Source organism: Paenibacillus rigui (assembly GCF_002234615.1).
Lineage (GTDB): Bacteria > Bacillota > Bacilli > Paenibacillales > NBRC-103111 > Paenibacillus_S > Paenibacillus_S rigui.
In genome coordinates this window covers 1-57,671 of sequence record NZ_NMQW01000011.1, presented here as the reverse complement: position 1 = coordinate 57,671, position 57,671 = coordinate 1, and the positions used below count along the sequence as shown (strand labels likewise).

Genomic DNA, 57,671 nt, shown 5'->3' with positions numbered 1-57,671 from the left:
TATTGCCTTCCATCATATGTAAGTTCTGAATGGAATAGATGCCGACCACAGCCAAAATCAGGGCAATAACCAGAAAAGAAGAGATTAATTTCACCGACACTTTCAAATTGATAAACCATTTCATTCGTCTCACCCCTGTAATAAGTTCATTTTCAATATAATCCCATCAATTCGACTTTTTTCGATAAATCCCTCCTTAATTCGACAATATTTTCGGAAATGTTTCCCTCACATGCAAGGTCTTCCCTCTTGTGACCTATGCCCTTGTTCCTTTTTAACGTAAACGCAGCAAAGCTGCCGGACTCGAAATCGAGCTGCCGACAGCTTTGGAGAGATGCTATTTTATTCATGAGCTAATACCGTTAATCCTGAAGCACGGTATGCTTCTTATAATTTTCCTTGAACAGCTCAAGCAATTGACGTGCTGCTTTCTCATAAGAGTCCTTGCAGGACCAGGTGTTCATGGGCTGCAGCACTTCGCTTGGAACCCCCGGGACCGTATCGGGGCACAGTAAATCAAAAATCGGGTCCGCCGTAAACGAAGCCTGCTCGATGCTTCCATCCAAAGCAGCCGTGACCATCCTCCGGGTATGGGCCAGGTCCATCCGCTTCCCTACACCATATGCCCCTCCGGTCCAGCCTGTATTCACCAGGTACACTCTGACCTGATGCTGTTCGATTTTACGCCCCAGCATATTGGCATAAACCGAAGGGTGCAGCGGAAGAAACGGCGCTCCGAAGCAAGAAGAGAATGTAGCCTCCGGCTGCGTCACTCCCCGCTCCGTTCCGGCCAGCTTCGAGGTATACCCTGATAAAAAGTGATACATCGCCTGCTCCTTGGTAAGCTTCGCGATCGGAGGCAGGACGCCGAAAGCATCCGCCGTCAAGAATATAATCACTTTGGGATGGCCTGCGATTCCAGGAATGACGGCATTGGCAATAGCCTCCATTGGATACGCGGCGCGTGTATTTTCCGTCAACTGGGTATCATAATAATCGGCGACTCCCGTTGTCGGATCCAGGGCTACATTTTCCAAAACCGTGCCCTGCCCGATAGCGCGCCATATTTGAGGCTCATTTTTTTCGGAAAGATTGGCGCACTTTGCATAGCACCCGCCCTCGAAGTTAAAGACCCCCTGGTCCGTCCAGCCGTGTTCGTCATCACCAATCAATCTTCGGTTGCTGTCGGCCGAAAGCGTCGTTTTGCCGGTACCGGATAGGCCGAAGAACAGGGCTACGTCTCCCGCTTCACCGACGTTGGCCGAGCAGTGCATCGGCATAATGCCTTTGGAAGGAAGCAGGTAATTCAATACGCTGAAAATGGATTTTTTCATCTCACCGGCATATTCGGTTCCCGCGATAAGCACGACCTTTTTCTCAAAGGAAATACCTATGAAGGTATCGGAACGCGTGCCGTCCGCAGCAGGATCCGCCTTGAAGCCAGGCAGCGCGATAACGGTAAACGCAGGACGATGGGTGTTCAATTCCTCGTCTGTCGGGCGGATGAACAGCTGGCGGGCGAACAGGTTGTGCCAAGCATATTCGTTGATGACCCGGATAGGAAGCCTGTTCAGCGGATCGGCTCCGGCAAAGCCGTCGAAGATGTAAAGCTCCTTGTCCTCCATGTAGCGGAGTGCCTTTTCATAAAGCCGGTCGAAGTTCTCTCTGGAAATAGGCTGATTCACGCTTCCCCAATCAACTGCCGACCATACGGAAGGCTCTTGCACAATGTATTTGTCCTTGGGGGAACGCCCCGTATACTTTCCTGTTAAAGCCCGCAGCGCGCCAGTCGACGCCAGGGTGCCTTCGTTCCGCTCCAAAGCTTTTTGGATCAGCTCGGAAACGGATAAATTACGATGCTGCTTCACACGGCTTCTTCCTTTCCTGCATTCGTTACTTTGGCAATCCGAATAGTAGGTCGTCACTTTTTCAGCGTCAAACGTATCGATGAGCTCTTCACAATGCTTGCAGACGATGGCTCCTAAATCTAGGCCATGAGAGGTGTTTTGCATAGCTGGCTCATCCTTTCTGTCATCAGCTCTACCAGTTCTACAACCCGGCTGGAGTAGCCCCACTCATTGTCGTACCAGGCCAGTACTTTAATCTGGTTGTTCATTACCATCAAGGACTCCCCATCGATGACAGCCGACTTGGAGCAGCCGATATAATCGGAGGAAACCAGCGGCTCTTCGGTATAGCCCAAATAAGGAGAAAGCTTCCCTTGCGATGCCTGCTTCAGCACCATTTTCACTTGCTCCAGCGTAGTCGGCTCCGACACCATGACCGTCAGGTCGATAAGCGATACGTCCTGCGTCGGCACTCGGAGGGACATGCCTTGAATGCTCGTTGACAAATGCGGAAGCACGTCGGCCAGCGCCTTCCCGACACCGGTCGTTGTAGGGACAATCGAGCTCATGCACGCGCGGGCTCTGCGAAGATCCTTATGCGGGTTATCCAGATGGTTCTGATCGGATGTAACGGAATGCACCGTCGTCATCCAGCCTGATTGGACAGCAAAGGCTTGATCCAGTACATGCAGCACAGGAGAGAGGCAGTTCGTTGTGCATGAGGCTGCCGATAACAGCCGATGCTCCCGCGGGTCAAAGCGGTGATCGTTTACTCCCATCACAACGGTCAAATCCAGCTGGCTGCCCGGCGCCGTAACCAAGACGTGCGACGCTCCGGCTTCCAGATGCTTGCCGGCTCCCTCCCGATTCGTAAATTTGCCTGTCGCATCCACGACCAGCTCCACTCCGTAACGGGCCCAGGCGATATCGGCGGGATCTCTCTCATACGTAATGCGGATGGCATTGCCGTTAATGACGAGATTTCCGTCCATGACGGCGATATCGGCATCCCAGCGACCATGAACGGTATCGTATTTCAACAGGTGAGCAATCGTTTCTACAGGATAAATGCTATTAATGACTTTCAATTGATTCGCAGCTTGCTTGTTGGAGCAGATCATTCGAACAAGCAGTCTTCCGATTCGTCCCATGCCGCTAATTCCTAATCCTGGTTTCATTGTGATTCCTCCCTGAGGTGTTATATATGACGTCTTATATGTTTTTAGTGTATACTATATAACGAATATTGTACAATAAAAAGTATTTATAACGGATCAAAAACTTTTGAATCAACAAAAAGATGACGGATTTGTGACATAATATATCAAATAGAATGCTCTATTTTTCAACAAGGATAAACGACCGCGCTAATTTTCAAGGTTATCTGCGCAAAAAAAGCCTTAGAAATGATTCCAAGGCTCCATGCTCCTATCGCTATTTGCGGCTGGGAGGCTCATATTTAAAATGGGCTACGACAGCAAGCAAATCCTCCGACATTTTGGCCAACGCTGCAGCGGAAGCCGATATTTCCTCCATTGACGCCATTTGCTCTTCGGTATCCGCCATCACTTCGCTCATACCGGAAACGGCCGCCTCCGCCACCTCAGCGACGAGCCGGGTCGATCCCACGACTTGCACGGCACCGGCCGTCATCTGCTGTGCCATCGCAGACACATGCTCCATCTGGTCCGAAACCTTCTCAACAGATACCTGAATCGCTTCAAACGAGCTTCCCGCCGATTGAACGACATCAATTCCAAGCGCTACTTCACGGGCCGTAGCTTGCATGGACCGCAGCGCTTGCTCGGTTACATTCTCCATCCGAACGATCACATCACCTATTTGCTCCGCTGATAAGGAGGACTGCTCCGCCAGCTTGCGCACCTCCCGGGCTACCACTGCGAACCCTTTGCCCTGCTCACCGGCACGGGACGCCTCGATCGAAGCGTTCAACGACAGCAAGTTTGTGGATGCGGCAATCTCCGTGAGCACCTGGATCGTGCTCCGGATCTCCTGGGAGCAAGCCCCCACTTCTCTCATTACGCGGGTAAGCTCCTTCACATTTTGTTGAATCGCGTTCATCTGCCGGACAGACCGGGACACCGCCTCGGTGCCCGCCGCTACTCTGTCTGCCGCCTCGACTGCCCCCGTCAACATCAGCTGCGCTTCCGAGCCGATCCCTTGAATGCCGGATGACATCTCATTCATAACGCGATAGCTATCCTCGGCGCTCTTGGCCTGCCGTTCCGAGCCTGCCGCCGCATCCTGCACGGTTTGGGCAATGTGCTCGCTCGCTCTGCTGGTCTGCTCCGCGCTTGCCGACAATTGCTCGGAGTATTCGGCCACCAACCGGACGCTTTGTCCGACCTCCGAAATGAAATGCTTCAAGTGGACTGTCATCTTATTGCAATCCTCCGCCAGCTGCCCTGTTTCATCCCGGTTCTTCACGCGAATCGCCTCAACGGTCAGATCCCCTTCCGAAATACGCTTCACCTGCGACGCCACCTTCACAATCGGCCGGGTCATTTGGTTGGCCAGAATCCAAACCAGAACGCCGCCGGCCAAAAGAAAGAAACCGAGCGTGAACATAAGCACATACAAAATTTGGTTTGCGCTGCTGTTGAAATCCTCCATGTACGTGCTTGCACACACAATCCAGTTCCAGCGCGGTTCCTGCTGACTGTACGTGATCTTCATCCCCAGCTTCGTGCTGTTCGGCAGGGCCCAATGATAATAAGTAAATCCGCCGCCCGCCTTCGCTTTCAGGATAAACGCTTGGGTGATCGGCAGACCCATCTCCTCATCCAGAGCCAAGCTCCCTCCGGCATCTTTAATGTTTGCCGTATTTTGCCCTTCGATGAAGGGATGAGCCAGGCTGACGGATTGATCATTCAATATAAACGGGTACCCGTTGGCACCGAGACGAATATTTTTGTTCAAGGGCCGGTGGCCTTCCTTGTCCTTGGCTCCCAGCGCAAACCTTCTCACGTTTTCCTGCGCTTCGTCCATCGTTAGCGAGCCTTTTGCGACCTCGGCATCCATCAGCTCAATCATGCCGATAATTTGCCGAACCTCGTTGCTTAACTGAACTTCTCCGGCCTGGTTCAAATATTGCTTGGACAGATGATAACCGACAAGTCCTATCGTCAGACTGGGCGCTGCCAGCAGCAGTAAGGAAACGGAAATCAGCTTGACGCGAAGCGTTCTGATCCTAAACCATCGGCCTATTCGTACCCCAATATTCAACTTCGGTTCCCCCTTAATGGGTGTCGGGAACTTTTGTCAGCTCCTGGGACAGCAAAGCGCCCGTTTCCCTCTCTTTCGGACGCACCGCAACCCAGGCAAAGAAACCGATGACCAGTAAAATCAAAGCGACAAGCTGGAACGCATTATTGAAGCCGGTCGCCTGATCGGCGGAAACCTGAACCAGCTTGCCCGTAACATACGGAGCAATGACGCCGCCGAGGGAGGCGAAGGCCATAAATACGCCTTGGGCTTTACCTTGATGCATCGCCGGAACGATATCCACCAGAATAGCCGGTCCGATGACCAGCGTAATGCAGCCGAAGGTAAGTCCCAGGGACAGCAAAGCCACAGTAAGTGTGCTGGAAGCCACGACGGTCCCGAAGTAATAGCATAATGCCGCGGCGATCAGCACCGGCCCCAGAATAAACACCCGGGAACGAACCATGTTCCTCGTTTTACGGTAAAGCCAATCCGAAACGGAAGAAAACAGCAGCTGGGACAGCGTGATCATAATCCACGGCAAAGTCACCGCCACCTTCAATTCCCCTGCGCTCAAATGGCGCACCTTGGCAAAATAGTTGGGGAGCCATACCAGACCAATTGTATAGGACCAATAAGTCGCAAGTCCGCACAACGCAATGATGATAAAGCTTCTGGAGAACAAGATCGGCATAAATTTCGAGGGCGCTGCAGCGGGCACAGCCTGTTCCTTGGCAGGGGTCTCTGTGGTCTTAGCGGAAGTCGGGCTCTCCTTGGCAAACAAGACCCACAAAGCGATCCAGATCAAGCCGACAATCCCTGTAGCCAAAAAAGCCGAACGCCATCCGAAGGCTGTAATCATTTGAATTAATAACGGCGCGGACATCGCTACCCCGAGAGGGCCTCCGATGGAAACCAGCGTTAGGCCAAGCCCGAGCTTTTCCTTCGGCAGCCACTTGGAGGCTGTCGTCATCGCCAAAGAATACGACGGACCTTCGCCTGCCCCCAGAATAAGCCGGGTAATCAGCAAAAACGAAAAGCTGTACACAAACAAGGTTGAAAATTGAACTACCGCCCAAACAGCGGCCATGATGGTGATAGTAAGCTTGGTTCCCATCCGGTCGGACAATGCCCCCATCAGCACGGCCGATACTGCATATAACCAGAAAAATACGCTGCCGACAAGTCCCCACTGTGCCGGAGACAAGCCCAATTCGTCTATAATCTTCACGGATGCAAAGCCGATGACGGCTTTATCAGCGTTGCTTATGACGGTGAGAACAAACAAGAATACAATCATCATCCAAGCCTTACCCGAGGTGCGCGTTCCTGTATACGCTTTCATTTCATCCATGTTCATAGCCTCTCTTCTTAAAGGTAATGAAGTTCAGCGAGTCTCCCTTCTTGGAAAACCCGCTGAACGCATAAACGCTGATCCGCAAATCCCGAAGACTTGCGCCATCGTGGCCGGAAGTTTAAATAAAGGTCACTTCGACTGTACCGAGATGATGGAAATCCGCTGTCACGCGATCTCCTTGCTGTACTGCAATAGCTGCCGAAAGTGCACCGGATAAAATGACTTCTCCCGCTTCCAATCTGACGCCGTAGTCATGCAAGGCATTGGCCAGCCAGGCTACGCATGCTGCCGGGTTACCCAGGACGGCCGAGCCAGACCCGCTATTGATGAATTGCCCGTTGCGAAGCAAATCCATCGTTACTTTCGTCAAATCCATTTCCTTGGCGGAAAAGGTTTCATTCCCTAATACAAAGAGACCGCTGGATGCATTATCTGCGATGGTATCCTCTAATTTAATGGTCCAATCGGTAATTCGGCTATCCACAATTTCCAATGCGGGAACGATATACTCCGTTGCGTTCAGTACATCCTCCACAGTGACAGACGGGCCCTTCAGATCCGTATGGAGTACAAAAGCGATCTCCGCTTCGGCCTTTGGCTGGAACAAGCTGCTCACAGGGATCATCCCCCTGTTGCTTACTTCCATATGGTCCAATAGGTGGCCATAATCCGGCTGGTCCACTCCCAGCAGCTCCTGCATGGCGACCGACGTGAGGCCAATCTTTTTGCCTACAATTTGACGGCCTTCTCCCAGCTTGCGGGCGATTCCCTTCAATTGAATTTGATAGGCGTCATCCACCGTTAGATGGGGATATATATCCGTCAACGGCGCGACCATTTGTCTCCGCTCTTCCGCTTGCAGCAAATGCCGGTAGGCCTGATCTATCACAACTTTGGCTTCATTCGTCAAAGGAAAAACCTCTTTCTATAGCAATATGATGACACTGCTTCCTAGTTTTTATCCTTTAATAAAAAGTCAATAATAATCTGGTTGAACTCCTCGGGCTTCTCCCATTGCGGCCAATGACCGGCGTCCAGCATCACGCTTAATTCACTGTTCGGAATCATGTCCTGAATCGGCTTGGCTTCTTCCACCGTCGAGGTCGGATCATGATCGGTCCACGCAAGCAAGGTAGGCACATTGATTTTGCCGCACCACGACGGGTCCCAGCTGTATTGTTTTCTTGCTTCAATATCCTGAAGATAGACGATATGGTGAACGGCTTCCCGATAGGACGGCTGGGTATAAATTTTATAGCGCGCCTCGATCAGCTCTTCGGTCACTTGGCTTTTGTCGTACATGAGCCATTCCAATCTTGTTTTTACATTCTCATAGTTGGCCTCGAGCACCGCCTTCAAGGTCGATTCCTTCAGCCGTTGCATGACATCGGGCTTGTTGTTCACATTCCCCGGGGTGTTTAAGACCAAACCCATCACATACTCCGGATGATGAGCGGCAAACCATGCCGCTACCCAGCCGCCCAACGATTCTCCCGAAACAAAGACCTTCTTCAAATCCAGAGACTGGATAACCCCCAGCAGATGATCGCTGTAATAGTCGATGCCGTAAGGGCGATTCGGCTTTTCTGTGTAGCCGTGTCCAACCATATCGATACAAATGACGCGGAATTTCTCGCTTAAGCCGCGAATATTTTTGGCATAGGCTTCAATATGACCGCCCGTCCCGTGCAGCAGAATAAGAGGCTCACCTTGACCCGCTTCCAAAACTCTGGTTTTGATTCCATTGGCTTGGATATAATAAAGCTTAAACTCCAAATCGGCGAATTCGTTCCAAATCGTCATCTTAATCTCTCCCCTGCTTGAATTGTACGATGGCCATGCCCGTTACCCACTCTGGAATCGGCTCATAATAAGCGACTTCCGCGTCGAAGCCTTGAAGCGCCCCCAGCAGCACAAGCCAATTGCGTATTTCCTGTCCTCCATTGCCGCCGTGCTCTTCAATAAATTCAGCGCTCCATTGTCTAAGGGAACGAACGTCCTGCTCCGTGATCAGCCGTAAAAGTTCTCTGTCCCACTCTTCGTTCACCGGTCCGGATTGAATGCGGGTCACTCTCGTTTCTCTTGTTTTCAAGTACTCGTCCAGCTGCTTGATTTCTTCGCGGCCTTTTTTCAGAACCTGAATCAAATCTTGATCCTCCGGCTTAGGGCTGTCGATTTTCGGAATGGGTACCCAATGGGACAGTCCGCCTGATGCCACGAGGGCTACCTTCTTGTCCGAGTCCCATGACCGGATCGCCTTGCTGATTTGCTCCCCTACCTGGAAGCACCGCTCCATCGTCGGCAGAGGCGGCGCCGAAGTGTTCACTGCAATCGGAACGACCGGAATACCGAGCTCCGAGTTTAGAAAATAAATCGCTTGCGTGTGCCCATGGTCCACTTTCATCGATAAGGTGAAGGCAAAATCAACATGATGCTCCAGGCCGGTAAGCAGAATATGCTTGGCCAGCTCCTGCTCGACAGGAACCTGGTACTTGGGCAGCTGCCAATCTCCCCATCCTTCGCACTCGCCGATACCAATGGTGAAGGATGGCATATGGTTGTAAAAATAACTATTGAAATGATCATCCGATACCAGCACCAAAATGTCTGCGCCTGATTGCTTCAGCCATTGTTTCATTTCCGCCGTTTTTTGAATAAAGCGTTGTCCCTTGTCCCCGGCAGCGGCCTCATTGGTCATGATCATTGGACTGTGCGACATGGCAATACCTGCTATAATTTCAGCCATTCTCCCGTTCCCCCTTACATGTGTGAAATTGCTTGCTTCCATCTAAACTGCTTCGTGTCCTCCGTCAGGATCCCCCTTGGCTCATCGTGCAGGCAGCGGTTCCATTCCATCGTGACCGTACCCTTGGACAAAGCCAGCGGTGCTCCTGCATATTGGACTTGATTGCTCTTGACAATGACTTCCGTTTGCAGCCTGCTGCAGTCATCCGTTATCGTTACGGCATATCGGCCGGGAGCCGGAAGCATGCATTCTCCGTCATGTCTGAACCCGCTCCCGTTCCATTCGCCCAAGCTCTTGTAGCATTGCCCGAGAAAATGAGGCAGCTCCTCCACCCGCCCTTGCAGCAGCCTCTCCCGGATGCAGGTGGAGCTAATCTTCTCCCCCCTGTAGTCCACTTTCTCGACTTTGGTCGCTCCGATCAGGCCTCCGGCATCGCTCGCGAGCCGGTCTGTATGCCCCGCTCCCTTCGCGCCGTAAGAGAAATCAAAGCCTGCGACGGCATGGACGACACCGAGCGCCAACAAATATTGCCCAACAAACTGTTCCGGTGGAAGCGCGGCAAACGCTTTATCGAAGGCGACGATATAAAACCGGTCTACACCGAGACTCCGAAGCCGCTTTTCTTTCTCGGAGAGCGGCATCAAGGCATCCACTCGAACCCTTCCATCGGATAACACCGACTTGGGATGAGGAAAAAAGCTCATAACGGCCAAGGAAACGTTCATTTCCTGCGCTTTCATGGATGCCGTTTGGATCACTTCACAATGCCCGAGATGGAGACCGTCAAAGCATCCGAGAGCCATCACATTCGGCTCAGCCCTCTGCTGCCATCGCTGTAAATTGTCACGGTTCAAATAGATCGTTTCCATACCGTCTCCTTTCTGCCGCTTACTGTGCGGCAGGCGGCTCCTCTATCAAGGAGCGGTAGCGTCCGCTATAGAAAATAAGGGGCTCCGACTCCTCAAGCTTAATGCCGGTTACTTTACCGATAAATAACGTATGGTCACCTTCGACATGCTCCCCCGACAGCTCACAAGCGATTTGCACCACCGCTCCCGGCAAAACCGGCTTTCCGTCCAGGCGCTCGAACACGACTTCACGGTGCTCCTTCAGCTGACCGGCAAAGATCATTGACAGCTCCTGCTGCTCCGACGCTAAAATGTTAACGGTAAATATCCGGCTTTGTTTGATTTTGTTCAAAATCCGCGCTTTTTCCCCGATCGAAATGACAACCAGCTTGGGCTCCAAAGACAAGGACATGAAAGCGTTTGCAGTCATGCCATGAATTTCTCCCTCGCTTTCGGTTGCAATGACCGTTACCCCTGTAGCGAATTTCCCCATTGCTCTTCGAAATTCACGATCCTCCATATGAAATGCCCCCTGTTATAATCCGTTGCCCCTTACCCTCTGACTCCGCTATCAAAACCGAACAGCTCTTTACCATAAGCGGCGACAGAATCTTCATATAATGACGTCTTATGTGTAGCCACGGCTATGATGTCTCTAAGGAACAGCTCCATCGTTCCCCCTTTATAAAGGGCTCCGCCACCCAGCGTCAATAGAGCTCTGACCGCGATATCGGTACACATCTTGATGGCCTTGGTCCGGATTGCAAAAAATTCGGCCGGGCTTGTCGACGCGCCGTTCTGCTCATAGTTTTCCAGCAAGCGAACATATTGGTCCAGCAGACCCTCGGCCGCATGAAATTCAGTTGTCATTTCAGCCAATACTCTTTGGCTTCGAGGAGACTCGCTTTCGCGGACACCATCCATTAAGCGAACGCGGTTTTCGGTAAGCTTCTTGAACTCTGCGAGAATACGCTCAGCCCCGCCGAGAGCCATGTACGGAAAGCCCAGATAAAATGCAGGATAGAACGGCACGTGGTAGTAAGGATATTCCTTATCATAATCCGCTTCCGGCGGTCTTCTGGTGCTCTCAGCGGCTTCCAGCCGAAGAATGCGTTCCATAGGGACGTAGACGTTATCGGCAATGACCTGATTGCTGCCGCTTCCCCGCAGCCCGAATGTATCCCAGTTGTTCACCACTTGAATTTCCGACTTCCGCACAATCGGCAGACAAAACTCCGGCTTCGATTTCCCCGGAAACGTGATCATGACGCCTACGCCGACCCAGTCGCTAAACAAGACACCGCTGACAAAATTCCATTTGCCGCTGATCCGGTACCCGTCACCATCGCTTTCAGCTTTGCCCAATGCCGCGAAAATATCGCAGATCAAGCCGCCTTGGTTCACAACCTCGTCTCTTCCTGCAGGCGGCAGGTAAGCAGGCAGCATATTGTGAAGAGGATAGAGGTACGCCAGCCATGCAGCGGAAATATTGTAGTTGGCTACCTTACGGACCACCTGTGCGAACGTTTTCAAATCGATCTGAGGTCCACCGTACTTCTTGGGAAGCATCAGCCTCGAAAGCTGCGTTTCTTTCATGAGGTTGATGACATTTTCGGAAATCGTTGCATTTGCCTCCGCCTCAAGCGCTTCCTGCTCCGCCAATTTACCAACTTTTTCTGCCGCGTCCAGTACTTGAGCCACCACGTCATTTTGTTCCTTCAATACCAGGTTACTCATAAGTACACCTCTTTCGTAGTCATTTGACGGTTTCTTGTTCGTCACCAGCCTAAGCTGACCTGTCTCATGATCAAAATTGGCATCGCTTTCAAAGAAGCATCATGTCTTGTCATCACCGTCTTATCTATAGTTTAAATCGTTCCAGGGTGAGCGACTAGAGCACGAATTGTCCATCATTCTCCCCGAAGATAGATAGTTTTTGTTCATTGTCAAAGGCAGCCTGCCCACGCAAAAAATACCACCCGAAGCAAGGGAGGCCACTGAAAAAGTTACGGCTGCATGGACGGATCCTTCTTCCGATCGCTGTTGTCCCCGGATTTTATCCATTTCAACCCGCTTATCGTGGTCAAAATCCGTGGACAAAGGCGAACGTTACGCTTCTACAGAACGATTCCGTCCACTCCGCCAGTTTTTCAGTGGCCTCAAGCCCAGGTGGTATACCTTTTTAGTCATCTATTCCATATCCAGCTCCCCAAGAGCGATCAAGGATTTCATGATCAGAAGCAGCTGGTAAGTCTCGTTCGGGTCCCGGAGATCCTTGTTCAGCAGGCTTTCAATCTTCTCGATTCGATGCCTCAGCCCGCTCATCGATAAAGACAGGTCCGCCATTGTTTGTTCCAGCTTCCCGCCGTTAAGCAAAAAGATATACAGCGTCCGAAGCAGCTCTCTTGCTTTGGAATCCTTCGTGGTGTATAACGGGCCCAGCTCTTGCTCGGCGATCATCGTAATGCCGCTCTGATTTTTGGAATTAATCAACACCCCGACGATACCCAGCGATTGAAACAGAACAACGGGCTTCCTCATCGTCAGCCTCAGCGCGATCGCAGCTTCCTCATACGCCTTCGACGCATGCTTGATCTCGTTTCCCCTATTGCTGATGCCAAATTTATATTGCCCTTGAGGGTACTTGCTTAACAAATAATCGTGAAACGACTTGATGACATCATAGATGGCGGTCTGCCTGGACGTCTCTTCCGTTATCAATAAAACGAGGTTCCCGTCCCGGTGACCTGCCAGCAGGCGCTGCTTTTTTTCCTTGAAAAAGCGAAAGGTCGCTTCAAATATTTGCTCCTGCAATAGAAATTCCTCTTCGATGGAGCTTTGCGCGCGCCTGTATTCCATCACAGCGATAGAGTAAGGCTGCGTAAGATCCAGCCCCGTATACTTGCCTCTTTTGATTATTTCCGCAACAGGGAACGTTTCATCCAGAATTTGATCGAGAAAATTACCCTTCATTCGTTCAAAGGACTCAAATCTCGTCTTTTCATTCAGCAGGATGAGCGAGGCTGCGTTGGCTACCCGGTCCAGCAGCAGGTAGTTCTCGTCAAGCTTCTCCTCCTGCAGCTGCTTATACAGAAAAGAACAATACCCCAGTATCTCCTTTTGAACATAAATGGGCGCGATAAGAATGTCCAGCGCTTCGGTTCGAATCCGGTTTCTTCTGACCAACGGGACAGAGTCTTTAGCGGCAAACCCCTGCTCTTTATCCGCCTTTAGCTCCAAGTACTCGTGCTCGGTCAAGCCCGCATAAGCAATCGCTTCAAATTCGGTATCCTCCATGACGATCGGAACATGAATCAGGTTATAAACCATGTCGGCTATCGCCTTCAGCTGGCTGCCGTTGCTGACTTCCTCCGTTAATTTGTTTTGAAAGTCCGACAGCCTCGTCACGATATTTTTTTGCTCGAGCAATTGATCGTACGTATATTGAAGCTCCTTGACGATCGGCGTTTCATCGTAGAAATGCAGCTCCTCATCCTTCTCCTGCACCCATTCCTTCTGAGTCTTGATGACCCAGCGGCACTCGGCATCACCTCGGCCTACGCAGGTAATTTCCCGAGCCAGAAGCTGCTCTCCGAAGATGGTCGACATGAACCCGCTGGAGTAGCCGATCAACGTGTGGCAAACCTGTGTCTTGGAAATACCCAGCCGCTTGATATGCTCTGCTGCTTCATACGAGTCGATCCATACACCGGTTCCCAGGACGGAGAGGACTTTCCCCTGCTCTTCCTTCTTCACGACGCACTGATGCTGGATGCCGCGGATTTGGCCGCTTTCCATATGAAGAATAGGCCCATATTTGATGAGCTCCTCCAGGGACGATTCGGTTTTCATCGCTTCCTTCGCATCGTTGATCCCCATTTCCCACCCGAAATGGAACAGAAAGCCCTTCATTCTGTCGATTCCGATATTCCGGACCAGCTGCTGCCGAAGAATGCCAAAGGCCGATGAGGAAGTCGTTATTTTGCGCTCATCTGCCGTGACGCTGTGGTTATAGCTTTCTTCACAGACTTTGATTGTCATGCCGGAGTCCCTTCCCTTTTACAATGGAATAGTGCTGCAATCAAACAATAATACAAAGGAGATGGATTTGTAAACGCAAACATTGGAGATTCTCTCTTTAAGTATGTCCAAAATTATGCTTCACCTTGCACATCATAAAAGGTCTGCTGCGTCTTGCCTGTTCCTCAAGCAGGGACAAAATTCGCTGTGATCCCTCTAAATGATGAACAATCCTTGTTCTAGTCTCTTCCCGTCAAAGTTATTAGACTATAACTGAAGCAAGCGATGGCAAAGCAAGAAATTGCAATCGTTTACAAGAAGCCTTGAAGACGAATCTTAAGGGGGAATAGCTGTGGCTAAAGTGAAAGTCGCCGTTCTGGGTTCAGGAAATATTGGTACCGATCTGATGATAAAGCTGATGCGTTCCGAAATTTTGGAGCTGACTACCGTCATAGGCATCGATCCCGCTTCCGACGGGCTGCGCCGTGCCAGAGAGCTGGGCTTCCATACTATTGACAACGGCATCAAGGGATTCCTCGAACAGCCGGAATTGGCGGATATCGTGTTTGATGCGACTTCAGCCAAATCTCATATCCGGCATGCAAAATCGTTAAAGCAAGCAGGAAAAAAAGTGATCGATATGACTCCAGCCGCCGTAGGAGCCCTGGTGGTGCCAGCGGTAAATCTGGGAGCGTATTTGGAAGCGGATAACATTAATCTAATCACCTGCGGGGGCCAAGCCACCATTCCTATGGTAAATGCCGTCCATCGCGTCAGCCCGGTACAATATGCCGAGATTGTAGCAACCATCTCGAGCCGCAGCGCCGGACCAGGCACCCGCGCCAACATTGACGAATTCACCCACACCACTGCCCGAGCCATCGAGGAGGTCGCCGGGGCGAAGAAGGGGAAAGCTATTATCATTCTGAATCCTGCGGAGCCGCCCATCTTGATGCGGGATACAGTCTACGCTTTGGTTGAAGAGGGGACTATGGACCGCGAAGAAATTACGAAGTCCATTTATGACATGGTGAAAGCCGTTCAGGCTTATGTGCCCGGATACCGCTTAAGAACAGAGCCGATGTTCGACGGCAATCAGGTGACGATTTTCATTGAGGTCGAGGGTGCAGGAGATTACCTGCCCAAATATTCCGGTAATCTGGATATCATGACCGCGGCAGGCGTTAGGGTTGCGGAGGAATTTGCAAGAAGGCAATTGTCCCACTCGATTATTTAATCCACGGAAGGGAGCAGAAGGACAATGACCAATAAACGAGACGTCTATATCACGGAGGTCGCATTGCGCGACGGAAGCCATCCCCTGGCCCATCAATATACAGTAGAGCAAGTTTTGAGGGTAGCCAAAGCGTTGAACGATGCGAACGTCCCCTATATCGAGGTATCGCACGGAGACGGGTTGGCAGGATCGTCCCTGCAGTATGGCCTTTCGCGCACGAATGAGCTGGAGCTCATCGAAGCCGCCGTTTCCGTTGCCGATCAATCCAAAATCGCGGTGCTTCTGATCCCCGGGATCGGAACGGTCAAGGAGCTGAAGGAAGCGGCAGCATTGGGCGCCAAGATGGCGCGGATTGCCACCCACGTGACGGAAGCGGACGTAGCGCCTCAGCATATTGCAGCGGCCAAGGAGCTGGGCATGGAAACCGTAGGATTTCTGATGATGTCCCATATGGCCGAAACCGGAAAATTAGTCGAGCAGGCTCAATTGATGGAAAGCTACGGCGCAGATACAGTGTATGTCGTAGACTCTGCTGGGGCGCTGCTGCCGGATCAGGTTCGTGAGCGTATTCGCGCGCTTAAACAGCATATAGGTGTCAACATCGGTTTTCACGGCCATAACAATTTATCTCTCGCCATGGCCAACTCGCTCGTTGCTATCGAGGAAGGGGCAACCCGCATCGACGGGAGCGTACGCTGTCTTGGAGCAGGCGCTGGAAATACCCAAACGGAGGTGCTTGTCGCCGTGCTCGACCGCATGGGCATTCCGACAGGAATCGACTTGTACAAGATGATGGACTTGGCCGAGGACATCGTCGCTCCGATTCTGCCTACGCCTCAGGAGATCAAAAGAGACAGCTTGGTTCTGGGCTACGCCGGCGTCTATTCCAGCTTCGCGCTGCATGCCAAACGGGCTGCCGTCAAGCTCGGAGTCGACTCCCGGGATGTCTTGATCGAATTGGGCAAGCGCAAGGTTGTCGGTGGCCAGGAAGATATGATCCTGGATGTTGCCGCCGAGATTGCCGCAAGAAAGTAAATCCGCTAAAATGACCACCCGCATCATCATCATCATCGAAACCCTGGACTGTTGAGGACAAGCTCAACAGTCTTTTTTTTGCTGAAATGGAATAGTTTCCAGTTTCCCGATGCAATCTAAGGCTGAATAACGCGCTTGGGAAGGAGATCCATCCGTGATTGAGAAAAAAATTTCAAGCTATCAGCTTGCAATGATTGTGATCCTTTCTTCAGGCTTGCTGAACCATGTGACGGTCATCCCCATCCTGCTGGATACTTCGGGAAAAGACGGATGGATTACTGTCAGCTTAGCCTGCATCAGCAGTTTTTTATGGTTTCCTATCGTTCTTTATATCCTCAAAAGAATGAACGGCTTGTCGTTACTTTCGTGGCTCCGGCTCCATTTCAAGGGCTGGTCCTGGTTCGTGCTGGTGCCCCTCCTTCTCATCGTATACGGTACGGGGGCGACCACCTTGAAGGAGACGGCCCAATGGGCCAAAATCAATTATTTGCCGAACACACCGATGCTTGTCATTGTTCTCGCCCTGCTGCTGCTGTGCATGAAATCGGTAAATCTTGGATTAAAAGCACTGGCGCTATCCTCGGGCATCCTGCTGCCCTTTGTCGTATTGTTCGGTTTCTTCGTTATGTCGGGAAACATCCCGCATAAGGATTACACACTGCTGAGACCGGTGCTGCTCCACGGCTGGTCTCCGGTGCTGCACGGCTTCATCTATGCTGTCAGCGGCTTAAGCGAGCTGTTTCTAATCGTTCTGGTTCAGCATCGGGTTTCAGATAAAATCAGCTACTCGTTCTTTCTCACACTGTCGGTCATGATCGCCATCCTGACCATCGGCCCTTTGACCGGATCTATTGCAGAGTTCGGCGTTCAAGAGGCTGCTAAACAGAGGTACCCGGCTTATGAGCAATGGCGAATTTTGCAGCTCAGCCGGTTTATCGAGCACATGGATTTTTTATCGATCTTCCAATGGCTCTCCGGGGCTTTCATACGCATTGCATTATCGATATGGATGCTGACCGAATGTCTTCATGAAATTATCAAAGGCCAGAGAAGGATCATCGTGTGGCTGAGTGGAGCCGCTATCGGCTTATTCGGCATCTTCCCCTTATCGGATAACGCATTTATCACACTGATGTCGGAATACTATATTCCTGCGTTCGTGCTTTGTATAGCGGCACTTTCTTTCATCCTGTGGGGACGATCCTTATTTATTAATAAGGAAGGGAGAGCGACATGACAACCATCTGGAAGGAAGACACGCTGCGGGAATGGTTTCGCAATACGCCGGATGTGACGATTCAACATCATTCGCTTGCGGGCGGGGAACCCATTCTCTTACTCTATTGCAGCCATCTCTGCGATGGCCAGCAGTTGTATGAATCGGTCATTCCAGCGCTGCATTCAAGCACTTACACGCCAATCCCGTTCATTCCTGCACTGCATCTGGAGCCGTTCCTGGAGGAGATTACTGCAGCCGGGTTATCGAGGGCTGTATTTTCGGGAAAGGTCGTTTTATTCTGGGGGGCCGGAGCATCCGCATTTACACTCAACCTGTCCAATGCCCCCAAACGATCCCCGGAAGAATCCAGTCTCGATATTTCCATTCGCGGTCCCCGGGACGGATTTGTCGAGGATTTCGATACGAACCTTGCGTTAATCCGGAAGCGTCTGCGAACCGAATCCCTCGTGCTGGAGCCTTTTACGATCGGAACGCGCAGCGCGACACGGGTCGGACTGTTATATCTGGACGATGTGACTAACAAAGATACGATTGAGGTAGTCCGAAGCCGCATTCAGCGAATACACGTGGACACGCTGGTCAGCACAGAGCAGCTGGAAGAATATATCAAGGAACAGGGATTTACTTTTTTTCCGACGGTTCTGTATACAGGCAGACCCGATTTTGCAGTCGATTGCCTGTCCCGAGGCAGATTTGCTCTGATCGTAGAGGGAATGCCAGCGGTTATGATTGCGCCGGCCACCCTTTTTCTCATTCTGAAAAGCTCAGAGGACAATTTCTTTCCATTCTGGATTGCGGGTGTCGGGCGCGCCATCCGGCTTATGGGGCTGTTAATCTCTATGCTGCTGCCAGGGTTCTGGATTGCACTGACGTCATTCAATCAGGATCAGCTGCCTTTCCCTTTGCTGGCGACGATAACGCAAACCAGGATCGGTCTCCCGCTGCCGGCCACGATTGAATTTTTCATGATTCTGTTCATTCTGGAGTTATTCAGGGAAGGCGGAAACCGTTTGCCGCGGGCCATCGGACAAACGTTAGCTGTAGTAGGCGGCATTGTCATCGGGGATGCGGCGGTGCGCGCTGCTTTAATCTCTCCCAGCTTGATCGTCATCGGCGGCCTCTCTTCCATTGCCACAGCTACGATATCCAATATGGCTCTGTCCGGAGGTGCCACCTATCTTCGATTTCTAATTTTTTTTGCGTCTGCTATCTTGGGAATGTACGGTTTTATTTTGGCATGCATCTACACAATCCTGCATCTGGTTACGATAGAATCGTTCGGTCTTCCCTATATGTCCCCCGCCTCGCCCTTCTCCAAAAACGATTTGATGAAAGGCTTGCTCTCCAAGAGTTGGCGGGAAATCGATAAGAGACCAGGCAGTCTTCATACGCAGGACAACACACGCAAAGGACACGATAAGCTATGAACAGGAACCGGCTGCTGCGACTCGTCCTGGTCTCATGCTTCCCCATCCTCTTGTCAGGCTGCTGGGATGCCAAGGAAATTCAGGATAACAACTATATCAGTGCTTTAGGCATTGACTTTGTCAACGGTCGATACATCGTACACGCTCAATTGTTGGATTTCACCAGCGTAGCGAAGCAGGAGGGCGGGAAGCCGAGCGAGAGCGCCCGTGTCTGGGTGAGCAAAAGTACCGGAGCCTCCATAAATGAGGCGGTTAATAAAATGTACCAAAGCTCCCAGCAGTATATGTTGTATGCCCATGTCAATGCTATTGTTTACAGTGAGGCCGCACTTCGGCACGGCCCCCAAATTGTGTATGACTTGACCAATAGGTACCGGGAAATACGGTATACCAAATGGGTGTACGGCACAACGGAGCCGCTTGACCAGCTGCTGACTGTGACACCGTTCTTCAACGAATCGCCGATCGCCTCCATTCTCAATGAGCCGAAGGCCACATACAAGCAAAGCTCCTATGTGAAGCCGCTCCAGTTCCAGAGATATCTCGCCAATTATAACGAGCAAGGCAGAACGACGCTGCTCCCTTATTTGTCGATTAATAAGTCCACCTGGAAAGAAAACTTGGAAAAGCATAGTCTGCTGGAAATAGGGGGCGCCATGATCATTGATCACGGAACGCTGAGGGGAAGCTTGAACAAGGAGAATTTAAAAGGGCTAAGATGGGTAACCCCCCATACGGTTAGAGCCTTCCTGAATATAAAAGGGGGCACCTCGAAACAAGGAGAGCTTGTGGGTACTTTTGTCATCCGCAAGCCGAAGGTTCGGATCGAACCGCTGATTCGCGACGGGCGTTTAGCCTTTAACTTGCATATCCGCCTCGCAGGAAGCCTGAACGAGCTGGGGCAGAACGTCAGCGAAGCTGAGCTCATTGCCTTGGCCAAAAAGGAAGTGGCGAAAGAAATCAAAGCTACCTACCTGAAGGGTATCGCCATCAAAGCGGATATTTACCAGCTGGGCTACGCTTTACTGTTACAATCTCCAGCCCAATGGAACACATATTTCGGATCGAATGCGTTTCCCCTTACGGAACATTCAATTGAAGCCATTAACATTCAGATGAACATTGATAACACGGGTAAATACAAGCTTAGAACCTAGCTAGTACAGATGCCCTTGCAAGCTTAGGCTGAAGGAAAAGACATCCCGGTCCTTGATCGCTTGCCAGACCATAACAACAAAAAGATGACCCCTGATTCATTCGAGGCCACTGAAAAAAGCTACGGCTGCGTGGATGGATCATTCTGCCGATCACTGTTGCCCCCGGATTTTTTCAATTTCAACCCGCTTATAGCGGTCAAAATCCGGGGACAAGGGCGAACACTTACGCTTCTACAGAACGATTCCGTCCACTCCTCCAGTTCTTCAGTGGCCCTGAGTTCATTCAGAAGTCATCTCTTGAAGTGGTAATCACTTAAGCCTTATTGACAAGATAAGCCGCTACTTCCGCTAACCGTGAAGCGTAGCCCCATTCGTTATCGTACCATGTTGCGACAGATAAGATTTCCCCTTGAACTTGCGTCAATGGAAGGTCAATGATAGAGGAGTGGGAATCCCCTACGATACGGGACGATGCCCATTCGCCTTCCAACACATCCAGTACGCCTTTCAGCACGCCCTCTTGAGCGGCACTGCGGAACATATCATTTACCTCCTGTACGGTACAAGGCTTTTCCGTCAAAAGGTTCAATTCTGCGATACTTCCGGTACGGGTAGGAATACGGTAGGCTTTTCCTGTAATCTGCAGGTCGTTCCAAATAAATTTGAGCGCTTTGGCAGCCCCGGACGAGGAAGGAATAATATTCTCCGCCGCGGCCCATGAATCCCGTCTATCCTTCATAGGCTGATCCGTGAGCGATTGCGTATTCGTGTATGAATGGACCGTTGAGAAAAGACCGGATTTGATCCCGAAATTCTCTCTTACTAATTTAACAACCGGGGCTAACGCATTCGTCGTGCAGCTCGCCATACTAATGATCTTATGCTTATCCGGATCAAAGCTATCCAGATTTATCCCTTTCAGCAATACGGCGTCGCAATCCTCAAGGCTCTTGCTGGGTCCGCTAACAAGCACGCGATTGGCACCGCGGTCCAGATGGACTTGAGCAACAGGGCGGGTCACGGCGCGGCCGGTACAGTCGATAACCAGATCGACATCCAGGGCTTTCCAATCCGGTACCTCTTTGGACGAATTGATGAACAGAATCTCGCGTCCGCCGATGGTGATAAGTCCTTCCCGTCCCGAAACCTGTTCGTGCCAGCGTTTATAGTTGGTGTCTACCTCGAATAGAGCCGCAAGCGTCGCTTCATCCTTAATATCCGAGATGGAAAGCGGAACGAACAGCTGCTCCTGCAACGCAACTCTTAATAATTGACGGCCAATACGGCCGAATCCAAAAATAGCTATTTTCCCCATGGTTACCCTCCAATGTATGATATTAATCTTATTCATTATACTTTTTTGAAAACATCGCAGTCTATATTTCATGGAAAACAATTACATTAAGGTTTCATGTGGTTCTGCCCGCAGCATGCTTACTTCGGACGCTCCATGGAAAACTGCGTGCCTAACTTCGCATAGCTGCTGCCGGCCATACGGCTGACCGGAGCTAGCTTGTCGGCGTTGATGTGCCCATTCTCATACACCTCTTCCGCGAAGTGGAAGAGGACAACCCGTCCAATGAGTAAATCGCAGGCGGGCTGATCCCCTGTACCGCCGACAGGAAGGGCTTGCTCCAGCAGGCATTCCATTCGAATTTTGGGCTCCTTCAATCCCGGTACCTGTATCGCTTCGCTGGCTATCGGGGTAAAGCCTGCCCTTTCCACCTCACTTTCGTTCGGGGGCAAGTTCGCAGCGGTTTCGTTCACTTGGCCTATAATCGATTCGTCCGTAATATGAATGACAAAGGCTCCGGCCTCCACCGCATTCCTTGCCGTATCCTTCATTGCTCCTTGCTTTCGTTGAACCGAAACCGAAAGTAAGGGAGGCTGGCTTGCGACAATCGAGAAGAAGCTGAAAGGAGCGGCATTGAGCACGCCTTCCTTGGAAAGCGTAGTAACCAAAGCAATAGGTCTGGGAACGACGCTGCCAATCAGCAGCTTATAATTGTCCAGGTCGCTTCTCGTGACCGGATCGATAGATATCATGGCTAATCTCCTGTCTTTACCTGTTTTATTTGCAAAGTTTTATCCATAAGAATCTCTAAATTAAGATTTTATTCAAAAAAAGTGGGCTCAGGGCCGATCCAATTTGGCCTGCTCCTGCCTTAATTTCTCAGGCGTAACATCCGCTCCGTGCGGATCATAGATGGTGACATTGAGAAGCGTGCTTTGGATGGACCCGCGGAATATTTGAAGATATTCGTTGCGAAGCTCGGTTTGTTCCCTTGTTTCAATTTCGGTTAAGCCGGTTTCTTTGGCCTTTCTTGAAAGCTGATTGATTCGGTTTAGAATAGGTATCATCGCACTCACTCCTTTTACAAAGTTTATCGCCAAAATCTTAAAATTGAATATCTTAAATTAAGGATATATTATTTTTCCATCCTTGTCAATACACCATTCAGCTGCTCCCAAAGCTCATTATCGAAGGTCGTGAAAGCATATTTTTTATCTGTGGCGGCACCTCCGCTTCTTGCAATCACCATGTTCATGGAGGGGATGATATATATTTTTTTATCTCCAAATCCCAAAGCGGCTACCAAATCCTTTGGAGCGTTGGGGATTATATTTTTTTTCAATACTTGATTGTTTCCCGGTGTCAGTCCATTCTCCATCCCGTTTAACCAAAACAGATAGCCATATGCCGGGTTGTATGGACTCGAGGGCTTGAGTGCCTTTTCTAAATACTCTTTACTAATGATCCTCTCGCCGTTCCAGGTGCCTTGCTGCAGTACAAGCTGTCCGAAGGCTGCCATATCTCTTGTAGAAGAATAAAGCTGATAGGGCTTCCAATCCTTAAAGCTCGGTTTATTCTTTTGTCTAAAGATATAAAGCTGCAGCTTTGAGGATTTATAGTATGAGTGGTTCATTCCGATTTTATCCAGCAATACCTCCTTCGCATAAACATGGATATCCTTCTTTGTCGTCTTCTCCATGATATTGAAAAGCAGGTTCCAACTATCCGAATATGCCCAGCTCTTACCCGGTTCAAACACCCCATACAACGAATCATCAAGGCCGCTTGTCATGGAAAGCAGGTTTTCAATGGTTATGTTATCTTCCATGTCCTTTGGCATGTCAGAAAATCCATTGCCCAAATAGGCAGTGACTTTATCCTCCAATTTAAAGTATCCCTTATCTATGGAAATCCCCACCAGAATAGAACAAATACTCTTCCCGGCGGAAGCGATATTTCCAGACTCCTTCGCACCTCCGTTCCAATATTGCTCCATCATGACTTCATGATCCTTAAGGATAACAAAGCCTGTCGTATTTGTTTTTTTCAAATAATCATAAAAATGTTGTTCTTTTGTGTCCCCGGGACTAGAGGAATTATACTCTTTTATTCCATTACATCCCGTCAACAGAAGCACCGCAGATAAAACCATTGCTATTATTTTCCGCATAACATCCCCTCCTTCAACCTGACTGAAGTCCGTCTGACCCGCTTACTTCCTCGAACTGTAAGCCGCCTCCTCCTTCTCCAGCTGCTTGGCCCATTCATCGAGCAGCTCCTTTGCCGTCATTTTTTTCGCCATCACCTTTTGAATGAGCGGCTCCATATTTTTTTGTACCTTGTTGTAGCCGGGCAAATAATACGGATTTTTGCTAAACTTCGTATCCTTCGACATCAATAAATCGGCAGCGGATTTCATGTAGGGAATCTCCTGTACCCAAGTATCCCGGGACGCCTCATTATTTGCCGGAATTTCACCATACAATTTACCGTACTGGCTGTTTACATCCTTAGATAAGTAAAAGGTCATAAATTTCCATACCGCATCCTTGTTTTTGGACGTCCTGGACATCGTCAGCCCAAGCGGCATCATACCGGGGTGGACACGTTCGCCTTGGTCATTCTTCGGAAATGGCAGCGCCATGAATTTACTCCGGTCTCCGTTAAACGCTTTCTCATGGGAGCTGGCCGAGCCCAGATTGTGCACGACCATTCCCGCTTTGCCGGATTGGAAGGTGGCGGTAATCTCAGTCCAGCCTTTGCTTAAATCGTCTTCCGGCGTATAAACGCTGTAGGCCCCCAAATACTTTTCTGCAAATTCCACGTGCTTGGGGTCGTTTATCGTCGCTCTACCGTCCGCCGTAAAATAATCCCCGATCCCTGAGTAGGTATACATCAACGCTTCAAGCGTGTTGGCGCTGCCTGCTCCGCCGCGGATACTTAACGCATATCTTTCATTGGATTTATCCATTAATTTCGGCAGCGCCTCAAAAAATTGATGCCACGTATCGGGAAGCGGCACGTTGGCTTCTTTAAACCAATCATTCCTTACCCACAGGTTCCAGGTTTGCGAGCTGTAAGGAAGCGCATACAGCTTGCCTTCTTTGGCATCCAGCAGCCGATTGCTCTGCAGGGCGCCTTGCGAGATCGCATCTTTTCCATCCCAATGGTTAAAATAGTCATCCAGCGGCTCGTATACTCCCCTGGCAATGTAGTCGGCTTTAAAATCGTTTGTAATATCCGGCGCTTGCCCGGCCGCAATGGCCACATCCAGCTTTTGTTCATAGGCGCTTATATCGCCCGGCACCCCCAAGTACTCCACGTGGATATCGGGATATTGCTCTTCAAACGTTTTGACCGTTTGCTCGAAAAATGCTTTTCTCTCCGGCGTCACAGATGCCGCCCAGAAGGTGATCGTCGTTTTTTTTCCATGACCCGACGTTCCACCTGCGGCATCCCCCGGACTCAATATACCGGACTCGTTCGAGCAGCCTGCGACCGCGATAGCGGCCAGGAGCGATAATGCGGAACGGATTCGACTTAGGTTCATCATACGCAACTCCTATATTTATTGACGATGCTGCTGCCTGTATTCCATCGGGCTTAAGCCTGTATGCTTCTTAAACAGCACGCTGAAATATTGGGTATTGGGATAGCCGACGCTCTCTGCAATCTCATAAGCCTTGAGATCGGAATGCACAAGCAGCTCGGTGGCTTTGGCCATGCGTACGCGAATGACGTAATCGCTAAAGTTGACGTCATTATATTTTTTGAACAGCGTGCTTACGTAGGAGGGCGTAATATGAACCGTTTCCGCCACTTCCTTCAGGTCCAGATTCTCGTTATGAAAGTTGCCGGCAATGTAATCCGTTATCTTTTTCAATATAGCTTGATGCGAATGGTTGGAATGCTTGACTTGATCGTTAAAAATAATATCCTGATCCGCCAAAATTCCTTTCAGCTGCACGGCAATCAAGGCTTCCTCATACGATAAAGCGATGTGCCCGGGACCTTCGCCGAAGCTGCCCATTCCGATCTTCACCGTAATTTTTAAATACTGGACAATGGCAGCAATCAGGGTCCTCGCAATGTGCTCTGCATCGGCTCTCCACGTATCCATTCTTTGGGCAGAGAAATTCAATAGCAGATTAATGCGATGATTATAGTGAATGACCTGAACCTGGCAGCCCGGGAAGCCTTGATTCTTAAAGACCTCGGCGCATACATTCTTGATAGAAAACAAGAGCAGCTCCAGGTCCTCGGGTCGATTCGGCTTCAAAAACCGGGCGACACGATCCGTGCTAATCACCGCGACGCCAAACAGGGGGCCACAGAAAGACAGCCCCAGCAGCCTGCTGTCCCGATCAATGGTTTCCTCGTTCCCTACACCGGCGATTAAATCGCTGAAAAACTGGTTCACCATCAGCCCATGGCTTTTCTTCTCCTTCTCAACCGTTCTTCTTTCTTCATCCAGCTGCTTGCAGGCTTTGATGACGGCTTGCATTACTTTCTCGTTGTCTTCGTATTTCAAGATATAATCGAAGGCTTGCAGATGGAGCGCTTGCTTTGCATAGGAGAAATCGTCATAGCCGGTCAAAAAGACGACTTTCGTGTCCAAACCGCCGGCTTTAACGGACTCGGCAAGCTTTAACCCATCCATATAAGGCATACGAATGTCGGAGAGCAAGATATCGGGCCTTAATTGTTGGACGAGGTCCCAAGCTTCTCTTCCGTCCTCAGCCATACCGACAACTTGAATGTGCTCTTCCTCCCACGGGATGTTGCGCCTCATGCCTTCCCGGATCCATTCGTCATCATCGGCTATAATCATTTTATACATGGTCGTGTGTCCCCCTGCTCGTATACGGAATCGAAACCTTGACGATGGTGTACTCCCCTTCTTGACTTTCCAATTCCAGTCCGTAGCTGCAGCCAAATTGCAGAGCAAGCCGCAGATGCACATTGCGAAGCCCGAATGTCACCGGCACGCCTTTTACGGTTGGAGACTGGATGGAATCGGTTATTTGCTGCAGCCGCTCCCCGTCCATCCCCGCTCCATCGTCAAAAACCTGCAATAGGGCGACATCCCCCTGCCTTGCTCCTGTAATCCGGATGATGCCGCGTCCCGCTTTATTTTTAATCCCATGATAAATGGCATTTTCCACAATGGGCTGCAAGGTCAGCTTCATGATCGGCAAATGCAGAATGCTCTCTTCGACTTCAATCTCAAATTCGAAGTCTTTGCTGTAGCGAATGTTCTGGATGAGCAAATAATTTCTTACGTGCTCGAGCTCCTCTTGGATCGAAATGACTTCCCGTCCTTTGCTGATCCCGATTCGGAAAAAATGGGTTAAAGCGCTGACCATCGTGGAAGCCTTTTCTTTTTCACCCAAATCGATCAGATGCTTGATAGACCCCATCGTGTTGTACAGGAAATGAGGCTGTATTTGCGATTGCAACGCAAGCAGCTCAATTTGCCGCTTATGCTCCTGCTCGTCCTTCACCTTTTGCAGCAATTGCTGGACCGAATCGACCAGACTTTCCAGGCCGTTCGCCAAGACTCCAATCTCATTCTGCTCTTTTAATCGAAAGCTTACATTAAGATTGCCCTGTATGACGCTCTTCACCTGCTTGGACAGAAAGCGAATCGGATTGGTGAGGCTGCTCGCAAAGAGCGTTGCGACAACACTGAACACAACTAATATAAGGAGAACGATGGAAAATGTAATCGATTTGATCTGGCTCGCATTGCTCAAAATATCGCTTTCCGGTACAATGGCAGCCAGCTTCCATTGATTCAGAGACAACGTCGTATACCGGATCATCATAGGTTTATTGTCTGTGCTGTATTCCTGCAGGCTTCCTTGTGCTTCTGCACTTTGCTGAATATTATGGATGATTGAATCACTGATGGCATATTCGCCTGCGAGCGGTTTGGAGTACATGACTCCATCCGGGCTAATCAAAGCAAGAACACCATTCGGGCTTACTTTCACGTTACGCAGGATGTTAAGTATGTAGGACTCCCTCATATTGATTAAGGCGACGCCATTGACCTCTGACTGGGGATTGCCAATGATTTTAAACAAACTGACTACTCTTCTGGTTTCAACGGTTTCAAACACATGATCCACATGCTGGTTCAGCCAGTAATATCCGGTCGTATTTCCGCTGCGGGCGTAGTAGGCAATCCATTCTTTCAGATTGATTCCTACATGGCGGGGGACGAAGTCCTTTTGCAAATTAAAGGAGCGTCCGTTATTAAACGTAACAAAGATCGAATCTATCATTTGAAAATGATTCTGGTACGATTCCTCGAACTGCTTCTGCAGGTTAATAATATCGTCGTAACGCTGTTGGTCCACCGCTTGGCTTGTGTTTCCTAATATATTTCGGAACGAATTATTGTTCTCAATCAGCACCAATTGTTCAAATATGGTCAGAAATTTATCCTCAAGAAACGTGCCGGTTTGTTCGACCGTATCATTCAGCAAATAATAGGCGTTTTTCTCGAGCTGCTTCACGGCAGACAAGTAGGAGAACAGACCTGTGAGCACAACGGAAGAAACGAGTATGGGGACGAAATAGATCAGCAGCTTAATCCGTATCGGGCTTCTCGATAAAAAAGAGGTCATATAATTACCACCATATTTGCTTGTTTTCTCCATCATACCGTTGATTGCCTCCAAAAGCTATAGTAAGGCGAGCCTGGCCAACGGTCAGACTCGCCTTGAAAAATTATTCTTTTAATATCTTTTTAGCCACGGCTGCAAGATCGATAATATCGAGCCTGTTATCTTGATTCACGTCATATCTTTGGACTGCCGTCCAGTCCGTGCTGCTTGAAGTGATGCCGTATCGTGCAGAAATCATGGCCAAATCACCTATGCTGGCATTCGTATTCGTTGTGCTTAAAAATGCTTGCAGCGCTGAGCCTAAATCAGCAGCTGCTTGATCGGCTGCAGCCTGGTCTGCGTCAGGATCATTGAACACAACCTTGGCGTCAAGAACCGAAGCCCTCAAAGCCGCTGCAGCACTTGGGGCGTACTGTCCCCACCTTTCCCCAATCGACGCCGATGCCAGTACAGCTTCGGCCTCTGTAATTTTGGACTGGAGGCCCGTTTTGGACGAAACCGCTTCCAAAAGCTCCATCGCTGTCTGCAGGTTCGTCACGGCTGCATCCACCTGGTTCTGGGTGGCGAGCGCATTCACATTCACCGCGTTGGCGGCCTGCACATACGTTTGCAGCACCGACCATGAGGAAGGCGTGTAGCTTCCGGCATTCAAGGCTGCCGCTGCGGTGATTTTGCCCGTTAATAAGGACTTGTTAATGATTAGTTGAATCGTGGCTAACGTATTGGCCAGGATCGATTCGTTCCCTTCTCCGTCTGCAATGACAGCCTTACTCAAATAAATGGGGGTGATGACATTCCCGGGCTGCTCAGCCCCCACTGCTCTCCAGGTTAACTTTACAATGTCTCCGCTCTTATTCATCCCTGTCCCCGTGCTGGCGAGCAAAATTCTGACACTGCCCGACGAATCGGGATGGACCGATAGGACAGATACCCCGGACATGAGCGATTCCGCCGATTCAAACTGTAATACCGCCGGATTATACCGGAAGAGCAGGTCTTGGGCATATACGGAGGCGTAAACGCTGCCCGTGACACCGCTGAGTCCGTAGACGTAGGAAAAGCTTTGCCCCACGCTGCTGCTCCCTGCCCCGCTGAATGTGGCAACCGGTAACCCAGCCGTTGCAGGAATCATTGCAGCAAGCACCTCGTTGGAGGGGCCGCTCTCCCCGCCGCTATTTACGGCTGTTACCACGTAAGCATACGTATCCGCAGCGAGCCCGGTGTCCAAATAAGCCGTGCCTGTCAGATAGGCTGCTATCGTTTGGTACGCTGAACCGCTTATCGACCTGCGTTTCACCGTGTAATCATCCGCACCGGAGACGGCATTCCAGGTTAAATAAACCTGAGTATTCCCTACAAGTGCGCTTACGTCGGTCGGCGGGCTCGGTACCGGAGTTGTTCCCGGATTCAAGATACTTATTGCGCTTTGGCTAATGCCTTGATCCAACAAGAACGGCACCCCCGCCGAGGACAAGTCCGTATTGTGCAGTACGATCCCGCTGGCATTCCCCTGCAGATGAATAAAGGTGCTTGTTCCCGGAGGGCATAAAACCTGGTTGAACAGGAAGTTTGTTGCGTATTTCAGCGTGTATACCGTCCCGCTGGCGGGAATGATTTGAACATTATTTAATTGGATGTTGGAGGTGTAGGTGGACTCCCAGCCTTTTTTCGCCTTGATGACCACATGATTCAGATCCATGTCATGTACAGGCACGTTAGGCAGCGCATCGATATACACCGCTTGGGAGGCACCGTCTACAGTAACATGGCTGATGTGAATGTTTTTGAATTCAGGAACCCGGTAGTCGACACCCAATTGCGCTTTATCCAGCACCGGGTCATGCCCTTTATAGAAGTCATCGATACTGATGGCCGTGTCAGCTATATTTTGCATATGAATGCCATCGATAAAAATATTTTGGATCGGACCGCCGGCCCCTACATAGCTTTTGAAGTTAATGCCATTGTCCGTACCGATATACTGATTGTTTCTCACGGCCATGTTGTTAATTCCTCCGGAAGTGTTGCTGCCTATCGACAGCCCTCCATGGCCGCGAAACACGATATTATCGGCGACGACGACATTCGATAAGGTGTTCGCCGGGCTCGGGTCATTGCTGGATTTCATTCCAATCCCGTCATCCCCTGCATTCACCGTATTATGGTACATAACCACATGCTGCGATGAGGTTACATCCAGCCCATCGCCGTTCTGATACCATGCATCATTGTTGACCGTCGTATTGCGGATGACCAGATATTGACAGCTCGTGAAGCTTGTAGCGAACTGCGGTGAGTTCATAAAGGTTGGTCCGTCAATAAGAACGTTCGTACTGTTGTAAACATCAACCATGATAGGGCGGCCTACATTGACTGCTTGCTGAGAAGGATACCATTGGCTTCCATCCTCGCTAACCACTCCACCCAAAGATAACAGGTAAGCCCATTGACCGGCTGTCAGCTTCGATTTCTTCACATATCGCCAATACTGACCGTTGCCGTCAATCGTTCCGTTCCCCGTTATGGCAATATTGCTCAGTCCGCTTGCCGAAAGCATAGGCTGGTATCTTGTCGGTCCCGGCGTGTAATCGCTGTACTCGGGGCTGAACAAAATTTTGGCACCGGTCTCCAGGTGAAGATTGATGTTGCTTTTCATTTGAATCGGACCGGTCAGCCAGACGCCCGCAGGTACGATGACCCGGCCTCCGCCTGCATCCGCTGCGGCTGCGATGGCATGGGCAAACGCAGCCGTATTTTTCGTGACCCCATCTCCAACCGCGCCATAATCCTGAATAGGAAAGTCGTGTTCCGGGTACGAGTATAGCGAGAAGGACGGCATCTGGAACGGCAGGTTCGTCAAATAGGATGTCAGGTCGGCTCCGCCGGTGACCGCGCCTGCGGAATCTAACGATTGAACAGTTATGTTCGCTGTGACCGGAACGCTGGTTCCAGTGATAACCCCTTGGACTGCAAAGCTGCCGGCGGATGCATATTGGGCCGGGCTTACATTCCCCCAAGTGACAGGGAGGGCTTTTTCCGTTTGGTCCGTGAAATGAACAGGAACGATGCTTGGCAAGTACGGCGCAACGCCTGCCAGGCTGTAAAGCTGAAGTGCCGGTACGTTCGCAATCGTTTGACTTGGCACCGGTGTCGTATTCACCACATGAATCGTAAACGAAACCGTATTGCCGGAGCTGAATGTAAACGTCAGAGTGGAGGTTCCGATCGGCAGCTGCGCCAAGTACGATTTATTAATCGTAACTTTATTTCCGTCGAACCTGTAGTCCGTCGTCGGTACCAGCGGGTAGGTGCCGTTGGCAAGGCTCGTAACCGATTCGCCGGAAGCCTGTACAGCCACGGAAATATCCGCTTGATTGGCGGTATTGCGATCAAATGTGCCTACACTTGAAGCCATGACTTCGTTCGAGAGCGCACTCTCTCCAAATGCGTTGACAGCAGACACGGCATAATAGTACGTCATGCCCGATGCTGCAGAGGTGTCCGCAAACGAGGCAGCGGGAATCCCGGATGCGATTTGCATATACGGGCCGCCTGGGGTTTCACTCCGGTATACCGTATAGCTCTGTGCCATCCCGGCGGCATTCCATGACAAGCTGATTTGCAAGTATCCCAAGGCCGCAGTGATGCCCGTAGGGGCAGCAGGCTTCACGGACTGAGACTTTAGGGGAAGCACTCCGCTAAGTGTCGGGTCCCACCCATCCGTTCCTTTCATGACATTCTGTACGGTGAACAGATTCGCTTCCGTAGATGTCAGTTGGCTGGTCCACTTATACCGACCCTTCGGATTCGCTCCCGGTCCCGACGTATTGTATTCCCCATAGGAGGCAGTGGTCTCATTAGCTGCATTCCCCCAATTATCCCAACCTGCCGCTCGGATATGTGCATCCATCCATGTATTAATGTACTTGACATTGGCATAAGCTCTCCAAGGCCTGCCCAAATCGACAGAACCGTTGGTGGCGGCGATCGTATTGTCGATATCCCAGGACGGATCCCAAGCTCCGACCGTCACCGCATTTTTCATCGATGAAGTGCCCCGGGTCAGCTTGGAATTCAAGAATACGTAGCCGTAGGCACTGAGCTGATCGGTGGAAGCTGCTGTCGTGTGTCCTCCGCCATTTCCGACAAATTTGATTTCGGAGTTATCGAACACAGCCGTGGCGTTTCCGAAGATCCAGTCTACATCCCCTTCAATAATCGCATTCTTAAAATATTGACGGCCCGAGTTGACATACAACGTATCTTGAAATCCCGCAAGTCGAATATTGGTAAATAGGGCTCGATCCGCTGTCACATATAGCGCAACGGCAGGTCCGACAACGGATCTGGGGAATGCCGTATTTCGGATTGTCAAGTTATCAGCCATAAAGTTATTCGCGCCAACGGAAACGCTGTAGCTGTTGCCTGTGCCTACCACCGCTGAATAATCATCATAGGTCAGAATCGTGCCGTCCCGGCTCTCGCCTACGAAGCTCAAGTACGGCTTATTGCCAGGTACGCTAATTTTCTCGTAGTACACTCCATTTCGGATATAAATGACCTGTCTTGCCGTATTTCCTGCCGGAACCGAGTCAACGGCTGCTTGAACGGTTTTAAAATCCCCGGTTCCGTCCTTGGATACGACGATGACATGGGCAGGGGTTGCAATCACAGCTGCGCTGCTGCCCCCTTCACCGTTGGCATTGACGGCGGAAACCGCATAGTAATAGGTGATACCATTCGTAACGCCGGTATCCGTATAACCTGTTGCCGATACGTTTGCAATCGTCGTATATGGACCCATAACCGATACGGCACGTTTCACGTTATACGATGCAGCATCGGAAACCGCACTCCATTTCAAGCTGATCTCATTCTCGCCCGCCTCCCCTGTGACCTCACCAGGAATCGATGGTGTACCGGCTTGAGCAAGAAATGGAGTTCCACCGGCCTGATCGGAGTTCATGCTTTCCGTCTGTGCGTTCGATGCGGTAACAACGTAAAAGTAAGTGCTGCCGTTTTCAACCGTCGCATCGGTAAAGGCAGGCGCCGTCACATTGCTGGCGATGATTGAATAAGATCGGCCTGATAGCGTGCTTCGCTTTACCGTGTAGTAGGTTGAGCCTGTAACCGATGACCAGGTCAGATCCACCTTGGCATTGCCCGCAACCGCGGAAAGTCCTGTGGGACTTGCCAGCGGAGAAACGGGCATGATGTGCAGCGGGGTTGAATTCGCGCTAATTCCGCCTACATTTTTGGATTGGACAACGTAGTCATAATTCGTACCGCTGGTTAACCCGGAATCGGTGTAACCGGTGCTTGTCGCCGATGGCGATGCTGCTATAGGTTGCCCCGCCATCCCCGCTTCTTAGTACATTGTAGCTGTCGGCTCCTTGCACCGCATTCCATCGAAGTGTCACTTGACTGTCTCGCGGGATGCCTTGGAGACCGGTTGGGGCCGCCGGAGGATCCGGTACATAGACCGGCTTTACATTGACCTGATAAGAATCCGGGCTCTCCCCGCTTCCCGTTACTGCACTGACTACGTAATAGTAAGTCGTATCATTAAATAAATTGGAATCGGTATAACTCGTGGAAATCACATTGGCCACAAGCTGGTAAGGCCCGCCCGAGGTTGTACTGCGCTTCACATGATAAGCGTTGGCACCGGTTACGGCAGACCAACCGATTGTTGCTTGGGTATTCCCGGCTGTCGTGTACAGCCCGGTTGGCGTCGATGCCGATAAGGAGCTTGGAAACACCGTGTTTCCAAAGCCATCCACAATCTTGACCTCGCTGAAATCGACGGTTCCGTAATCCACGCCAAGGCCGACATAGACGCTTCCCGTACCAAAAACCGCATTGCTGCTGTCTGTGTAGGAGTAAAGCGCGGTTCCGGCTGTTGTTCCGTTGCCGTAATGGATGCCATCATTGGAAATGTACGTGGAATAGGTGCTATTCTGGGTCACCTGGTCCGTGCTTTTCGTCAGCTTGAAATATAATGGTTTGGCGCTTAGATCGCTCATCAGGATGGGATAACCCGCAAGCTGCTTCGTCTCGCTGACCGCTGTTCCGACATTCCCCGCGGATGTTGCGGAGGTGACATGATTTTGCCAGGCATACACGTAGCTGCTATTTTTTAAAGCGCCCGAAGAACTCACTTCGGAAGATTGCTTCGGCTGAAATGCAAGAGCAAGGGACGGCGAGATCGAGCTGGCATTCGCGTCGGCCGGATCGATTGATTTTTTTACAAACAGCAACGCTTTATTTTGATAGCTCAGCGCTCCTGCACCTGTCGTGTCGGTTGAGTTCGATGGTTGATTCTTGAAATTGTACACCCGGGCTGTCACGGTAAAATCACCGGTAACGGACGTATACGCCGCATACATCGTGTCACCCTGGGTCTGTAATTTCCCGCTGCCCGTTCTTACGGTTATGACGCTATTCGCGTAACCGGCGTCGTAGTTGGAGAGTCCCGGACAAGCCGGGTCGGAGCATTTGATGACAGAAGCGTCCCAGTATTGCGGCAGCGTACCTGCATGTACATCCAGAGGATACGCGGGCATCGCCAGCGAGACGATAAGCAGCACAGTCATGATTCTGGCGAACCATTGGCGGTAAAGCTTCATTGTACTTCACACCTCCTATGAAATGGATAAACGATTGGCTCAGCTACCGGTTGTAGATGCTGTACATCAATACGACGGTTTCTGCACGTGTCGTGGTTGCTTTGGGATGTATCGCTTGATCGTACCCTTGGACGAGTCCGGCATTCACCAGGCTGGCAACCCCTTCCTCTGCATACGATGAGATGTCGCCGGCATCATGAAATGATTCCAGAACGGACTTGCTCACAGCAGGAAGCGTTTGGTTGGCTGCGGTCAAGGCTCTTGCCGTCAAAACCATCATCTCTTCACGCGTGACAGGAGCCAGAGGGTCAAACCGATTGTCACCCGCTCCATAGGTAATGCCGAGACCTCTTGCAATCCGCAAGGGCTCGTTATAATAGGCTTGTTCCGGAACATCCTCGAATGCGGCGCCTGGCGCTCCGTTCAGTTCCAAGGTCCGCACGAGCAGCACTAAAAAATCCGCTCTCGAGATGGGCTGAGCAGGCTGGAATTCCGCATCGGAGATGCCGTTGACAATCCCTTTGGATGCCATCACTTCAATGGAATGCCGGGCCCATTCCGTGGACTGGAGATCGTTGAACGATTTCTTCAAATACGTGATGGCAAACGTGCTGAAGTGTGTTGTCCTGAAGGTTACGTTCCCTGTAACAGGATCGTATTTGCCGCTAGGGACCGCATGAATCGTCCCGCTGCCATCTATGTACCATACCACGATGTGCTCGGGATGCTGGAGCTCTTCGCTGGATGGCGTATAAGGAATGCTCACGCTGACCGGTGCTTGAGCGTTGCTCCATGGAATCGTCTGATCGCCGGATTGAAGGCTCAGCTCGAGCACGGGATGGGCTCCGACCTTGCTTCTAGCCTCAGTCTGTAACGATTCCGGATGAACTTGGGCAATACGCAGGCCTACAACCTCTGCTGGAATATTCCCGTTATGCAGCATGTTGTTGGGCAGGGTCAGAGCAGCCAGGCCGGTGTTCACCTCGATCTCCGCTGTTTTTGTGCTGTTGGCTAAAGGCCCTGATGGCAATGACAGCACATAATCCGACGCGTCCGGGTGCTTTTCTACCTCAATGCGGACCTTCTTGATTCCCTTCCCGCTTTCTGCAGCTTGTTCTTGAGCCTGCTTCAACGTATCCGAATCCACGGCTGCCGTGATGGTTTTGGTGGCTTGGTCGAGCTTTGTCGCAGGGGTAATCACTCCGGCTTTGCTATACGGCTCATTCTCACCGGCTTGGCTGCTCTGACCCACACCAATGGCACCACCGCCACTGCCCCCGTGGCCGCCTTGACCATTTTGACCGCCGCCTTCTGTTCCTGTCACGATCGCCTTCACACTTGCACTGCTGTTAAAAGTCGTCCACTCTTCTTTTGAAGTGCCCAATCTCAAGCTCGATAGACCGATTGGGGTACTGCCTGGGTGGAGGGCCTTAAAGGTTACCGTAGCCAATATGACATTTCCCGTCAGCCCCGCTTTGCTGCCTATTTCGGTATGGGCTAACTGCACGCCGTCCTGTTTAAGCACGGGGTCGATATTGAAGCCCCCTTTCCCAGCCGTATAGCCGATAAATTGCAGCCTGGAGCTATCGTAGGTCAGGTTGATTTCATACGCATACAAATCCGCCGCATTGTCAGCATGAATCACAACGTCAAATTGACTGTTCATGGCTGGCTTCTCATTCGATAAGGTTAACGAGAACTCCGGACTGCCGCTTGCTTGAATGAGCATGGGCTTCGATACAACGAACAAACAAACCAATAACAAGAGAAATGTGAATCTAGCCATAAGGACCTTCCGCCCCTTCCGTATTAAATATAGGAGAGTAGCCTCGCTGCTCTCTCGCTCATTGCCGTTGCCTTCTATTCATTTACGATTTTTTTGGCTATTGCCGCCAAGTCGACGATATCTAATTTCAGATCGTGATTGATGTCATACCGCTGAACGGTTGCCCAATTGGTATCCGCAGATGTCATGCCATAGTGGGATGCAATAATCGCCAAATCACCGACACTTGCCTTCATGTTCAACGAATCGTTGAAGGCCTCTATCGCTAACGATAAGTCAACAACAGCCTGATCCACCTCCGCTTGGGTCGGGTAGCTGCTATTCAGTAAATTGGCTGCCTTGCTAACAGCCGTATTGAGGGCATCTACCGCTGCCTGTGCGTACTGCCCCCATTTTGTTCCTGCCGATGCGGATGCCAGCTTACTTTGCGCTTCGTTTATTTTGGACACAAGTACCGTTGTATTAGCTGCAGCAGCCGCTTTAATAACGACTTGATAAGAGGATCCTTCAACCGCAGTTTCGCTGCCGCTTCCATCAGCAATCATGGCATTGGTTAAGGATACCGTGCTGGTTGCCGGCGATGCCGAAATATTAGTTTTGAAATGAAGCTGGAGTATGTTACTCAGGCTTCCTGTCAAATACACCCCGGTTGTAGAGCTGGCCACAAGAATTCTCGCTTGGCCGGAACCATTGGTCTGAGCCACGACGGAAACACCGTTGACCAAGGAATCTGCCGATACGAATTGCATTTGATCGGGATTATAGCTGAAGGTCAGATCCATCCCGTACACTTCCTCCGACACGCCCGCCCAACCATAGAGGATATCCAGGGGTTGGCCTGCTGTTACCGAATCCGGCCCGGTCAGTAGGCTGCCTGCGCGAACGGTAATTGTGGCGGCTGCTTGAATACTCGTTCCCTGAACCGTTCCTTTGACAGTAAAGGTGCCGTCCTGGGCATATTGCTCTGGAGCGACAGGCTCCCATGTCACTTGGACCTTCTGCGTAGTTCCATCCGTATAAACAGCATCCACAACCGTGGGCAAGACAGGTGCAGAACCGGCCAGAGTCATGACCTGTATGGCCGGAATCGATGCGATGGCAACAGCAGGCGACGGGATCGTCGGATCCCAGGAATCCGTTCCGCCAATCAAGCTGCCGGCAGCAAAAATTTGATCGATTGTATATTTTTTCGCCTGATCGTCCGTTAATTGATGTGTCCAGGAAAGACGTCCGGTTGGATTCGCTCCTGGGCCCGTGCTTTGGTATTCGGCATAATAAGCCGTAGCTTCATTGCTTGCTTTACCAAAGTTGTTCCACCCTCCGGTGGCGATATGCTTATCCATATAGGAGTTCAAATAGACGGTTTGGGCATAAGGACGCCACGGTCTTCCCAAATCAACAGGCCCGATGGCCGTCTGCTTGGTAGCTAATAGAGCTTCTCCCGTCACCATGCTGTCAAGAAAAACATACCCGTACTTTTGTCCTGCAGGAGTGGAGGCAGCCGTAACATGTCCGGAAAGCATCGAATGAATTTCACTATGATCGAACACAGCAATGCCCGGACCGAAAATAAAGTCGACGGAGCCTGCGATGTAGCAATCCTTATAATAAGACCTGTACGTTTGTACTGTGCTGTTATTGGCATAATTGGCAGGGTCTGCATTATCGGTCAGGTTTCGGGTTAGCAGGGTATCCTGATACCCCAATATTTTGCATTTTTCAAAGAAAGCCTTGTCGGCATACACATCCACCGCAACAGATTGTCCTGCGCCGGAGCCTGAGGTGTTGGCAATCGTCATATGTTTGGCGTTAAAATCATGACCCTTGATCATCAGCGTGTAGTCATTATAAGTGCCGAGTCCTAAAGGAGTGCCGTCCGGAGCCGTCTTCTTCGGATGGTCATCGTACGTAAGAATCGTTCCGTCTTCACTCTCTCCGATGAAGGAAACGTAAGGCTTGGTCTCAGGGATCAGAACCTTTTCGTAATAAATGCCATTCTTGATAAAAATGACGGCTCTGCTGGCATTGGCGTCCGGCACCGCTTGAACCGCCTCTTGAATGGTCTTGTAATCACCGCTGCCGTCTGCAGCAACAAGGATCGGATTCAACCCCTGCATGGAAGCAGGCAGCACGGAGACATGGGCAGTGACGGGTAAGGAAGCCCCTTGAACCGTTCCGGCTACAGTAAAGCCTTTGACATTGACCCCAGCGTATTGATCGGGAGAAACACCGCTCCATACGACGGGAAGAGTCTGCGTGGTCTTATTGTTCAAGAGCGCGGTTACCTTCTCCGGAAGGCTTGGCGCGGTTCCCGGGGTAGTCTTGATCACAACGGGCTTGTAGCCGCTGACGGTTAGGGGCACAACGTTAACTTTAGCCGCAGCCCTCTGGGAAAAGCCCTCCACTGTCCCTTGGACTGTCAGGGGCCCGGTCTGCTTATATTGTGCAGGAATGACCAAATCCCATGTGACGGAAGCAGGGGTTACCGAGCCGTCGTCCCAGCAAACGGACACGACAGAAGGAAGCTCCGGCGGTGTTCCCACCGCAGTGGTTACACTTACAGGCTTGAATCCTGTCATGGACTGCTGTCCGGTTATTGTAATCGGCATTAAGCCTACAACAGCCGTGCCGTCATTCATCGATGCCGTGACAACCACATTTCCATTTTTTCTCGCCGTCAGAACCCCGTTGGAATCGATGATTGCAGCATCCGTCGGGGTAAGGTCGCTTTGGTAGACCGCCCATGCAACGGACGATGAAGAGCCCGTCGTTTTTGCAGCGCTGAACTGCAGGCTGCCTCCTTTGGCCGAGATACTATTGGCGCCGGTCAACGAGGTAAGATTGATCCCGTAGCCCTGATTTGAAGCCGATGTGCCTTCAATCATCAAATCGTCCAAATACACTTGGGCGGCAACCGTCGTATTATTATTGGGCGTGATGGTTTTGAAGGTGCCGATGTCTTTGGGAATGCTGGTCGCATCATAGAACGGCTGTCCGCTTAGCACCTTGGTTCCATTGTAATAAACGTCTACTGATTTGTTAGGATAGTCGATCACGGCCTTAACGGAAAACCAGCTGCCAAGCGGTATGCTAGGTACAATGGCTGGCGCCGTAACATTTTTAATGTTATAGCCTAAGGAACCGTTGCCTTGCGTTGTGATTGACAGCGCCATCTTCCCGTCCGAACCAAGCAGCTGAAACAGATTGTGGTTACTGGTCGCTTTGGTTGCATAAGTACCGTTAGGCACACCGTTCGTCAGATTGGGAGGCGCGGGGAGCATCATATAGACTTGGGCCGTAACGACACCCGTTTGCGCAGTAAATTTTCGGGATGCCTGCACATAACCGGAGCCCGTGTCATCGAAATAAAGACTATTGGCTTCCTGTGATCCGTCTGCCGCAATTTTCAGCGCGCCTGGAATATCGGTCGCTGCCGTCCAGTAGCCGCCGGGCAAATCTCCGGTGCGATAGCTGGTAAAATCCTCGCGGATCGGAAACGATTTGTCATACAAGACCGAACCGTCCTGCACAATATTGTTGCTGTTCGTAACGCTGATCGGTTGGGTAAACGTGCAATTGTTAAAATAAATATTTTCCGTATAGGCCAATTGGGCCTGATAGAAGGAGCAGTTGCTGAACTGAACATTTTTCAAGGAATTGTCTGAAGTCGGCGTCGAGGCGGCTCCCGTTAAGGAAATTACGTTGCCTGACCCGTTCGTATCCGAATTTCGAAGGTTGATGAATCGGAAGTTGCTCAAATCCGGAGGATAATTGTCGGGAACCGTTAGCTTGTCATAGTTCGAATTCAGCTCGATTCGGTTAATGAGGGAGTCTCTGATTTGAACATTTCGAATATAGCCGCCTCTCGACGTGCTCGTCTTGATCTTGAAGCCCGCATTAATTCCGTTCGTTGGAACATCCACAGGCGTGAGAATGCAGTCCTCCGCGAAAACATCGCTGACGCCGCCGGACATTTCGCTGCCTAATACAATTCCGCCATGCCCGCCGCTGAATGTATCTCCACGGTAGTAAATGAACCGGGACGGTCTGCCGATCTCCCGGCCTTCTTGATTGATGCCCGATTTGATCGCGCTGCTGTCGTCCCCGGTCTGGAAGGTCGAGGAAAGAATGTATACGTTCTCAGAAGAGTTCGGGTCGAACCCGTCCCCGTTATGAACGGTTGTGACAATATCCAGGCCGTAAGCGGTAATGTCCTTGCTGTACACAGGAACAACCGTCCACATCATGCCGTTTCTGATTTGCAAGCCGTCGAGGTATATATTCCGGGCGTTATTAAAGCTCAGCAAGCTTCCTCCGCCGTAAGTAACACCGACTTCAGCCTGATCTTGATCATATTCCTCCCGCAGCGCCAGACCGTTATCCTCGTCTCCGATCGTTCCGGGTCCTATCATTGCGATATCGGTAATCGAGAATCCATAGTTGGTATGATCCATAACCCCTGCGTTAAATACGCTTGCGTAAGCCTTCGGCTCCTCCAAGCTGTGCCGGGCGGCTACAAAAGGCAAAAAGTCGGCTTTATGTCTGCTCGGTTTGATCTGGGCTCCAGCATCCACATACACCGTCATATGGCTGTGATTGAAAAATAGCGCTCCCGTCAAATAAGATCCGGCCGGAAAATAAACGGTCCCCCCTGGCGGGCAGGCATCCATTGCGGCTTGAATGGCCGCCGTATCCAGGCTTTGTCCGTTGCCCGTTGCACCAAAGTCCTTGACATTCAGCCTAACCCCTACCGGCTTCGTCGTGATTTGTACGGAATTACTGTCAAGTGATTCCATACCTGAGGCGTCCTGGGCCCGGATGGTATAACGATAGGCCGTTTCGGAAGACAAGCCTTCGATTTTAAAATAGGTTTTGGGCGTTTTCCCGATGAAGCGGCCTTCGCTGTCATAAATGTTGTAGTTGGTGACGTTCGAATAAAGCATCGGCTTCTCCCAAACCAGCACGACCGAATTGTCCGTATTGGAAGCCGGCGACATTCGAAGCTCTGTCGGCGGATAGATCGGAGCTGCCGTACTGCTTGCAGAAGCATGGAGCGCGTCTGCCATGACATACTGCGGCAAGCCGGGCAAATAAGACACAATTATTAAAAAAATCATTGTCGTGATCATCCATGGAGATCTTTTCAAAAAGCTGCACTCCCTTTACCATCATATTTTTACTGCATGGGAAAAACATTTGGCATACACAGCATACTGTGAATAAACCGCTTTCAAAATAAGTTTTCTTTCAAAGTTTGTTTGTTTTTTTTGATTGTTTGTTACTAAGCCATACATGCACAGCATGTCTTTCAGCAAGGATAAACGGCTTCGCCATCTTTCCAGGGTGACATGCGTTTGTCAAGATAGACGAAGGTTGTGAAACTTATACTTTCTTGCCTACAAAGAAAAACCACTCGAGGAGTGGTTCGATTCGATTATCCTTTTACCGAGCCGCCGGCCAGCCCTTGGATGAGAAACCGTTGAATGTACATAAACAGTGCAATAGGAGGAATCAGCCCTATGATACTGCCGGCGGAGAGCGAGCCGTATTCGACACTGTATTCGCCGATCAGAAATTTCAATCCGATAGGAATCGTAAACTTTTGGGCCGATGTAATAAAAGAGAATGCAACCAGGAACTCATTCCAGCATCCGATGAAAGCAAACGCTGCGGTTGCCACGATCCCGGGGAGAATAACCGGTGTGATGATTGTAAAAATGATCCGGTATCTTCCTGCCCCGTCGACCATGGCCGCTTCATCAATTTCCTTCGGAACACCGGAAACGAAGCCCTGCATGAGCAGTGTGTTGAATGCGACCTGGGATACGATATAAAACAAAATAATAGAATAAGGCGTATTGATCAGCCCCATATTTTTGAAAATTAAAAATAAAGGAATGACAAACAGGATAACCGGCAGCATCTGGGTGCTGAGAAGAATGAGCATAAACATATTTTTCCCGGCAAATTTGAATCGGCTGAACGCATACCCGTTAGCAATGGATAAGATAGCGATGAACACAACGGCAATAATACTGATAAATAAGCTGTTCAGGAAATATACCGAGAACTTGTTGACGCTCCATACCTTGATGAAATTGTCGAACGTCACCGGGCTGGGAAGATAGTGAACGGAAGAGCTGATAATATCCGTCTCCCTTTTTAGCGAAGTCGAAACGGCCCACAGGAATGGAAGCAGTACGAACAGCATCGTAACAGCCATTGGAATATGAAACAACGTTAAGGAAGAAAATGCCCGTCTCAATTTAATCATCTTGTCCACTCCTACTTAGCTTCAGATACCCTATGACAAAGATCATCAGGAAGATGAAGGTGATGACGCCAATGGCCGAGCCGTAGCCGTAGTTCCCTTTTAATATCGCGGTCTGCATCATATAAATCGGGAGTGTGGTGGTCATGTTCATCGGACCGCCATTCGTCATGGTGAAGATCATATCGATGGAATTGAACTCCCAGATGGCCCTCAGCAAAGTGGCAAAAAGAATACTTTCCTTCAAATAAGGAAGTGTGATGTAGAACAGCTTCCTCACCTTGCCGCAGCCGTCTACCTCGCAGGACTCGTAAACATCGTTCGGGATCGATTGCAGGGATGCCAGCAGCGTTACGGCAAAGAAAGGAATGCCTCTCCACAGCTCGGCAACGGCGACCGATCCGAATACCGTGTTCACGTTGGCAAGCCAGGCAACATCCTCATGAATCCATCCAAGCTTCTTCAGGATGTCGTTAATCACTCCGATATGCTGATTGTACATCAATGACCACAACATGGTTGTAAGAACCCCCGAAACCGCCCACGGCACAAGGACTAGTGAACGAACCAGCCCTCTGAATAGAAAGCGTTGGTTTAACAATAAGGCTACGAACAAGCCCAATACGAGCTGCAGCGCCACCTCGATGACCACCCATTTGACCGTCACCCAAACCGTCCCTGCGAAGAGATCGTCCTCGAATAAAATGCGTTTAAAATTGAGCAGTCCGGCAAAGCCGAACTCTTGGGGACGCGTCAGGTCATAGTTCTGAAAGCTTAACTCAAACACCCGAAGTATTGGGAAAACCATGATAACGGCAATAAGAATGAAAGTTGGGGCGAACAAAATGTAAGGCACAAATTTATCATTGCTGATCCACTTTCTTCTCTTTGCTGAACCGGTGGCTTTCCTTGTTGTCAATTGCTGTTCCAATTTCATTGGATGATCACCTCCCTTCCTATAATAGGTTCCAAATGGCATTTGCTAAATAAGATATCTTACAAACATTGTTTGGTTTTTTTAAAGAAAACGATCCGTTGCTATAAAAAAGGCAGGCGGCGCCGGTACAGATACGGAGCCTTGCCTGCGATTGTTTTACTTCCCTTTATTCGAGCCCTCGTAATCCGCTTTGGCCTTCTCCAGCTGCTTCGCCCATTCGTCCAACATATCCTTGGCACTCATTTTCTTGGCCATGACCTTCTGGATCATCGGCTCCATCGTTTGCTGAATGCTCGTGTAGTTGGGCAAATAGACAGGATTGTCCGTAAACTTCGTATCGGCGGAAGCCATAAGATCGGCGCCGGTCTTCATATAAGGCATTTTCTGAATCCAATCCTCTTTCATCGCGTCAAGATTCGGCGGAATTTCTCCATACAGCTTACCGTAGGCACCATTATGATTCAGCACAAAGTAGGTCATAAATTTCCAGACCGCCTCTTTATTTTTCGACGACTTTAACATGAGCATCGAGCTCGGTGTGACTCCCGGGTGAACATTGTAGCCTTTGACACTCTTAGGGAATGCCGCCGCCGTGAACTTGGACAGGTCGCCGCTAAACGCTTTTTCGTGTGCGCTCGCAGAACCCAAGTTGTGGAAAATCATGCCGACCTTGCCGGATTGGAAAGAGGCTGCCAATTCCGTCCAGCCCTTGTTCAGATCATCCTCAGGCGTATTCACGTTATAGCCGCCCAAATATTTTTCAACAAATTGAGCATGAAGCGGATCGTTGATCGTCGCTTTGCCCTCCTTGGTGAAATAGTTCGTGATGCCGGAATACGAGTACATCAGCATTTCCAGCGTATTGGCACTGCCGGCCCCGCCCCGGATTCCATAGCCATAATGACCCTTGGACTTGTCGGTCAGCTTCTGAGCATCGTCCAGGAACTGGTCCCATGTCCCGGGCATTGGCAAATTCGCTTCCTTCAGCCAATCGGGCCGGATCCACATCACCCAAGGCTGTACGCCGTAGGGCAAGCCATAAAGCTTGCCGCCCTTGGGATCGGCAGATTTCATCGAAGCAATCGATCCGGGCGTGATCTTATCCTTGCCTTCCCACTTGGCAAGGTAATCGTCGAGCGGCTCCAGTACGCCGCGCGCCACCAGATCGGAGGTGAAATTATTAATCATATCCGGAGCTTCGCCTGCGGATAAGGCAACATTCACCTTCTGATTGTAAGCGTTTAAATCTCCGGGCACACCCAAGTAGTTGACGGTAATATCCGGGTTCTTGGCCATGAAATCCTTCACGACGCCTTTCCAGAAAGCCTCCCTCTCCGGTGTAATGGCCGCCGCCCAAAACTCAAGCGTCGTTTTCTTGTCGGAACCTTGTCCCGCAGCTCCGCTGTTTGACTGAGCATTGTCCTTGGACGCAGACCCGTTATCCCCGCAGCCGGTCAGCACGATTCCGGTCAGCATGACCATAGCCATTCCAAGCCCCCACGCTTTTTTCTTCACTTGTATCCTCTCCTCATACCCCTAATGTGTTTTTGGTGAATGCGACGTGTTGCTATTCGTCTTGCATTAAGTGTAGCTTGGAGGTTTTATTTTTTACATAAGATTCCTTTCAATTTTTGTTTGTTTTCTTTGAAATATTGTGAGAAAAAAAACGCCATCTGTATCCGAAGTCCCCCTAGGATGAAGGGACAATCTCGGATTTACAGACGACGCTTACTCACTGTTCCCTATCTTACATGATGCCAAGCTTGCGCTTAGATCCCTCTACCGCTTCATATACCGGTCGTATGCAGCTTGCTGCACCTTAACGACGTCGGCTAAGCCCATCTTGTTGATCTTGGCTGCAAATTCGTCGAACTTGTCAAGCGACTCTGCACCATAAACAAATTTGTCAAACATTTCATCTTTAAACGTGCTGATTTCCGTATACTTGGAGTTGATAACCTCACGCTCCTCCGGCGTGTAAGACAAATATTCCTTAGGAAAACGATCGGTCACGAATTTAGCAACCTCATCCCGCTTTTTGACAACCTCCGGGGATTGGGATGCATTCTCATAGCGGATATCCAGCTTCGAGACAAAGTGAAGTCGGCCAAGCGCCTTAATTACGCTGCCTGGAGCCAATTTTGGATCTTTCACAATTTTATCCGTATATTGAGGCTGACTGTTGACCAGGGTATACGTATCACCCTCGATACCAAAGTTGAAGGCAAGCTGCCCTTCCGGACTATAGAACCAATCCGCCCATTGAATCAGCTGCTCAATATTTTTAGATTTGGCGCTGATCGCGATCCCCGTAGCCCCTACAGGCAGCTGCTGACTTTTGGTGTACTGCTTTCCGTCAGCCCCCTTTAACGGATTCATCATCGATATATTGGCATTCTTGTTGGCTTGTTGAATGGACTTGTTGAAGTAATCCTGACGGGCAAAGACGTCCCAGGTCATGCCGGCCACTTCCGTAGCCAAGCGCTGATCCCATATCTTCTGATCGTTCGTAGCATATTCGCCGTCAATCAGCTTTTCTTTAAACAGCTTATTAAGGTAAGCCAAAGCGTCCTTCATCTTGGCATTCGTGTAAGTAAAACCGACCTTGCCATTCTCGACGATAAAATCCTCCTCCAGCGAGACGCCGAACGGTTCGACAAAACCGCCCAATCCGACCTTCTTGTTGCGGGTCGTGAAAGGGACTTCATCCGCCTTGCCGTTGCCATTCGGATCTTTTTCCTTAAAAGCCTTCAACACGTTATACATCTCGTCAGGCGTCTGCGGCTGCTTCAAGCCCAGCTTATCCAACCAGTCCTGCCGCACAAGAAAAGCGTTGTTGGTTTTCACCGCCAAAAAATGAGGGAGGAAGTAAATTCTCCCGTTATCAGTTTTTAAGGCACGGGCATAGGCGGGATTCTCGTCCAGCAGCTTTTTCAAATTAGGCATTTTGTCCAAATATTTATCGATGGCAAGAAACGTGCCGGCATCGCCGCCTTTAATCAGCATATCGCCAGGCCCCTCCATTAAATCAGGAATATCCCCCGAAGCAATGGTCAGATTGAATTTTTCCTTGTATTGATCTGCATTTTCCGGGCCGGCAATCCAATCAAATTGAACGCCCGTATGCTTAGTGAACTCTTTGACCCATGGCATGTCATTCTTCATCGGGGCGCCCGGATCGTTCTGAACGAGGAAACGAACGGTGATCGGCTTATCCGAAGCAGGGCTCTTTCCGGCATTGGTTTTGTCGCTTGCGCCCTTATCGCTCGGGGTACAGCCTGCCAGCACCCCAACGGTTGCCAAGGTTAAAGACATGGCTGCTGGAACGATCCACTTGCGCTGTTTAAAAAGGTTTGACACGAAAAAAAACCTCCCTTTATTTTCCAATATTTTTCAGTTGCTGCTCAGAGCGCGGAACTTTGTCCTTTGGCATTTCCTTTGGAATCTTAGTTTACCGCAGGGATCCCCCTGCTCACCCTTTTACAGAGCCAACCATTGCCCCCTGTACAAAATACCTCTGCACAAAAGGGTACACGACCAGAATGGGCAGCGTTGCGACCATGATGGTTGCATACTTTACCGCTTCGCCCATCAAAGCCCTCTCCGAGGCATCCGTTGCCCCAAGGACAGAGTCCGTATCGTTCATGATAACGATATCTCGAAGCAGAAGCTGTATCGGATGCATGGTCTTGCTCCCCAAATAAAGCATGGCAGGGAAGAAGCTGTTCCATTGTGCTACGGCATAGAACAGACCGATTGTAGCCAGAGAGGGAAGGGACAGCGGAAGCACAATTTTCAATAAAATTTGCATATGGGTACAACCGTCGATTCTAGCCGCTTCTTCAAGCTCATGGGGAATCGCTTCAAAAAAGGTTTTCATGATGAAAACATAAAATGAAGTCACTGCCCCCGGAATAACAATCGCCCAGATCGTGTCCCTCATGTCCAGAGCGTTGACAACCAGAAAGGAAGGAATAATCCCTCCTGAGAAAAGCATCGGAAGCAGAATCAGTGTAGTCAACGTTTTTCTGCCCCACATGCTTCTGCGGGACAGCGGATAGGCAGCCATGACGGTCAAGGCCATACTGATCAATGTACCGACTACTGTGTAAACGACCGTATTCAAGTAGGAACGGCCGAGCATCGGAAATTCGAACACTAAGCTATATGCCTTCCAATTAAAGCCCTGCGGGAATATACTGACCTTGCCTTGTTGAATATAGATGGGTTCACTTAGTGATGAGGCAAGAATGTAGAGAAACGGATAGAGCGTTAAGATGACAATTGCCGTCATGAATAGAGCGTTGATAAGATTAAAACCGATTCTCCCCAGGGTAACGCGCTGATAGGGCATGGCCCGAACCTCCTTTCCAACTTACCACATACTCGTTTCAGAATATTTTTTGGCCAATCGGTTGGCCCCAACGATCAGAATCAGTCCAATGATGGATTGGAAAAAGCCTACCGCGCTGGCAAAGCTGTAGCTGGACTCGATAATCCCTTTGCGATACACATACGTATTGATGACATCCGCTGTCACATATGTAGTCGGGTTGTAGAGGAGCAGGATGAGCTCGTAGCCGACCTCCAGCATATGGCCGATTTTCAGCAGCAGCATAATAATGATCGTTGAAGAGATGCCTGGAATGGTGATATGAATCGCCTGCTTCCATCGGCTGGCCCCGTCCACCATAGCGGCTTCATACAATTCACTATGGATCCCCGTTAGTGCCGCGAAATACAGGATCGCTGACCAGCCGATGGTTTGCCATGCATCAATGGACGTATATATCCATTTGAAATACTCCGGCTTCAGCAAAAAGTGGATACGCTCGCCGCCCAAGGACTCCATGATATGATTGATCATTCCGACGCTCGGGGACAGGAAGGTAACAGCCATACTGGCCACTATAACAGTGGACACGAAGTGCGGCAAATAACTGATGGTCTGAACCAGGCGTTTAATCCAGCGATGATGAATCTCATTCATCAACAAGGCAAAAAGGATCGGAGCCGGAAAGACGAAAACAAGGTTCATCAAATTCAGAACCAGTGTATTTTTTAATAGCCGAAAAAAATAGACCGACTGAAAAAAAGTGATGAAATGCTTGAACCCTACAAAATGGCTGCTTGTAAGCCCTTTAAAAATGTCGTAATCCAAAAAGGACAGCAGGATCGTCCCGAACATCGGAACGTACTTAAAGATAGCATAATAAATCAAAACGGGGATAAATAACAAATATAGATGGTACTCGTTAGTGATCCGCTTCCAAACGCTCTTGCTCCTCTCCGCTGTTTTTTTGTGATGTGCTGCTGAACCCGCAGCATGGTCCGTACTCATATTGGAATTCCCCCTTTCTTGCCGAATTCACCGGAATCGCCAGGCCGGTATGTTTGGCTGATGGGAATATTATCTGTTTCGCGAAGTTTTCCGTCTATCGTTCATTTCTTGGTCGGATCATCCGCCCGTGATTTAACTATCGTATTTTCTTTAGATCCATCGTTTATTTTTTACTCTCACAAAAAAAACGGCATCCGAATATGCTTACGGAGCCGTTGATATTTATTTCAAAGACCTGAATTGCCCCGGTGTGATGCCTTCATGCTTTTTGAAAACCTTAATAAACGTATTGGCATTAACGAACCCGACTTTTTCTGAAATTCCGTTGATCGTTTCATCTGTTTCTTGTAAATAAAGCTTTGCTTGCTCAATTCTTCGGATATTGACGAAATCAACGAATTTCACACCGGTAATTTCCTTGAATTTGCTGCTTAAATACGAAGGCGACATATTTAATGCTTCGCCCAATTGCGGCAATGAAAGCTCCTGATGATAATGAAGCTCTACATATTCCTTGATCTTGTTGTACAACTGTTCATATTGATTCTCATTCCGCTGCTCTATATAGCGGCATAACGAGCTGAGAACCTTAATGATGTAGCTGCGCTTGTCTTCTAAAGTGTTGCTTCTGTCCAGCTCCGCATACAGATCCGTTCCCGAACCGCCCAGCACTTCCTCCGTCGTTGCCTCGATATCATAAATGGTTCGAATGATCGTCCCCGCAAGCGCTCTGAATAAATTTTGTATAAGCTCCGGAGAGGAATGCTGAACGTCGATGTTCATCTCCAGAATGCGATCCAACGCTTCTTTGACATGATCCAAATCGGAGGTTTTCAGCTTGTTCATCAGCTGCTTCTCCATGTCCATGGAGTAATTCAAGGTTTCCGCCTCTCGTCTACGGACTTCATCGACAAAAATGATTTGCCCTTGCCCCTTGACGACTTTATACTGAAGGGCCATCAAAGCATCGACGTAAGATAACGGTACATCGTTATGGTTCGCGTACATTTTGCCGATTCCGATCGTAAATCTTTTGTTATAGAGCCGGTCAAACGTTCCGTTGATGTATTCGACAAACTCGTACATCTTGTCCAGATCATGAATCCGAGACTCCGAATTGACAATAAATACGGCCATGTTGTTATGTTTGGGCACATAATAAAAGCACATGTCGCCGACGGCATATTGGCTGCAAATATCACCCAATACAGTGAGTACGGTTTCCCCGTTGCTCACCTTCTCGGTCATCGTGAAATCGACGCTCTCCATTACCGCGATTTGAAAGGAAGAGTACGGCAACCGCAGTCGGATACCGGAGATTACCTCTTCAATGGGGCCCGTCGTACGGCCTTCAATTAAATCGTTCAAAAACTTTTGCTGCAATGCGGGAACCTGCTTTTCGAAGGTCGTCTTCAAGCTTTCGTAACGGTCATGCACCGTATTGATCAGTTCATTGATGAGGGTTAATTCATCCTGCTTGGGCGCTGCTGCAGACCGGGTTTCAATTGCTTCTTTCCCCTCGATCCATTTGATGTATTGAATGATCTTATTGATCGGCTCGTAAATGCGTCTCGACAAGACATAGGAAACGATAAGCCCGCAGCCTAAGCACAGTAAAACCGCGATCACGGTCGTGCTTTGAATGCGTTTGGATTTCTCCATAAGGGTAGCGATCGGAATCAGGCTGACATATGTCCAGTCATTTACCTTCGATGTTGTGTAGACGACAAGAAATGGCTCTCCCTTGCTGCTTTGAAAATGAACGGAGCCTTCCGTCCCCGTCTGTTGGTGTATGGACTGAACGAGCTGGTCGAGCGTGCTGTCCTCGTGCTCCTGCCGCACCCAATCATTCTTCAAGACAATATGCTCCTCCGCATCCATCACAAAAACACCGGTGTTCGAGCCAAATTTGCTGTTGTTAATACGGTCCGCAAAATCTTTGGCTTCTACGCTGGCATAAAGAACTCCTTTATAGGGAGGCTCCTCGATAGGGGCGGGTCGGGCAAACAGAAGCATCGTATTCCCGTTCACTTCCAGCGTCCCTAACGATCTGACGCCAAGTGGTCTGGATACGTTTTTGGCCCAATCGAAGTCCGGCCTTTTCATCGGAAAAACGCTTTCATAATAAAAGCTTTTTTCATATTTCGCTTCATTACTAATAATCGTCGGATAATTTTGGATATCCAGCCACAAGCTTCCGATCATCGGATTCGAAAACTTAACGGTGCTCAAATATTTCACCAGCGTTGAAAAAAGGGTCGGATCACTGACCTCCGTGCCAGCGGATAAATAGAGCGCCCTCCGCGTCTCCGGCTGAAGTGCGATTTGCTGTGACAGACTCTCCAGGACGATAATCTCGTTATCGATATTGTCGCGTGCCTGCTCGAGGTACACTCCGCTGCTCTTTTCCGCCTCTTGAATCAAGAGGGAGGAAGAGGTCCAATAAGAGATGCCGCCGACAATAGAGATCGACAGTAAGATAACGATATTTAAAATCAGCAGCCATTTGACAAAAACGCTTCGATGGCGAAAAATAGCTATACTTTTAGGCAGCATCTGAACTCCCCTTTATGTGATGTTACCATTATAGCGTAAGCTTTCGTTTTAGCCCACTGATAAAGAAAGGAGAGTGTCTGGTGCACTCTCCAACCTTCCTCTATTCAGCTGGAACTACATGAACGGTTCGGCCTGGCTCCACCTCGAACGAGATGAGGTCTCCTTCTTTTGTTAACGGCATCGTGTTGCCGTCCGCATCCAGAACAATGAATCGGGACCCGTTTCGAATTCGGCATCTATTGTGGTGTTTAGAGCTGATGGTCGCTTCCTTGAGCATGCCCATCTCCCACTCGATTCCAACCTCCAAGCCGCCTCTGGCCCTTAAGCCTTGCACCCGGCCGCTCAACCAGCAATCAGGCAGCGCCGGCAGCAATTGAAGTCCCCCTCTATGGCTTTGCAGCAGCATCTCCGCGATAGCCGCAGTCCCCCCGAAATTACCATCGATTTGGAAGGGAGGGTGATTGTCAAATAGATTCGGCAGCGTCGAATGGGTAAGCAGCTGCTTCAAATGATGATGTGCTTCCTGCCCGTTCTCGAGCCGTGCCCAGAAGTTAATGATCCAAGCCCGGCTCCATCCCGTATGCCCGCCCCCATTCGCTAGTCTCCGGTGCAGTGTAGTCTGTGCCGCTTCCGCCAGCTCCGGCGTATCGCTGATACTAATCGAGGTTCCCGGATGCAGGGCAAACAAGTGGGAGATATGACGGTGACCCGGCTCCGCTTCGTCATAATCCTCAAGCCATTCCTGGATTTGTCCATGCTTGCCGATCCGTGTCTTTGGCAATAGGGGGAGCAGCTGCTCCAGCTCGGAACGAAAGGCTCCGTCAGCGTCTACCAACCGGGATGCCTCAATACAGCAGGTGAACAGCTCCGTCAAGATCTGGCTATCCATAGCCGGACCGTAGCATAGCGTCCCTGACTCTCCATTCGGCAGCATATATTTATTTTCCGGAGAAACGGAAGGCACGGTTACCAACGTTCCGTCCGGTGCCTCGGTCAGAAAATCGACGAAGAACAACGCGGCTTCCTTCATCGTCTCATAGGCTGACTTCAGAAATTCAATGTCTTGCGTGAAAAGATAGTGCTCCCATAGATGCAAACACAACCAGGCAGCTCCCATCGTCCAATAAGTTGCCGGTGGATATATGTCCTGGGGAGCTGTATCGGCCCAAATATCTGTGTTATGGTGTGCCACAAACCCCCGGCAGCCGTACATCACCTGTGCGGTGCGCCGGCCGTTTACCCGCATTCGCTCCAGAAGCTCGAATAGGGGCTCGTGACATTCAGATAAATTGCAGGTCTCTGCATGCCAATAATTCATTTGGGCATTGATATTAATCGTATATTTGCTGTCCCAGGGAGGCAGCATCTCATCATTCCAAATCCCTTGAAGGTTAGCAGGCAGCGAACCGGGGCGGCTGCTGGCGATAAGCAGGTATCTGCCAAACTGGAAATAAAGGGCCAGCAGGTCCGGATCCTCAAGACCAAGCTTCATGCGCTCGAGCCTCTCGGGGGTGGACAAATCCTGATTTCCAATTTCCCCGGCAGCCGACAACTGGAGATTTACCCGCTGGAACAGCTGCCGGTAGTCCATTAAATGCCGATCCAGCAGCTGCTCATATGACCAGGCTGATGCTGCTTGAATCGTTGTTCGGCAAGCCTCCTCCGGGTCTTCAAATCTAAATGCAGTCGCTGCGGCAATCGTTATGACAACCTCCCGGGCACCTTCTACAATCAGATGTTCTCCAATCGTCTTGATGCTTCCGGTCTCCGAAGATGCCCGTGCCATGACTGCAAAATCCTTCCCGCCCGTGCCGTAGCAGCTGTTCAGCATCATAATCGTATCGTTACCCGCTTTTCCTGCACGATCGATATACTTTCCTTTTTTTCGATCAAACCGGGCATAGAAGGTGATTCCTTCCGGGTGATCTGTTTTCAGTCTGACGATCAACGCGTTATCCGGGTAACTGGCAAACGCTTCACGGGAGTACCGGTAACCGTTCAGCTCATAGGACGTTACGGCAACAGCCCGATCCAGGTCCAATTCTCTTCTGTAGCTGCGCACCTCATGCTGATGCCCGTCAAAGCTGATCAGCAAATCCCCTGCGGGCATATAATGCCGCTGGCTGCAGGGCGTACCGGAAAAGGCCGTTTCCGCCAGCCTGTGGGCTTCCTGCAGCTTTCCCTCAAAAAGAAGCCCCCGGATCTTCGTTAGATTCGGCAGCGCATCCGCGTTGTTTCTTTCCTGTGGCCCGCCATACCACACGGAATCCTCGTTTAATTGAATTCTTTCTTTGGCCGGCTGGCCGAACAGCATCGCTCCCAATCTGCCGTTCCCGATAGGAAGCGCTTCATTCCAATGCTCCGCAGGTTGTTTAAACCATATTTTATGTTCCATCTCTTCACCCTCTTGTCCAAAAAACGTCTTGAAATTCGTTTCTATTATGACGTAAACCATGGGGTAAATCCATCGCTCATTTATTAGAACGATCGATTATTTTTTGGACAAGCCTCTTTAAGCTCTATCAGACTCGACCCTGTAATCAAAATAATCAAAATCCGCATGCAGCATCGTTCCTCTCAAATCCTGGGCGCAGACCCCCACAAAGGCTCCGGTAAAAGAAAGCTTCCCGGTATACTCATCGGCAAGAACACCCATATACAGCTCCTGACCGATCGGCCTCCAATCCGCTCCATCGGCAGAGTAATAAAATTGAAGCTTTTCATACCGGATGGATGCTTTTAAATAACACCGCTCCCAGTCTTGTATATCGACGTATGCCCCCGATTCATCGTATCGCCCCTGATCGTTGATCACCACAGCCAGATGCTTGCCGCGTTCCTCATCATAAGAGATGTGCAGATAAAAGTGATCCGACTCATCGTAATAAAGAATAAGTCCAGCCATTTGGGTAAATGCCTCCGGCTCGAATTCTACACAGGTTTCCACTTCACACTCGAAGCTTTGAATACGCCTGGCAACCAGACTTTGGCGGCTCCAGGAATAAAGGGATTCCCGACCGTACAATCGGAGAAAGCCCGGACGCTCGCGTAGAGTGAGCCAGGATTGTTCTGCCGGAACCCGCAGCGTATTCCAATGGATGCCCAGCTGCTCTTCATCAAAATGATCCCTCTGCGGCTCCGCGGGAAACGGATGGGGCGGCAATGCAGGGGCCTGCACTTGGAGCTGGGGAAGCCGGTCTCCTGACTCCAATCGAAGCCAGCCGTCTTCCGTCCAGCGTACCTTCTGGATGGAGGTTTCCCGGCCAAGCGGGGTTAAATTGCTTCCATCCGGCAAGACACGGCTGCAAATATGGGCCATGTACCATTCCCCGTTTTGCGTCTCAACAAGGCTGCCGTGCCCGGACTTCTGCAGCGGGTGATGCGGGAAGCCTACGGTGGTCAAAACCGGGGACTCCGGATCGGCCTCATACGGACCGCCAATGGAACGCGAGCGCATCAAAGTGGCAGCGTGATTGATTCCCGTTCCGCCTTCCGCTACAAGAAGATAATAAAAATCGCCCTTCTTGTACACCATCGGACCTTCCGTCACCCCTAGCGAGGTCCCTTTGGTCACCAGCTTAACGGGTCCCACCAGCTTGCCTTCTGAAGGACTGTATTCCTGCATGATAATCCCGGCGAAGCGGTTCTTGTTTTTCCGGAAATCCCATTGCATATTGAACAACCATTTGCTTCCATCCGGATCATGGAACAGAAAATGATCGAAGCCGCTGGAATTCAGGTAAACCGGATCGGACCACGGGCCATGAATGGACGACGCCGTCACCACATAATTGTGAAGATCCTTGTACACGCCCTTTCGTCCTACAACATTGGTAAAGCAAAGATAAAAAACTCCGTTGTCAAAGCTTAATGACGGTGCCCACACGCCCCCGGAGCTTGGAACTCCTCTGAGATCGAGCTGGCTTACACGATCGAGAGGCCTCGTCAGCGGTTGCCAGTGTACCAAATCCTTGGAATGATGGATCAGAACTCCAGGAAACCACTCAAATGTAGATGTAGCAATATAATAGTCATCCCCCACCCGGATGATGGATGCATCCGGATTAAATCCTCGCAATATCGGATTTTGAATCAACATGTGTTTGTTTCCTCCCGTTATTTACTTTTGGCAGAATAAAGAAGAAGACGAATGCAAGCCGGCAGTTCGTCTCTATTAATGTAACAGAAGTCAGAAACGGCTTGGATACGGTTTTTTCACTTCTGACTGCAGTTCTTTAAGAATGTTGGAGTGTGATACGACATCCCGATAGTTAGCTTGCAGTACTTTCAATCCGTTTGCAGGATAATACAAAAGGACTAAGCCCTAAAGCTCAGTCCTTTTTTGACACTGTGAAATTTTGCACGCCCCATCCCCCGGGGCCGGATTGCTGCTCATCATGATAAGATTCGGAGAAATTGTGACGATTATTTCTTCACTTTCGCATACCACTCCCTGGCACGCTTCGTGACCTCTTCACCACCCGATTTGTTCCACTTGTCTACGAATTCATCAAATTTGCTGATCGGGTATTGCCCAAGGATAATCTTGGTGGCATATTCCACGTACAGCGTACGGTTGTTTATGTCGGCGAAGCCGTCGTACACGCTGGCCGGCATCCCATCACCAGCAATGACCTTGGCATACTTCTGGGCTTCCTGCATATTTCGATTCACTTGATTTATTGCCCACATTCTGTCTTCCGATGCCGTACTCTTATTTAAATTCATCATGAAATCAAGGGTAGAAATTTTGGAATAGGGATCGAGAATGAGGTTCTCCTGCGTACTCTTGTCATCCGGAAGCTTGACTGGTTTGCCATCCTTCATTGTATGGTGCATGCCTTCCACGCCAAGATACAGAGGGATCCAATTCTTTTTATCGTACATGTTGTTCAGCAGCTTCATAGTGGCCATTAATTTCTTCTGATCTTTATTGTTCTTAACCACCCAGGCCGGAGGCTGAAACCTCTTCCAAGTGTAGAAGCCTTTGTAGCCTGCAACTTCAGGTACGGGGAGTACGGAGAATTCAGCCTTCACACCCGTGTTCTTGAAAAGATTCTCTAAAGGCAAATAACCGGTTTCTACCCAGTGAAAATAGTTCCCTCCCTTATTCGACTCAACCTTGCCGTCCCATTTGGCCTTGTCGTTCAGGAGCGTTTCCTTATCCAACAAACCGTCCTTATACAGCTTGGCGATGAACTCCAAGGCGGCCTTCATATTCGGAGTAACCGCAGAATACGTCAGCTTGCCGTCGTACAGGTCCCAATCCGGATACCCTTCAAACATGGCCACGCCATACATGGCGAACAGATGGTCCATCCAACGGGCCTCTTGACGGCCACCCGTCGGCAGCTCATCCTTCTGTCCATTGCCATTCGGATCCTTATCCCGGAATGCCTCCAGCACCTTTACGTAATCGTCTTGCGTCTTCGGCATCGACATGCCCAATTTGTCGAGCCAATCCTTGCGGATCATCCCGGCGTATCTTCCGTAGTCAACCATACCGGGGATGTAATAGATTTTCCCTTGACCGGTAGGGTCGTTGGCCTTGACAATATCCCACATTTCCTTTGGAATGGCCTCCCACAAATTCGGTGCATATTTAGGCAGCAGCTCTGTCAGGTCGGCGATGGCGCCGTTTTTGGCCAAGCTGTCCTCGATGCCCTGCTGGGGCAAGAACAGGTCCGGCATTTCGTTAGCTGCGATCTTCAGGTTCAGCTGATTCAGGTAGTTGGTGCCTCCGTTCCACTCTACATAAGGATGGATGACGCCGACACCAAGCTTTTCCTTGTACAATTCATACAGCTTGCTGCCCTTGGTAATCGGCTTATAGCCGATATTCGTGCCCCATACTTCAATATCCACAATTTCATCTGTGCCCGCGGTCTCATTCTTGGCAGTACCCCCGGAAGAGTTCGTATTTCCGCTGCACCCGGTAATGGCAGTAATCGCAAGGACACCTGCCGCAGATAGCAACCCCAGCTTTTTGAAATTCATGTGTCTTCCCCCTCTTAATCGTAATCATATGTTTAAGGCTGCTTGCCTGTAAACCGGAAAGGATATTTACCCTTTAACAGAGCCAA

The 57,671-nt window shown here is 50.1% G+C and carries 38 protein-coding genes (1 of these 38 running past the window's edge); 5 read left to right on the top strand and 33 right to left on the bottom strand.

Going from position 1 to position 57,671, the window contains the following annotated elements; all coding sequences use genetic code 11:
* The 12 genes from CF651_RS07505 to CF651_RS07445 all read right to left on the bottom strand — a co-directional run.
* On the bottom strand, positions 1–124 hold the start of the coding sequence (locus CF651_RS07505; RefSeq protein ID WP_094014237.1) for a methyl-accepting chemotaxis protein. It extends 1,466 nt beyond the left edge of the window; only the first 124 of its 1,590 coding nucleotides appear in the window; the start codon lies at positions 122–124; its stop codon lies off the left edge, out of view.
* A 238-nt stretch (positions 125–362) separates the two neighbouring features.
* The gene (gene pckA, locus CF651_RS07495) at positions 363–2,012 is read right to left on the bottom strand and encodes a phosphoenolpyruvate carboxykinase (ATP) (RefSeq protein ID WP_094014235.1); all 1,650 of its coding nucleotides are present in this window, start codon (positions 2,010–2,012) and stop codon (positions 363–365) included.
* The gene (gap, locus tag CF651_RS07490; protein WP_094014234.1) at positions 1,988–3,025 is read right to left on the bottom strand and encodes a type I glyceraldehyde-3-phosphate dehydrogenase; all 1,038 of its coding nucleotides are present in this window, start codon (positions 3,023–3,025) and stop codon (positions 1,988–1,990) included. Before gap ends, pckA begins: the two co-directional genes overlap by 25 nt.
* 256 nt (positions 3,026–3,281) lie before the next feature.
* Positions 3,282–5,093, bottom strand: a complete 1,812-nt coding sequence (locus CF651_RS07485; RefSeq protein WP_094014233.1) for a methyl-accepting chemotaxis protein — start codon at positions 5,091–5,093, stop codon at positions 3,282–3,284.
* Positions 5,094–5,106: 13 nt separating this feature from the next.
* Positions 5,107–6,426 carry an MFS transporter gene (locus CF651_RS07480; RefSeq protein WP_179232723.1) on the bottom strand — a complete coding sequence of 440 codons (1,320 nt, stop codon included), beginning with the start codon at positions 6,424–6,426 and terminating at the stop codon, positions 5,107–5,109.
* 121 nt (positions 6,427–6,547) lie between these two features.
* Positions 6,548–7,267, bottom strand: a complete 720-nt coding sequence (locus tag CF651_RS07475; RefSeq protein ID WP_094014264.1) for a 2-keto-4-pentenoate hydratase — start codon at positions 7,265–7,267, stop codon at positions 6,548–6,550.
* A 113-nt stretch (positions 7,268–7,380) separates the two neighbouring features.
* The gene (locus tag CF651_RS07470; RefSeq protein ID WP_094014231.1) at positions 7,381–8,232 is read right to left on the bottom strand and encodes an alpha/beta fold hydrolase; all 852 of its coding nucleotides are present in this window, start codon (positions 8,230–8,232) and stop codon (positions 7,381–7,383) included.
* Position 8,233: 1 nt separating this feature from the next.
* Positions 8,234–9,175 carry a DODA-type extradiol aromatic ring-opening family dioxygenase gene (locus tag CF651_RS07465; protein ID WP_179232722.1) on the bottom strand — a complete coding sequence of 314 codons (942 nt, stop codon included), beginning with the start codon at positions 9,173–9,175 and terminating at the stop codon, positions 8,234–8,236.
* Between the two features lie 14 nt (positions 9,176–9,189).
* A complete protein-coding gene (locus tag CF651_RS07460) occupies positions 9,190–10,044 on the bottom strand; it encodes an FAD synthetase family protein (RefSeq protein WP_094014229.1) in 855 nt (284 codons plus the stop codon).
* Between the two features lie 19 nt (positions 10,045–10,063).
* Positions 10,064–10,543, bottom strand: coding sequence for a flavin reductase family protein (locus CF651_RS07455; protein ID WP_094014228.1), 480 nt, complete (start codon positions 10,541–10,543; stop codon positions 10,064–10,066).
* Positions 10,544–10,575: 32 nt separating this feature from the next.
* The gene (locus CF651_RS07450; protein WP_094014227.1) at positions 10,576–11,760 is read right to left on the bottom strand and encodes an acyl-CoA dehydrogenase family protein; all 1,185 of its coding nucleotides are present in this window, start codon (positions 11,758–11,760) and stop codon (positions 10,576–10,578) included.
* A gap of 453 nt (positions 11,761–12,213) precedes the next feature.
* The gene (locus CF651_RS07445) at positions 12,214–14,064 is read right to left on the bottom strand and encodes a XylR N-terminal domain-containing protein (RefSeq protein WP_094014226.1); all 1,851 of its coding nucleotides are present in this window, start codon (positions 14,062–14,064) and stop codon (positions 12,214–12,216) included.
* A 331-nt stretch (positions 14,065–14,395) separates the two neighbouring features.
* Between CF651_RS07445 and CF651_RS07440 the strand changes: the two genes are divergently transcribed.
* From CF651_RS07440 to CF651_RS07420, 5 genes are all read left to right on the top strand, one after another.
* Positions 14,396–15,280 (top strand): acetaldehyde dehydrogenase (acetylating), encoded by an 885-nt coding sequence (locus tag CF651_RS07440; protein WP_094014225.1) that lies wholly within the window; start codon positions 14,396–14,398, stop codon positions 15,278–15,280.
* A 24-nt stretch (positions 15,281–15,304) separates the two neighbouring features.
* Entirely contained in the window at positions 15,305–16,315 is a 1,011-nt protein-coding gene (dmpG, locus tag CF651_RS07435) for a 4-hydroxy-2-oxovalerate aldolase (RefSeq protein WP_094014224.1), read from the top strand.
* 154 nt (positions 16,316–16,469) lie between these two features.
* Positions 16,470–17,552, top strand: a complete 1,083-nt coding sequence (locus CF651_RS07430; RefSeq protein WP_094014223.1) for a GerAB/ArcD/ProY family transporter — start codon at positions 16,470–16,472, stop codon at positions 17,550–17,552.
* Positions 17,549–18,982 (top strand): spore germination protein, encoded by a 1,434-nt coding sequence (locus CF651_RS07425; RefSeq protein ID WP_094014222.1) that lies wholly within the window; start codon positions 17,549–17,551, stop codon positions 18,980–18,982. The genes CF651_RS07430 and CF651_RS07425 overlap by 4 nt, the downstream gene beginning before the upstream one ends.
* Positions 18,979–20,139, top strand: coding sequence for a Ger(x)C family spore germination protein (locus CF651_RS07420; RefSeq protein WP_094014221.1), 1,161 nt, complete (start codon positions 18,979–18,981; stop codon positions 20,137–20,139). Before CF651_RS07425 ends, CF651_RS07420 begins: the two co-directional genes overlap by 4 nt.
* Before the next feature lie 313 nt (positions 20,140–20,452).
* On the opposite strand, the gene CF651_RS07415 is transcribed toward CF651_RS07420, so the two are convergent.
* From CF651_RS07415 to CF651_RS07315, 21 genes are all read right to left on the bottom strand, one after another.
* Entirely contained in the window at positions 20,453–21,454 is a 1,002-nt protein-coding gene (locus tag CF651_RS07415; RefSeq protein WP_094014220.1) for a type I glyceraldehyde-3-phosphate dehydrogenase, read from the bottom strand.
* Between the two features lie 119 nt (positions 21,455–21,573).
* A complete protein-coding gene (locus CF651_RS07410; RefSeq protein ID WP_094014219.1) occupies positions 21,574–22,185 on the bottom strand; it encodes a flavin reductase family protein in 612 nt (203 codons plus the stop codon).
* An 87-nt stretch (positions 22,186–22,272) separates the two neighbouring features.
* A complete protein-coding gene (locus CF651_RS07405) occupies positions 22,273–22,500 on the bottom strand; it encodes a DUF896 domain-containing protein (RefSeq protein WP_094014218.1) in 228 nt (75 codons plus the stop codon).
* Between the two features lie 68 nt (positions 22,501–22,568).
* Entirely contained in the window at positions 22,569–23,603 is a 1,035-nt protein-coding gene (locus CF651_RS07400; protein WP_094014217.1) for a serine hydrolase domain-containing protein, read from the bottom strand.
* Positions 23,604–23,645: 42 nt separating this feature from the next.
* A complete protein-coding gene (locus tag CF651_RS07395) occupies positions 23,646–24,986 on the bottom strand; it encodes an ABC transporter substrate-binding protein (protein WP_094014216.1) in 1,341 nt (446 codons plus the stop codon).
* Between the two features lie 15 nt (positions 24,987–25,001).
* Positions 25,002–26,273: a response regulator gene (locus CF651_RS07390; RefSeq protein ID WP_179232721.1), complete on the bottom strand. Its 1,272-nt coding sequence runs from the start codon at positions 26,271–26,273 to the stop codon at positions 25,002–25,004.
* Positions 26,266–28,104, bottom strand: a complete 1,839-nt coding sequence (locus CF651_RS07385; RefSeq protein ID WP_094014214.1) for a sensor histidine kinase — start codon at positions 28,102–28,104, stop codon at positions 26,266–26,268. The genes CF651_RS07390 and CF651_RS07385 overlap by 8 nt, the downstream gene beginning before the upstream one ends.
* A gap of 67 nt (positions 28,105–28,171) precedes the next feature.
* Positions 28,172–33,427: a pectinesterase family protein gene (locus CF651_RS07380; protein ID WP_094014213.1), complete on the bottom strand. Its 5,256-nt coding sequence runs from the start codon at positions 33,425–33,427 to the stop codon at positions 28,172–28,174.
* Positions 33,342–34,697, bottom strand: a complete 1,356-nt coding sequence (locus tag CF651_RS07375) for a fibronectin type III domain-containing protein (protein WP_094014212.1) — start codon at positions 34,695–34,697, stop codon at positions 33,342–33,344. Before CF651_RS07375 ends, CF651_RS07380 begins: the two co-directional genes overlap by 86 nt.
* A 43-nt stretch (positions 34,698–34,740) precedes the next feature.
* Positions 34,741–36,483, bottom strand: a complete 1,743-nt coding sequence (locus CF651_RS07370; RefSeq protein ID WP_094014211.1) for an S-layer homology domain-containing protein — start codon at positions 36,481–36,483, stop codon at positions 34,741–34,743.
* 74 nt (positions 36,484–36,557) lie between these two features.
* Positions 36,558–41,600 carry a pectinesterase family protein gene (locus CF651_RS07365; protein WP_179232720.1) on the bottom strand — a complete coding sequence of 1,681 codons (5,043 nt, stop codon included), beginning with the start codon at positions 41,598–41,600 and terminating at the stop codon, positions 36,558–36,560.
* Between the two features lie 317 nt (positions 41,601–41,917).
* Positions 41,918–42,757: a carbohydrate ABC transporter permease gene (locus CF651_RS07360; protein ID WP_094014209.1), complete on the bottom strand. Its 840-nt coding sequence runs from the start codon at positions 42,755–42,757 to the stop codon at positions 41,918–41,920.
* Positions 42,750–43,691, bottom strand: coding sequence for a carbohydrate ABC transporter permease (locus tag CF651_RS07355; RefSeq protein ID WP_094014208.1), 942 nt, complete (start codon positions 43,689–43,691; stop codon positions 42,750–42,752). Before CF651_RS07355 ends, CF651_RS07360 begins: the two co-directional genes overlap by 8 nt.
* Positions 43,692–43,847: 156 nt before the next feature.
* Positions 43,848–45,206: an ABC transporter substrate-binding protein gene (locus CF651_RS07350; RefSeq protein ID WP_094014207.1), complete on the bottom strand. Its 1,359-nt coding sequence runs from the start codon at positions 45,204–45,206 to the stop codon at positions 43,848–43,850.
* Between the two features lie 264 nt (positions 45,207–45,470).
* Complete coding sequence (locus CF651_RS07345) at positions 45,471–47,051, bottom strand: extracellular solute-binding protein (protein WP_245855760.1); 1,581 nt, start codon at positions 47,049–47,051, stop codon at positions 45,471–45,473.
* Between the two features lie 112 nt (positions 47,052–47,163).
* Complete coding sequence (locus CF651_RS07340) at positions 47,164–48,045, bottom strand: carbohydrate ABC transporter permease (protein ID WP_094014206.1); 882 nt, start codon at positions 48,043–48,045, stop codon at positions 47,164–47,166.
* 21 nt (positions 48,046–48,066) lie between these two features.
* Complete coding sequence (locus CF651_RS07335) at positions 48,067–49,032, bottom strand: ABC transporter permease (RefSeq protein ID WP_094014205.1); 966 nt, start codon at positions 49,030–49,032, stop codon at positions 48,067–48,069.
* 222 nt (positions 49,033–49,254) lie between these two features.
* Positions 49,255–51,588, bottom strand: a complete 2,334-nt coding sequence (locus CF651_RS07330; protein ID WP_094014204.1) for a helix-turn-helix domain-containing protein — start codon at positions 51,586–51,588, stop codon at positions 49,255–49,257.
* Between the two features lie 100 nt (positions 51,589–51,688).
* Positions 51,689–53,983, bottom strand: coding sequence for a glycoside hydrolase family 95 protein (locus tag CF651_RS07325; protein WP_094014203.1), 2,295 nt, complete (start codon positions 53,981–53,983; stop codon positions 51,689–51,691).
* A gap of 117 nt (positions 53,984–54,100) precedes the next feature.
* Positions 54,101–55,687, bottom strand: a complete 1,587-nt coding sequence (locus CF651_RS07320) for a glycoside hydrolase family 43 protein (RefSeq protein WP_094014202.1) — start codon at positions 55,685–55,687, stop codon at positions 54,101–54,103.
* 326 nt (positions 55,688–56,013) lie between these two features.
* Complete coding sequence (locus CF651_RS07315) at positions 56,014–57,585, bottom strand: type 2 periplasmic-binding domain-containing protein (protein ID WP_094014201.1); 1,572 nt, start codon at positions 57,583–57,585, stop codon at positions 56,014–56,016.
* Between the last annotated feature and the right edge of the window lie 86 nt (positions 57,586–57,671).

Bases quoted from the DNA above. Each gene is read 5' to 3' on its own strand.
- CF651_RS07315 (WP_094014201.1), bottom strand. From the start codon at position 57,585: ATGAATTTCAAAAAGCTGGGGTTGCTATCTGCGGCAGGTGTCCTTGCG.
- pckA (WP_094014235.1), bottom strand. From the start codon at position 2,012: ATGCAAAACACCTCTCATGGCCTAGATTTAGGAGCCATCGTCTGCAAG.
- CF651_RS07370 (WP_094014211.1), bottom strand. From the start codon at position 36,483: ATGGCTAGATTCACATTTCTCTTGTTATTGGTTTGTTTGTTCGTTGTA.
- CF651_RS07405 (WP_094014218.1), bottom strand. From the start codon at position 22,500: ATGATACCTATTCTAAACCGAATCAATCAGCTTTCAAGAAAGGCCAAA.
- CF651_RS07470 (WP_094014231.1), bottom strand. From the start codon at position 8,232: ATGACGATTTGGAACGAATTCGCCGATTTGGAGTTTAAGCTTTATTAT.
- CF651_RS07400 (WP_094014217.1), bottom strand. From the start codon at position 23,603: ATGCGGAAAATAATAGCAATGGTTTTATCTGCGGTGCTTCTGTTGACG.
- CF651_RS07420 (WP_094014221.1), top strand. From the start codon at position 18,979: ATGAACAGGAACCGGCTGCTGCGACTCGTCCTGGTCTCATGCTTCCCC.
- CF651_RS07325 (WP_094014203.1), bottom strand. From the start codon at position 53,983: ATGGAACATAAAATATGGTTTAAACAACCTGCGGAGCATTGGAATGAA.
- CF651_RS07375 (WP_094014212.1), bottom strand. From the start codon at position 34,697: ATGAAGCTTTACCGCCAATGGTTCGCCAGAATCATGACTGTGCTGCTT.
- CF651_RS07355 (WP_094014208.1), bottom strand. From the start codon at position 43,691: ATGAAATTGGAACAGCAATTGACAACAAGGAAAGCCACCGGTTCAGCA.
- CF651_RS07380 (WP_094014213.1), bottom strand. From the start codon at position 33,427: ATGGCGGGGCAACCTATAGCAGCATCGCCATCGGCGACAAGCACCGGT.
- CF651_RS07330 (WP_094014204.1), bottom strand. From the start codon at position 51,588: ATGCTGCCTAAAAGTATAGCTATTTTTCGCCATCGAAGCGTTTTTGTC.
- dmpG (WP_094014224.1), top strand. From the start codon at position 15,305: ATGACCAATAAACGAGACGTCTATATCACGGAGGTCGCATTGCGCGAC.
- CF651_RS07425 (WP_094014222.1), top strand. From the start codon at position 17,549: ATGACAACCATCTGGAAGGAAGACACGCTGCGGGAATGGTTTCGCAAT.
- CF651_RS07480 (WP_179232723.1), bottom strand. From the start codon at position 6,426: ATGGATGAAATGAAAGCGTATACAGGAACGCGCACCTCGGGTAAGGCT.
- CF651_RS07450 (WP_094014227.1), bottom strand. From the start codon at position 11,760: ATGAGTAACCTGGTATTGAAGGAACAAAATGACGTGGTGGCTCAAGTA.
- CF651_RS07410 (WP_094014219.1), bottom strand. From the start codon at position 22,185: ATGATATCTATCGATCCGGTCACGAGAAGCGACCTGGACAATTATAAG.
- CF651_RS07390 (WP_179232721.1), bottom strand. From the start codon at position 26,273: ATGTATAAAATGATTATAGCCGATGATGACGAATGGATCCGGGAAGGC.
- CF651_RS07460 (WP_094014229.1), bottom strand. From the start codon at position 10,044: ATGGAAACGATCTATTTGAACCGTGACAATTTACAGCGATGGCAGCAG.
- CF651_RS07445 (WP_094014226.1), bottom strand. From the start codon at position 14,064: ATGACAATCAAAGTCTGTGAAGAAAGCTATAACCACAGCGTCACGGCA.
- CF651_RS07475 (WP_094014264.1), bottom strand. From the start codon at position 7,267: ATGGTCGCGCCGTTGACGGATATATATCCCCATCTAACGGTGGATGAC.
- CF651_RS07335 (WP_094014205.1), bottom strand. From the start codon at position 49,032: ATGAGTACGGACCATGCTGCGGGTTCAGCAGCACATCACAAAAAAACA.
- CF651_RS07385 (WP_094014214.1), bottom strand. From the start codon at position 28,104: ATGATGGAGAAAACAAGCAAATATGGTGGTAATTATATGACCTCTTTT.
- gap (WP_094014234.1), bottom strand. From the start codon at position 3,025: ATGAAACCAGGATTAGGAATTAGCGGCATGGGACGAATCGGAAGACTG.
- CF651_RS07360 (WP_094014209.1), bottom strand. From the start codon at position 42,757: ATGATTAAATTGAGACGGGCATTTTCTTCCTTAACGTTGTTTCATATT.
- CF651_RS07455 (WP_094014228.1), bottom strand. From the start codon at position 10,543: ATGGAGGATCGTGAATTTCGAAGAGCAATGGGGAAATTCGCTACAGGG.
- CF651_RS07415 (WP_094014220.1), bottom strand. From the start codon at position 21,454: ATGGGGAAAATAGCTATTTTTGGATTCGGCCGTATTGGCCGTCAATTA.
- CF651_RS07320 (WP_094014202.1), bottom strand. From the start codon at position 55,687: ATGTTGATTCAAAATCCGATATTGCGAGGATTTAATCCGGATGCATCC.
- CF651_RS07395 (WP_094014216.1), bottom strand. From the start codon at position 24,986: ATGATGAACCTAAGTCGAATCCGTTCCGCATTATCGCTCCTGGCCGCT.
- CF651_RS07465 (WP_179232722.1), bottom strand. From the start codon at position 9,175: ATGGCTGAAATTATAGCAGGTATTGCCATGTCGCACAGTCCAATGATC.
- CF651_RS07365 (WP_179232720.1), bottom strand. From the start codon at position 41,600: ATGATTTTTTTAATAATTGTGTCTTATTTGCCCGGCTTGCCGCAGTAT.
- CF651_RS07340 (WP_094014206.1), bottom strand. From the start codon at position 48,045: ATGCCCTATCAGCGCGTTACCCTGGGGAGAATCGGTTTTAATCTTATC.